The 57,671-nt window shown below is 44.9% G+C and carries 50 protein-coding genes and 7 tRNA genes (1 of these 57 cut by a window edge); 48 read left to right on the forward strand and 9 right to left on the reverse strand.

The window, feature by feature from the left end:
- Positions 1-3: 3 nt before the first annotated feature.
- The 5 genes from HGO26_RS01360 to HGO26_RS01380 all read left to right on the forward strand — a co-directional run bounded on the left by HGO26_RS01360 (position 4) and on the right by HGO26_RS01380 (position 530).
- Positions 4-78: transfer RNA gene (locus tag HGO26_RS01360), tRNA-Gln, on the forward strand.
- Positions 79-102: 24 nt separating this feature from the next.
- A tRNA-Gln gene (locus HGO26_RS01365) sits at positions 103-177 on the forward strand.
- A gap of 2 nt (positions 178-179) precedes the next feature.
- Positions 180-256 (forward strand) — tRNA-Met (locus HGO26_RS01370).
- A 75-nt stretch (positions 257-331) separates the two neighbouring features.
- Positions 332-416 (forward strand) — tRNA-Leu (locus HGO26_RS01375).
- 39 nt (positions 417-455) lie between these two features.
- Positions 456-530: transfer RNA gene (locus HGO26_RS01380), tRNA-Gln, on the forward strand.
- 205 nt (positions 531-735) lie between these two features.
- On the opposite strand, the gene HGO26_RS01385 is transcribed toward HGO26_RS01380, so the two are convergent.
- On the reverse strand, positions 736-1,428 hold the full coding sequence (locus HGO26_RS01385; protein ID WP_168823068.1) for a hypothetical protein: 693 nt from the start codon (positions 1,426-1,428) through the stop codon (positions 736-738).
- A 470-nt stretch (positions 1,429-1,898) separates the two neighbouring features.
- On the opposite strand from HGO26_RS01385, the gene HGO26_RS01390 reads away from it, so the two are divergent.
- The 7 genes from HGO26_RS01390 (at position 1,899) to secF (ending at position 8,609) form a co-directional block, all read left to right on the forward strand.
- Positions 1,899-2,495 carry a PepSY-associated TM helix domain-containing protein gene (locus tag HGO26_RS01390; protein WP_212599331.1) on the forward strand — a complete coding sequence of 199 codons (597 nt, stop codon included), beginning with the start codon at positions 1,899-1,901 and terminating at the stop codon, positions 2,493-2,495.
- A gap of 16 nt (positions 2,496-2,511) precedes the next feature.
- Positions 2,512-3,024, forward strand: coding sequence for a DUF2271 domain-containing protein (locus tag HGO26_RS01395; RefSeq protein ID WP_168822804.1), 513 nt, complete (start codon positions 2,512-2,514; stop codon positions 3,022-3,024).
- Between the two features lie 55 nt (positions 3,025-3,079).
- Entirely contained in the window at positions 3,080-3,898 is an 819-nt protein-coding gene (locus tag HGO26_RS01400) for a DUF4198 domain-containing protein (RefSeq protein WP_028761462.1), read from the forward strand.
- 299 nt (positions 3,899-4,197) lie between these two features.
- On the forward strand, positions 4,198-4,674 hold the full coding sequence (greA, locus tag HGO26_RS01405; protein ID WP_028761461.1) for a transcription elongation factor GreA: 477 nt from the start codon (positions 4,198-4,200) through the stop codon (positions 4,672-4,674).
- Between the two features lie 374 nt (positions 4,675-5,048).
- Complete coding sequence (locus tag HGO26_RS01410; RefSeq protein ID WP_168822806.1) at positions 5,049-5,663, forward strand: hypothetical protein; 615 nt, start codon at positions 5,049-5,051, stop codon at positions 5,661-5,663.
- Positions 5,664-5,889: 226 nt separating this feature from the next.
- Positions 5,890-7,704 carry a protein translocase subunit SecD gene (secD, locus tag HGO26_RS01415; RefSeq protein ID WP_168822808.1) on the forward strand — a complete coding sequence of 605 codons (1,815 nt, stop codon included), beginning with the start codon at positions 5,890-5,892 and terminating at the stop codon, positions 7,702-7,704.
- Positions 7,705-7,706: 2 nt separating this feature from the next.
- The gene (gene secF / locus HGO26_RS01420; protein WP_028761458.1) at positions 7,707-8,609 is read left to right on the forward strand and encodes a protein translocase subunit SecF; all 903 of its coding nucleotides are present in this window, start codon (positions 7,707-7,709) and stop codon (positions 8,607-8,609) included.
- Positions 8,610-8,698: 89 nt separating this feature from the next.
- On the opposite strand, the gene yhbY is transcribed toward secF, so the two are convergent.
- Positions 8,699-8,998, reverse strand: coding sequence for a ribosome assembly RNA-binding protein YhbY (yhbY, locus tag HGO26_RS01425; RefSeq protein WP_006082725.1), 300 nt, complete (start codon positions 8,996-8,998; stop codon positions 8,699-8,701).
- A 90-nt stretch (positions 8,999-9,088) separates the two neighbouring features.
- Here yhbY and rlmE point away from each other — a divergent pair, with 90 nt between their 5' ends.
- From rlmE to rpsO, 14 genes are all read left to right on the forward strand, one after another.
- Entirely contained in the window at positions 9,089-9,718 is a 630-nt protein-coding gene (gene rlmE, locus HGO26_RS01430; RefSeq protein WP_006082724.1) for a 23S rRNA (uridine(2552)-2'-O)-methyltransferase RlmE, read from the forward strand.
- 29 nt (positions 9,719-9,747) lie between these two features.
- A complete protein-coding gene (ftsH, locus tag HGO26_RS01435) occupies positions 9,748-11,718 on the forward strand; it encodes an ATP-dependent zinc metalloprotease FtsH (RefSeq protein ID WP_168822810.1) in 1,971 nt (656 codons plus the stop codon).
- A 211-nt stretch (positions 11,719-11,929) separates the two neighbouring features.
- Positions 11,930-12,763, forward strand: coding sequence for a dihydropteroate synthase (gene folP, locus HGO26_RS01440; protein WP_028761455.1), 834 nt, complete (start codon positions 11,930-11,932; stop codon positions 12,761-12,763).
- 80 nt (positions 12,764-12,843) lie between these two features.
- The gene (glmM, locus tag HGO26_RS01445) at positions 12,844-14,181 is read left to right on the forward strand and encodes a phosphoglucosamine mutase (RefSeq protein WP_028761454.1); all 1,338 of its coding nucleotides are present in this window, start codon (positions 12,844-12,846) and stop codon (positions 14,179-14,181) included.
- A gap of 194 nt (positions 14,182-14,375) precedes the next feature.
- Complete coding sequence (gene tpiA, locus HGO26_RS01450) at positions 14,376-15,158, forward strand: triose-phosphate isomerase (protein ID WP_006082720.1); 783 nt, start codon at positions 14,376-14,378, stop codon at positions 15,156-15,158.
- 1 nt (position 15,159) lies between these two features.
- On the forward strand, positions 15,160-15,495 hold the full coding sequence (gene secG, locus HGO26_RS01455) for a preprotein translocase subunit SecG (RefSeq protein WP_028761453.1): 336 nt from the start codon (positions 15,160-15,162) through the stop codon (positions 15,493-15,495).
- 11 nt (positions 15,496-15,506) lie between these two features.
- A tRNA-Leu gene (locus tag HGO26_RS01460) sits at positions 15,507-15,593 on the forward strand.
- A gap of 82 nt (positions 15,594-15,675) precedes the next feature.
- A tRNA-Met gene (locus HGO26_RS01465) sits at positions 15,676-15,752 on the forward strand.
- A 173-nt stretch (positions 15,753-15,925) separates the two neighbouring features.
- Positions 15,926-16,381 (forward strand): ribosome maturation factor RimP, encoded by a 456-nt coding sequence (rimP, locus tag HGO26_RS01470; protein WP_006082718.1) that lies wholly within the window; start codon positions 15,926-15,928, stop codon positions 16,379-16,381.
- A 29-nt stretch (positions 16,382-16,410) separates the two neighbouring features.
- Positions 16,411-17,910: a transcription termination factor NusA gene (nusA, locus tag HGO26_RS01475; protein ID WP_028761452.1), complete on the forward strand. Its 1,500-nt coding sequence runs from the start codon at positions 16,411-16,413 to the stop codon at positions 17,908-17,910.
- Between the two features lie 25 nt (positions 17,911-17,935).
- Positions 17,936-20,578 (forward strand): translation initiation factor IF-2, encoded by a 2,643-nt coding sequence (gene infB, locus HGO26_RS01480; RefSeq protein ID WP_105251699.1) that lies wholly within the window; start codon positions 17,936-17,938, stop codon positions 20,576-20,578.
- A 57-nt stretch (positions 20,579-20,635) separates the two neighbouring features.
- Positions 20,636-21,094, forward strand: coding sequence for a 30S ribosome-binding factor RbfA (rbfA, locus tag HGO26_RS01485; RefSeq protein WP_105251700.1), 459 nt, complete (start codon positions 20,636-20,638; stop codon positions 21,092-21,094).
- A complete protein-coding gene (gene truB, locus HGO26_RS01490) occupies positions 21,094-22,059 on the forward strand; it encodes a tRNA pseudouridine(55) synthase TruB (RefSeq protein WP_168822812.1) in 966 nt (321 codons plus the stop codon). Before rbfA ends, truB begins: the two co-directional genes overlap by 1 nt.
- A gap of 148 nt (positions 22,060-22,207) precedes the next feature.
- A complete protein-coding gene (rpsO, locus tag HGO26_RS01495) occupies positions 22,208-22,477 on the forward strand; it encodes a 30S ribosomal protein S15 (RefSeq protein ID WP_028761447.1) in 270 nt (89 codons plus the stop codon).
- A 191-nt stretch (positions 22,478-22,668) separates the two neighbouring features.
- Here rpsO and HGO26_RS01500 read toward each other — a convergent pair whose 3' ends face one another.
- Positions 22,669-24,723: a putative bifunctional diguanylate cyclase/phosphodiesterase gene (locus tag HGO26_RS01500; RefSeq protein WP_168822815.1), complete on the reverse strand. Its 2,055-nt coding sequence runs from the start codon at positions 24,721-24,723 to the stop codon at positions 22,669-22,671.
- 195 nt (positions 24,724-24,918) lie between these two features.
- Between HGO26_RS01500 and pnp the strand changes: the two genes are divergently transcribed.
- From pnp to deoD, 11 genes are all read left to right on the forward strand, one after another.
- On the forward strand, positions 24,919-27,018 hold the full coding sequence (pnp, locus tag HGO26_RS01505) for a polyribonucleotide nucleotidyltransferase (RefSeq protein ID WP_105251702.1): 2,100 nt from the start codon (positions 24,919-24,921) through the stop codon (positions 27,016-27,018).
- A gap of 192 nt (positions 27,019-27,210) precedes the next feature.
- Positions 27,211-28,113: a lipoprotein NlpI gene (gene nlpI, locus HGO26_RS01510; RefSeq protein ID WP_168822816.1), complete on the forward strand. Its 903-nt coding sequence runs from the start codon at positions 27,211-27,213 to the stop codon at positions 28,111-28,113.
- Between the two features lie 99 nt (positions 28,114-28,212).
- Entirely contained in the window at positions 28,213-29,793 is a 1,581-nt protein-coding gene (gene prfC / locus HGO26_RS01515) for a peptide chain release factor 3 (protein ID WP_105251704.1), read from the forward strand.
- A gap of 91 nt (positions 29,794-29,884) precedes the next feature.
- Complete coding sequence (locus HGO26_RS01520) at positions 29,885-30,088, forward strand: hypothetical protein (RefSeq protein WP_168822819.1); 204 nt, start codon at positions 29,885-29,887, stop codon at positions 30,086-30,088.
- A gap of 10 nt (positions 30,089-30,098) precedes the next feature.
- Entirely contained in the window at positions 30,099-30,863 is a 765-nt protein-coding gene (locus HGO26_RS01525) for a TatD family hydrolase (protein WP_113939305.1), read from the forward strand.
- Positions 30,864-31,039: 176 nt separating this feature from the next.
- Entirely contained in the window at positions 31,040-32,335 is a 1,296-nt protein-coding gene (locus HGO26_RS01530) for a NupC/NupG family nucleoside CNT transporter (protein WP_113939306.1), read from the forward strand.
- Positions 32,336-32,682: 347 nt separating this feature from the next.
- Positions 32,683-33,591, forward strand: a complete 909-nt coding sequence (locus tag HGO26_RS01535) for a nucleoside-specific channel-forming Tsx family protein (RefSeq protein WP_211085783.1) — start codon at positions 32,683-32,685, stop codon at positions 33,589-33,591.
- A gap of 421 nt (positions 33,592-34,012) precedes the next feature.
- The gene (deoC, locus tag HGO26_RS01540) at positions 34,013-34,783 is read left to right on the forward strand and encodes a deoxyribose-phosphate aldolase (RefSeq protein WP_168822823.1); all 771 of its coding nucleotides are present in this window, start codon (positions 34,013-34,015) and stop codon (positions 34,781-34,783) included.
- A 184-nt stretch (positions 34,784-34,967) separates the two neighbouring features.
- Positions 34,968-36,299, forward strand: a complete 1,332-nt coding sequence (gene deoA / locus HGO26_RS01545) for a thymidine phosphorylase (RefSeq protein ID WP_113939309.1) — start codon at positions 34,968-34,970, stop codon at positions 36,297-36,299.
- Positions 36,300-36,308: 9 nt separating this feature from the next.
- On the forward strand, positions 36,309-37,523 hold the full coding sequence (locus HGO26_RS01550) for a phosphopentomutase (RefSeq protein ID WP_168822825.1): 1,215 nt from the start codon (positions 36,309-36,311) through the stop codon (positions 37,521-37,523).
- A 91-nt stretch (positions 37,524-37,614) separates the two neighbouring features.
- Positions 37,615-38,325 carry a purine-nucleoside phosphorylase gene (gene deoD, locus HGO26_RS01555; RefSeq protein WP_006086929.1) on the forward strand — a complete coding sequence of 237 codons (711 nt, stop codon included), beginning with the start codon at positions 37,615-37,617 and terminating at the stop codon, positions 38,323-38,325.
- A gap of 183 nt (positions 38,326-38,508) precedes the next feature.
- Here deoD and HGO26_RS01560 read toward each other — a convergent pair whose 3' ends face one another.
- On the reverse strand, positions 38,509-39,543 hold the full coding sequence (locus tag HGO26_RS01560) for an AhpA/YtjB family protein (protein WP_168822827.1): 1,035 nt from the start codon (positions 39,541-39,543) through the stop codon (positions 38,509-38,511).
- 79 nt (positions 39,544-39,622) lie between these two features.
- Here HGO26_RS01560 and serB point away from each other — a divergent pair, with 79 nt between their 5' ends.
- Both serB and HGO26_RS01570 read left to right on the forward strand, forming a co-directional pair.
- Positions 39,623-40,603 carry a phosphoserine phosphatase SerB gene (gene serB, locus HGO26_RS01565; protein WP_168822829.1) on the forward strand — a complete coding sequence of 327 codons (981 nt, stop codon included), beginning with the start codon at positions 39,623-39,625 and terminating at the stop codon, positions 40,601-40,603.
- Between the two features lie 115 nt (positions 40,604-40,718).
- Positions 40,719-41,705: an alpha/beta fold hydrolase gene (locus tag HGO26_RS01570; RefSeq protein WP_168822832.1), complete on the forward strand. Its 987-nt coding sequence runs from the start codon at positions 40,719-40,721 to the stop codon at positions 41,703-41,705.
- Here HGO26_RS01570 and HGO26_RS01575 read toward each other — a convergent pair.
- A complete protein-coding gene (locus HGO26_RS01575) occupies positions 41,702-44,083 on the reverse strand; it encodes a PilZ domain-containing protein (protein WP_168822834.1) in 2,382 nt (793 codons plus the stop codon). The genes HGO26_RS01570 and HGO26_RS01575 overlap by 4 nt on opposite strands.
- A 100-nt stretch (positions 44,084-44,183) precedes the next feature.
- On the opposite strand from HGO26_RS01575, the gene radA reads away from it, so the two are divergent.
- Positions 44,184-45,548, forward strand: coding sequence for a DNA repair protein RadA (gene radA, locus HGO26_RS01580; protein ID WP_006082696.1), 1,365 nt, complete (start codon positions 44,184-44,186; stop codon positions 45,546-45,548).
- An 81-nt stretch (positions 45,549-45,629) separates the two neighbouring features.
- Here the strand turns inward: radA and HGO26_RS01585 are convergent, their stop codons facing one another.
- Positions 45,630-46,001: a PilZ domain-containing protein gene (locus HGO26_RS01585; RefSeq protein ID WP_105251715.1), complete on the reverse strand. Its 372-nt coding sequence runs from the start codon at positions 45,999-46,001 to the stop codon at positions 45,630-45,632.
- A 695-nt stretch (positions 46,002-46,696) separates the two neighbouring features.
- Between HGO26_RS01585 and HGO26_RS01590 the strand changes: the two genes are divergently transcribed.
- Entirely contained in the window at positions 46,697-48,049 is a 1,353-nt protein-coding gene (locus HGO26_RS01590; RefSeq protein ID WP_105251716.1) for an NCS2 family permease, read from the forward strand.
- Between the two features lie 62 nt (positions 48,050-48,111).
- Here HGO26_RS01590 and HGO26_RS01595 read toward each other — a convergent pair whose 3' ends face one another.
- The 3 genes from HGO26_RS01595 to HGO26_RS01605 all read right to left on the reverse strand — a co-directional run bounded on the left by HGO26_RS01595 (position 48,112) and on the right by HGO26_RS01605 (position 51,632).
- Positions 48,112-48,543, reverse strand: a complete 432-nt coding sequence (locus HGO26_RS01595; protein ID WP_131523250.1) for a CBS domain-containing protein — start codon at positions 48,541-48,543, stop codon at positions 48,112-48,114.
- 115 nt (positions 48,544-48,658) lie between these two features.
- Positions 48,659-50,434 carry a bifunctional ornithine lipid synthase OlsF gene (gene olsF / locus HGO26_RS01600; RefSeq protein ID WP_486669402.1) on the reverse strand — a complete coding sequence of 592 codons (1,776 nt, stop codon included), beginning with the start codon at positions 50,432-50,434 and terminating at the stop codon, positions 48,659-48,661.
- Between the two features lie 100 nt (positions 50,435-50,534).
- On the reverse strand, positions 50,535-51,632 hold the full coding sequence (locus HGO26_RS01605) for a UDP-2,3-diacylglucosamine diphosphatase (protein ID WP_168822838.1): 1,098 nt from the start codon (positions 51,630-51,632) through the stop codon (positions 50,535-50,537).
- Between the two features lie 727 nt (positions 51,633-52,359).
- Between HGO26_RS01605 and HGO26_RS01610 the strand changes: the two genes are divergently transcribed.
- The 7 genes from HGO26_RS01610 to HGO26_RS01640 form a co-directional block, all read left to right on the forward strand.
- A complete protein-coding gene (locus HGO26_RS01610) occupies positions 52,360-52,716 on the forward strand; it encodes a ribonuclease E inhibitor RraB (RefSeq protein ID WP_168822840.1) in 357 nt (118 codons plus the stop codon).
- Positions 52,717-53,710: 994 nt separating this feature from the next.
- Positions 53,711-54,199, forward strand: coding sequence for a DUF6882 domain-containing protein (locus tag HGO26_RS01615; RefSeq protein ID WP_211085786.1), 489 nt, complete (start codon positions 53,711-53,713; stop codon positions 54,197-54,199).
- An 85-nt stretch (positions 54,200-54,284) separates the two neighbouring features.
- Positions 54,285-55,013, forward strand: a complete 729-nt coding sequence (locus tag HGO26_RS01620; protein ID WP_247651440.1) for an HNH endonuclease — start codon at positions 54,285-54,287, stop codon at positions 55,011-55,013.
- 147 nt (positions 55,014-55,160) lie between these two features.
- The gene (locus HGO26_RS01625) at positions 55,161-55,586 is read left to right on the forward strand and encodes a GNAT family N-acetyltransferase (RefSeq protein WP_168822842.1); all 426 of its coding nucleotides are present in this window, start codon (positions 55,161-55,163) and stop codon (positions 55,584-55,586) included.
- A gap of 208 nt (positions 55,587-55,794) precedes the next feature.
- Complete coding sequence (locus HGO26_RS01630) at positions 55,795-56,415, forward strand: hypothetical protein (RefSeq protein ID WP_168822843.1); 621 nt, start codon at positions 55,795-55,797, stop codon at positions 56,413-56,415.
- A gap of 94 nt (positions 56,416-56,509) precedes the next feature.
- The gene (locus tag HGO26_RS01635; protein WP_168822845.1) at positions 56,510-57,223 is read left to right on the forward strand and encodes a hypothetical protein; all 714 of its coding nucleotides are present in this window, start codon (positions 56,510-56,512) and stop codon (positions 57,221-57,223) included.
- Between the two features lie 117 nt (positions 57,224-57,340).
- Positions 57,341-57,671: the start of a hypothetical protein gene (locus HGO26_RS01640; RefSeq protein WP_168822847.1), read on the forward strand. The gene runs 434 nt beyond the window's last position; only the first 331 of its 765 coding nucleotides appear in the window; its start codon is at positions 57,341-57,343; its stop codon lies off the right edge, out of view.

A 57,671-nucleotide genomic window follows, 5' to 3' on the forward strand; every position in this document is an offset into this window, starting at 1 on the left:
AGTTGGGGTATCGCCAAGTGGTAAGGCACCGGGTTTTGATCTCGGCATTCCAAGGTTCGAATCCTTGTACCCCAGCCATTTTTTCTCAGTTTCCAAGTTGATTGGGGTATCGCCAAGTGGTAAGGCACCGGGTTTTGATCTCGGCATTCCAAGGTTCGAATCCTTGTACCCCAGCCATTGGCAATGTAGCTCAGCTGGTTAGAGCACAGCACTCATAATGCTGGGGTCGCAGGTTCAAGTCCCGCCATTGCTACCATATTTAACTCTGTTAAGGTGATTTATCAGAGAAAAATCCAAAAATGTTGAATAGACAATTTTGGTACATTTTGATGCGGGAATGGTGAAATTGGTAGACACGCCAGATTTAGGTTCTGGTGCCGCGAGGTGTGAGAGTTCAAGTCTCTCTTCCCGTACCATCAAAATGCAATCTTCTATAGAAGATTAAACAAGTTTATTGGGGTATCGCCAAGTGGTAAGGCACCGGGTTTTGATCTCGGCATCCCAAGGTTCGAATCCTTGTACCCCAGCCAAAAAGTTAAAAAGCCTGTCTTCGGACAGGCTTTTTGCTTTTTAACTTTTAACTAATTTCAGCTTAGCGTTATTTTGCTTTCAATTTCCCTTCAATTAGCCCGTCCAGCCTTTCCCTTGTCTCTATAATTCCCGTTGGTTGTGGCAATTCAGCTATTTTCAAAGTTAATCCACAGTGCCATTTGAGCTGGCACTGTGGTGTCCGTTTTATTGCTTTTTGACTTCAGGAGCAACGGGTGGCGATTTTATTTCTGCTGCAGCTGCTTCAGTGATATTGATTGGCATTGCAGCATTCTTAATGACGGCATTCTCTGTGACCGCACTATCAATAACGGCACCTTGGGCCGCTTTAACATCACCTGTTGCAACGGCTTTGACTGCATCAGGTATTGCTAACTGTTGCTGTACTTGATTTGCGCCCGCTTCTAAGGCTTTTTGTTGTAACTTCTGTGGATCGGTATAGTCAGCTAATCCCTTCGGCCAACTTGGGACCCGTTTTTCTGCCTGATTACTGAATTGCTCAGAAATCACTAAGGGTGCACCGCCTTTCATCAGCATGACTGCCATTTGGTTGGTGTCTGAGTTCCAAACTAGACCCGCTTTTTCGGCCATTTCGGGGACAGGGGTGTAAGTCGACACTAAGTAGATGAGTGGACCTTCCTGTTGGATCTTGTCGGCCGTTTTGAGCAGGGACAGGGTGGTATCGTAATTTTTACCCAGCAATTCCTGCATACGGTTCTTGATGAGCGGTTGTTCGAATAATCCGACATCGTTCGGGTCTAAACCGACAAGGGGTTTAAGCAAGGCCCACATGAGCTGGCCTTGGGGTGACATTAATAAGAGTGGTGCAACGCAGGCATTGAGCATTAATGCGAGCCACACAATATGTAGGCAGCGCATTTTTTTGAGCAGAGATGTACTCAAGATGATATTTCCTTGGAAGTACCAGCAAGTCGCCGGCGGCGGATTGTAGCTGATTGGCATAAGGTAAACGAGAGGGTGGCAAAGTAAATTTTAAGCAAAAAAATTAACCCAAATGTTGGATTTTATCCTTATGAATTTGAAAGGTATTTACAGGTGATACAATAAATCATTTGCTGCTAATTTAATCGAAGGTAATGGTTTTTGAGTGCTAAAAACAGATTTACCCCTAAGTGCTTTATTTTTAGCACTTATTTTTCTTCTTACTTTTTAACTTCTTTTTCAGTATTGAATATGTAAAGTTTGTAAACTTTGTTCTGTTTGATAATCGATCTCATTTAATCTCGGCGCATTAAATTAGTTTAATGCAGCTCATTTCTATCTTTAGCTGCATAGGGAAAGCAGACTCTGGAGGTATTTCTCTTTGGTTTGTTTTTGAGAGTGCATCATTGAAATTAAGAGTCAGTAAGTCATCTTTGTCCTTTGCCCGCATTATTCATGTTTATGTGTCTATGGCTTTATTATTGCTGATGCTGTTTTTTGCGGTGACAGGTATAACGTTAAATCATCCTAATTGGTTTTCTCAAGCTGATCAGGAACCTAAGCGGGAACAAGTGCCAATCCCAGCCTATTTGTTACCCGTTAATGCCCAAGACTCACAATGGCGTCTGGCTGCGGGTCATTGGTTGAAAAGTGAATGGGCTATGGATATGGCGAGTGCCGATATCGATGAAGATGAAATTAGTTTAGTCAGCAAAGGACCTGGTACTTATCGGAGTCTGACATTGGACTTACTCGACGGGCAAGCCTATGTCGAAACCTTAGATTACGGTGTCGTTGCCGTAGTGAATGATTTGCATAAGGGCCGTAACACAGGCACAGCTTGGGCTTGGATACTCGATCTCAGCGCTGTGCTTATCATTTTATTTTCGCTCACTGGGGCTTATTTGTTGCTGCCTCAAACCAAGCGCCTCAAAAAGTCATTGTTATACATGGTACTCGTCAGCAGTAGTTGCGGGCTTGTGTATGTTTATTTTGTTCCATAAGGAGTGTAGGCCGAGTATGCGTCATCTTATTCGCACCATTGCGGTGAGTACTTTGTTTGTCAGTTCTGTGGCGTTTGCGACGCCTAAAATGACAGTCGATTTAACCTTGCCTGAAATTACCGAAGGGCAATATCACAGACCTTATGTGGCCGTATGGGTTGAGGATGCCAAGGGGCAAACGGTTAAAACCTTAAGCCTTTGGGTATGGGATGAAGGCCATAAATGGTTGAAAGATATCCGTCGTTGGTGGCGTAAAGCCGGACGCGAAGATATGAGCTTTGTTGACGGTATTGCATCTGCGACACGTCCCGCGGGTCATTACAAAATCGATTGGGATTTAAAAGATGAGGCGGGAAAAGTGCTTGAACCTGCCACTTACACTGTATTTATTGAAGTGGTGCGTGAACACGGTGGTCGCGATCTTGTACGACAAAATATCGATTTAGCTGCAGGAGATTTCTCTGTGCAGTTGCCCGCCACGACAGAAACTGGCGTTATCGACATACGCTTAAGCGGCATGGCTCGTTGAGTCAATCCATTAAATATTTAGCCCGTATATTAATCGTTAAACTTAAGGAAAAGGCATGAAATTACGTCTTATTACATTACTTGGCACACTTTGTATTAGCCCATTGGCAAGTAGCCACGACAGATGGATTTTACCTAGCCACTTCAACGTTTCGGCTGAAAGTGAAGAAATTGTGTGGATTACTTCAGATGTGTCTGCCAGCAATCAAGTGTTTATGATGGATAAACCTTTTAGTGCCAGTGATGTGCGTGTGTTACAGCCAAATGGAAAACCAACGTCTCCAAGCTCAAGTTACACGGGCGGACGTAAGTCGGTGTTTGATGTGCAACTGATGCAAGATGGCACTTATAAGTTTGAAAAAGAAGTTTCACCTCGTTATTTTTCTCAGTATAAAGTTAAAGGAAAAGAAGGGGTTGTACGCAGCCGTATGGATAAAAAAGCCACAACTGCTGCTATGCCAAAGGGAGCCTATGAACTTGAAAGTTCTTTAAATGTGTCGCGGGTTGAAACCTATGTCACACGTAATAAGCCAACTGAGGAAGTGTTAAAGCCTAAGGGGGAATATTTAGAACTAGTGCCTGTGACTCATCCTGCAGATATTGTTGAGAACGAAGCTGCTACCCTGCAATTTGTTTTCGATGGTAAGCCCGTTGAAGGCGTTAAAGTCGCCATTATGAAAGACGGTAGCTTATATCGTAACAAACCAGAGGAAATCGAATTTACCTCAGATAAAGACGGTAAAGTTTCAATGATCTTACCTTCAGCAGGACGTTATCTCTTACATGCGGCAATTGAGCGCCCTAATTCAGATAAATCCCTTGCTGATAAAACAGTTAGCGAAATCTTTTTGACCTTTGAGGCTGGGCTTGAATAAATGAGTTAACCTCTAATTTGAGGTTTTTGCTTTGAGTCTTTATGCCCACGGTCTAAATGGCGAGTGGGCATTTTTGTATTCATTTCGTACTAAAACGTGTGCGAAATTTCCTTAGGTATACAGATTTGAATTTGATTACTGGTAACTCTGCTTAAGGTTGGGTAAGCTGCGTCAATGCATTGTTCTTGGTGCATCAAAAGCGCATAACGATTAGAATAGCGCAATTCCACCCTCATTTGACTGTGTTGACCTTAGCGTTGGCACGGGTTGCTTTTGTTTTAAAGGAGACGAAAGAAGTTATGACTAAGGTTCCTATGACAGTTGTCGGTGCAGAGCAGCTGCGTAAAGAGTTAGATATTCTCAAGTTTGACCGTCGCCCTAAAATCACTGAAGCAATTGCTTCAGCGAGAGAGTTAGGCGACTTGAAAGAAAACGCGGAATACCATGCGGCTCGTGAGGAACAAGGTATTTGTGAAGCACGTATCCGTGATATTGAGGGTAAGTTATCTAACGCGCAAATTATCGACGTCACTAAGATGGTGAATAACGGTCGTATCATTTTTGGCGCTACTGTGACTATTTTAAATCTTGATACCGATGTCGAAGTGACTTATCGCATAGTCGGCGATGACGAAGCGAATATTAAAGAAAACCTGATTTCAGTGAATTCACCAATAGCCCGCGGCTTAGTCGGCAAAAATGAAGGTGATGAAGTGTCTATTACTACGCCAGGTGGTATGACAGATTACGAAATCATCTCAGTACAGTATTTATAATACTTTGCTTATAGTGTTGTGAGCGTGACTCATGCGATATCGCTAAAACCGTCCTAGGGCGGTTTTTTGTTATCCGCGAATTAAGTTTGTTTATGGCTTGAATTTAGGGCTTTAGCCAAGGATATCGACCGCGCTTCAGCGTTGAATTCGGGGTAAGATGGACAAAGTTTAATTTGTCTCTTTGTAGGTTTTTACCTAAGCTGCCATCCTAGCAAAATCAACATTGGCGAAATGTGTATGTTGTTTTTTTGCGCGAGTTTCACTTTATGGACCCACAGTTAAGCATCAAAAGCGAACAGTGAATAGGTTCATCTTTAGTTTGATAATGTTTTATAAGAGGGCACGCTTTGGTCAAACATTGGCGTACAGGATTGATGTTAGTTTGCGTGGCGATCATGTTGATTGCGCACTCGGCTAGCTATGCGCCAAAACCCTCAGTACAGCGCAGTGATGCAACTCGCCATTATGTTCAGATGCATATGGGTCAGAAACACACTGCTCTGAAACAAACGGCTCAGATGCATACTGTGAGTCTTGATAGCTCGACTCCCCATACAAAACTAAGCGCTGAGCCTCAAAGCTTGCCCAATGCCGATGTTATCGCCCAATCTAATGCACAGTCTGATGCGCAAACCGTTGAAAGCTGCGGCTCACCGAATAGTCATGATACCGATCTAGTCAGTGCAGACTCAGAATCACAGCCAGCACCTTGTCCGAGCTCTGACTATCTAAGTCATTCTGATGACTTAGATTTTGCCCCGATAAATTCGCCGCGATTTATCAGTCTTGCCCAGCACGATGTGCGTGAGGTCAAGCCAGTATATGTACTCGCTGTAGACTTTACTGCCGAACCGACATCCAATGTCGTTGAACCCACTGATCTTGATATCACATCAGATTGGACGCTTTCTGCTGTTTCTTCCCCCGCCCGAATTTCGGGTTGGAAAGTCTCAAATCTTCAATATCGATTTAGCCAACAAGCCGCTTAGCTCGCCTATTTAGGCATGACGTTGATAGGAGCCTACTCTTATCGATTTTTCATGCTGTTGCCTTTTTGTACTCACCGAAACTTTTTATAGCTGCTTAAGTAAGCAGTGATGATTTGAGCCTTACGAGCTTAGCCGCTGGTACTCAATCATGTGTTTCGGACTGATATCAATATGTTCGCTTAGCGATTTGATTCAAATGCTGAGCGTTAAATAGCGAGTTAATCCCATGGAAAGAAAACCCAATCAACGGCTGCTAAATCACTATTCAGCTTGGAAATACTTAGTGCTTATCGTCACTATTATCGTGATGCTATTCAGTGCCTTGCCGACATTTTACGGTGAGGATGCGGCGGTGCAGGTGGGCGCGAAGGCGGGTTTAACGCTCACACCTATTGCCCTTCGAGATAAGCTGCAAGCTGAAGGCGTGACGGTCAAACGTATCGACCAAAAAAATGGTGAAACCTTAATTGTCCTCGATGCGGATAACCAACAAACCTTAGTCAAAACTTTAGTCTCTTCTATGGTTGCAGAGCCAAAAGAATTGACTTTATCCCTTGCCAGTGCGGCGCCAAGTTGGTTACAAAACTTAGGCTTTCAGCCGATTAAACTCGGGCTCGACTTGCGCGGTGGCGTACAGTTCTTACTCGATGTTGATATTGATCCTGTTTATCAAACTCAGGCCGAGACGCTTGTTGATTCGCTACGTCAATTCATCCGTGAACAGAAAATTCGTGGTGCTAGCGTGCATTTGGACCAAAGTCATCAGTTAAACATGACGTTGCCCGATAATGATGCTCGTGCTGCCGTGCGTCAAATGATGAAAGAGTCCTATCCTCATTGGCAGCTATCCAATGCAGATGGCGCGGGTTTACTGATTAAGTTGAGCCAAGAAGAGCAAACGAAACTGCGTAATTTGACTGTGCAGCAAAACTTACAAGTGATGCGCAGCCGTATTGAAGAACTCGGTATCACTGAAGCTTTAGTGCAGCGTCAAGGGGAGCATCGAATTCGGATTGAATTGCCTGGAGTACAAGATCCTGCCGCCGCTAAAAACGTTATCGGTGCTACGGCGAGTCTGGCCTTTTTCGAGGTTAAAGAATCTGGCTCCGTTAATGCTATGGTACTCAATGACAAGTCTGGTAAGCCTATTTATGTGAGCCGCACACCAGTACTGGGTGGCGATCATATTGTCGATGCGAGGGCGAGTTTAGGCGAGATGGGCATGGCGGAGGTGAACATTAACCTTGACCGTGTGGGCGGGCAGAAAATGTCTGAGTTTTCCCGTACCAATATCGGCAAACCTATGGCGACGTCTTACAGCGAATACAGCCGTGATGAGCAAGGTAAGGCAAAGCAAACACAAGAGATTATCAGTGTTGCGACTATTCAATCCCAACTTGGAGATCGTTTTCGTATTACGGGTGCAGGCTCCTATCAAGAAGCACAACAATTAGCCCTGTTACTGCGAGCGGGCTCTATGACGGCGCCAGTGACTATTGTTGAAGAGCGCACTATTGGCCCGACGCTGGGTGCTGAAAACATTGAAAACGGTTTTGCGGCCCTTGGTTTAGGGATGGGGATTACCTTGCTGTTTATGGCGCTTTGGTATCGCCGTCTCGGCTGGGTGGCGAATATAGCGCTGATCTCCAATATGGTGATCCTGTTTGGTTTACTGGCGCTTATCCCTGGCGCTGTGTTGACCTTACCTGGGATTGCGGGTTTGGTGTTAACAGTCGGTATGGCGGTTGATACCAACGTACTGATTTTCGAGCGAATAAAAGACAAGTTAAAGGAAGGTCGCAGTTTTGCGCTGGCAATTGATACGGGGTTTGATAGCGCGTTTTCTACTATTTTTGACGCCAACTTCACCACTATGATCACTGCAGTGGTGCTTTACTCCATAGGTAATGGTCCAATTCAAGGTTTTGCCTTGACCTTAGGTCTAGGTCTGTTGACCAGCATGTTTACCGGTATCTTTGCTTCAAGGGCCTTGATCAACTTAGTTTATGGACGTGATGCTAGCCGTCATGTAAAGGTATAACCATGAAAAATATCAATCTAACTAAATGGCGTTATGTTTCGAGTGCTATCTCAATTTTGTTGATGCTAGTGTCGTTAACCATCATCGGCGTGAAAGGTTTTAACTGGGGCTTAGATTTTACTGGCGGTGTCGTCACCGAAGTGCAGATCGATAGAAAAATTACCAGCAGTGAATTGCAACCTTTACTCAACGCCGCTTATCAGCAAGAGGTGAGTGTCGTCTCCGCCAGTGAGCCGGGACGTTGGGTGTTGCGCTATTCCGATATAAAGAGTGCCGATACAGAGCAAGGTAATATCGATATTCAGCAGGTATTAGCGCCGCTTAACTCTGAAGTGCAAGTGCTTAACAGCAGTGTTGTCGGGCCGCAGATTGGTCAAGAATTGGCAGAGCAGGGCGGTTTAGCGCTGTTAGTCGCTATGCTGGCGATATTAGGTTATTTAAGTTATCGCTTCGAATGGCGACTCGCATCGGGTGCCCTATTCGCGTTAGTGCATGACGTAGTGTTCGTGCTGGCATTTTTCGCCTTGACTCAGATGGAGTTTAATTTAACGATACTTGCGGCTGTACTGGCGATTTTAGGTTATTCCTTAAATGATTCGATCATTATCGCTGACCGCATTCGTGAATTATTGATTGCTAAGCCAAAGCTTGCGATTCAAGACATTAACAACCAAGCAATTGTGGCGACGTTTTCTCGCACTATGGTGACATCAGGGACAACCTTAATGACGGTCGGTGCGCTGTGGATCATGGGCGGTGGACCGCTGGAAGGATTTTCGATAGCAATGTTTATCGGTATATTAACCGGCACATTCTCTTCGATTTCAGTTGGTACCTCATTGCCTGAGCTATTAGGCTTAACGCCTGAGCATTATAAGGAACAAGTGATTTCTGAAACACCTTAGGGCTATGCCAATCGCTTAAATTAACAGCGAAAACAAAAAGGCCACTCGATTGAATGGCCTTTTTGTTAACACGATAAAATCAAGAAAAATTACTTTGCCTTTGGCAAAGCAATTTTCATTTCTGGTGATTGACGATAAATCACCAGAATATGACCAATAAGTTGCACTTTTGCGGATTGAGTTTCACGTACTATGGCATCAACGATGGCATTTTTTAGCTCTCTGTCGGCAGAGGCTACTTTCACTTTAATCAGTTCATGATAAGCGAGTGCGCTTTCAATTTCAGCGAGTACACCTTCAGTCAATCCATTGGCACCAAGCAGCACCACTGGCTTTAGCGGATGCGCTAGACCTTTTAAATGCTGTTTTTGTTTGGTTGTTAAGTTCATTTCTACCAACTTTTGCTGAGTTACTGTTGAAAAACGGCTATTCTACCCTTATATAGCCTTTGTGTAACTCTCAATTGTTGCGGATTTTAAATGTCAGGTATAAAACGTACGGCCAGTTCTAATCGCTGGATGCTAGAACACTTTGATGATCACTATGTCAAACTCGCCCAAAAAATGGGCTTGCGATCTCGCGCTGCGTTTAAGCTTGAGGAGATCCAGCAAAAGGATCAACTAATTCGCCCAGGCATGACTGTGGTTGATCTCGGTGCCGCTCCAGGAGGTTGGTCTCAAGTGGCAGTTAAATTAGCGGGAGATAGAGGTAAAGTCATCGCCTGTGACATTTTGCCTATGGATCCAATCGTCGGCGTCGATTTTTTGCAAGGGGATTTTCGTGAAGATAAAGTCCTTCAAGCATTACTTACTCGCGTCGGTGATGCTAAAGTTGACGTTGTGTTGTCTGATATGGCACCCAACATGAGTGGTTCAGATAGTGTTGATCAGCCCCGTGCCATGTATTTAGTGGAATTGGCGTTAGATATGTGCCATCAAGTATTGGCTCCTAATGGCTGTTTTGCGGTAAAAGTCTTTCAGGGGGAGGGCTTTGACGAATACATGAAAGCGGTAAAAGCAGTGTTTAAAGTCGTTAAAACACGTAAACCAGACTCTTCACGGGCTCGTTCCCGCGAAGTCTATCTTGTGGCGACTGGGTACAAGTTGTAGTAACCTAGCGTTAATAATCGCAAGACTTAATGAGGTCTAGTAATTTGAGTGACATGGCAAAAAATCTAATACTCTGGGTTGTCATCGCCGTTGTGCTGATGTCAGTGTTTCAGGGTTACTCCCCCTCTTCTTCGTCATCGCAGAAGATGGATTATTCTACCTTCTTAGATAATGTCCGTGATGGACAGGTCGCAACTGTTGAAGTTAAGAGCGACCAACGTACTATTGAAGGTGCTAAACGAACTGGTGAAAAATTCACTACTATCATGCCGTTATATGACCAAGATTTAATTAATGATCTTGATCGTAAAGGCATCACTATGAAGGGCCAAGAAGCCGAAGAGTCAGGGTTCCTTACCCAAATCTTCATCTCTTGGTTCCCGATGTTATTGCTTATCGGGGTATGGATTTTCTTCATGCGCCAGATGCAAGGCGGCGGTGGCAAAGGCGCTATGTCCTTTGGTAAGAGCAAAGCCAAGCTGATGAGCGAAGATCAGATTAAAACTACTTTTGCCGATGTTGCTGGTTGTGACGAAGCAAAAGAAGAAGTGAAAGAGCTGGTTGATTACCTGCGTGACCCAACTAAATTCCAAAAATTGGGCGGCCGAATTCCAACGGGCGTACTGATGGTGGGTCCTCCAGGTACAGGTAAAACCTTGCTGGCGAAAGCCATTGCGGGTGAATCTAAAGTCCCTTTCTTCACTATTTCAGGTTCTGATTTCGTGGAAATGTTTGTTGGTGTCGGTGCATCCCGTGTGCGTGACATGTTTGAACAAGCGAAAAAGTCGGCACCTTGTATTATCTTCATCGATGAAATCGATGCTGTCGGTCGTCAACGTGGCGCGGGTTTAGGTGGTGGTCATGATGAACGTGAGCAAACACTGAACCAAATGCTGGTTGAGATGGATGGCTTCGAAGGTAATGAAGGCGTTATTGTTATCGCGGCAACTAACCGTCCAGACGTACTCGATTCTGCGTTATTACGTCCGGGTCGTTTTGACCGTCAAGTGGTCGTTGGTTTACCAGACGTTCGTGGTCGTGAGCAGATTTTGAAAGTGCATATGCGTAAAGTGCCGCTTTCTGAAGATGTGAAGGCGAGTGTGATTGCCCGTGGTACGCCAGGTTTCTCGGGTGCTGATTTAGCTAACTTAGTGAACGAAGCTGCCTTGTTTGCGGCTCGCGGAAATCGCCGAGTTGTAGGCATGGAAGAATTTGAGCGTGCAAAAGATAAAATCATGATGGGTGCTGAGCGCCGTTCTATGGTGATGTCTGAAGCCGAAAAAGAAATGACTGCTTACCATGAAGCGGGCCATGCGATTGTGGGTTGTTTAGTGCCAGAGCACGATCCTGTGCACAAGGTGACTATCATTCCTCGCGGCCGTGCGCTGGGTGTCACTTTCTTCTTACCTGAAGCTGACTCAGTGAGCCAGAGCCGTCGTAAGCTAGAAAGCCAAATTTCGGTCGCCTACGGTGGTCGTTTAGCAGAAGAGCTTATCTACGGTACTGAGAAAGTGTCGACTGGCGCATCACAGGACATCAAATACGCGACATCTATTGCGCGTAACATGGTGACTCAGTGGGGCTTCTCGGACAAGTTAGGTCCATTGCTGTATGCAGAAGAAGATGGTGAAGTCTTCTTAGGTCGCAGCATGGGTAAAGCCAAAGCGATGTCCGATGAAACTGCAACCATTATAGATGCTGAAGTAAAAGTCTTTATCGACAAAAACTACGCTAGAGCGAGACAGATATTGACGGATAACCTCGATATTCTGCACTCAATGAAAGAAGCTTTAATGAAGTATGAAACCATTGATTCACTTCAAATTGACGATTTAATGAAACGTCGTGAAGTGCGTCAGCCTGCTGATTGGCAAGTGGATGACAATGGTTCTAACGATAAAGGCAATGGTCATGGTGAACCAGCAGCGAAAGCTGAAGACAGTGTGACTGCACCTGCTGAGCCAGAACTGAAAGATCCTGATGAATCTCCAGCTAAGTAATGTGTTGTGAAACCAAAGAAAACCCCGTAAAGGGGTTTTCTTGTTTTACCTTGTTAGCAATTTGACTGCGCTGTCATTGATACTCTCTGCCACCATTGATATTTATCTTCTGACATTGGTCTTTTCGGATAGAAAATGAAGGCTTGAAATTAATGACGCAAGTTATGCCAGTGAGTAAAATCGTAAGTGTTCGTATTACAGGAGTAAATGCGTGTTTGAACTGATTGCTGGCACTAAACGCCTCGCGTTATCTTCGCCCATTGTGATGGGTATACTTAATGTCACTCCCGATTCTTTTTCTGACGGTGGCCAATATTCTTCCTATGAGCTTGCCTGTCAGCATGCCGATGACATGGTGGCTCAAGGCGCGGGAATGATAGACATTGGTGGTGAGTCGACAAGACCTGGCGCCGCCGAGGTGAGCTTAGCCGATGAACTTGCGCGGGTGATCCCGTTAGTGAAATATGTTGCGGCGCACCATGATGTGTGGATTTCGGTTGATACCAGTAAGCCTGAAGTCATGCGTCAAGCTGTTGCTGCGGGCGCACATTTGATTAACGATGTGCGCGCCCTGATGGAACCAGGTGCGCTTGAAGCTGCTGCAGAGTTGCAAGTCCCCATATGCTTAATGCATATGCAAGGTGAACCCAAAAGCATGCAATTTGCACCGACTTACCATAATGTTATTGAAGAAGTTTCTGCCTTTTTAACTGAGCGGATTGAAGCTTGCTTGCGAGCAGGGATCCCCCGTGAATTATTAATACTCGATCCGGGATTTGGTTTTGGTAAAAGCTTAGAGCATAACTATGAATTACTGGCGAAGCTCGACTGTTTTGCCCAGTTTGATTTACCGATATTGATAGGATTGTCTCGTAAGAGCATGATAGGAAACCTCTTAGCAAAACCGACCTCAGAACGTCTTGCTGGGAGCCTTGCTGGCGCTATGATAGCGGCCCAAAAGGGCGCTCATATCATTCGTGTGCATGATGTTACTGAAACTGTGGATATGCTCAAGGTGTTACAAGCGACACAAGCGTATTTTTAAGCATCGTTATGCTCTCGTTAAGCATTTAATTAATATTATGATCCCAAATCATTGGGACACATTTGAGTTTGTGGAGCGATATGAAAGAACGTAAATTTTTTGGAACTGACGGTATTCGGGGAAAAGTCGGTTCAGGTCAAATGACGCCTGAGCTCGCGCTTAAGTTAGGTTGGGCGGCGGGGCGCGTGTTATCCCGCAGTGGTACCAAAAAGGTGATTATAGGTAAAGATACCCGTATTTCGGGCTATATGTTTGAGTCAGCATTAGAAGCTGGCCTTTCTGCTGCAGGCCTTAATGTGATGTTAATGGGACCTATGCCAACGCCAGCAGTAGCCTATTTGACGCGCACGTTTCGCGCCGAAGCTGGGGTGGTGATCAGCGCGTCACACAATCCGTATTACGATAATGGTATTAAGTTTTTTTCCACCGACGGCAGTAAGTTAGACGATAACCTAGAGCTAGAAATTGAAGCCGAGCTTGAAAAGCCCCTCGTTTGTGTTGAATCGCATCTATTGGGGAAGGTATCGCGTATTGAAGATGCCCGTGGCCGTTATATTGAGTATTGCAAAGGTAATTTTCCTGCAGAACACACGTTAACTGGGCTAAAAATTGTGGTTGATTGTGCCCATGGCGCAACTTATCACATAGCGCCAGCTGTGTTTCGTGAGTTAGGCGCCGAGGTGATTGCCATTGGTGATAAACCCAACGGGATGAACATCAATGATAAAGTGGGCGCGACGTCCATGGGCAAAATTTGTGAAACCGTTCTAGCCGAAAGTGCCGATTTAGGCATCGCACTCGACGGTGACGGTGACCGTATTATGATGGTCAACAGCAAAGGCGAAGTGATCGACGGCGATCAAATTTTATATATTCTGGCCTGTGATGCGAAATCCCGTGGCGTATTACGTGGTGGTGTAGTTGGTACGTTAATGTCAAACCTTGGGCTTGATCTCGCCTTGCAAGCATTAGACATCCCCTTTGCGCGTTCGAAAGTGGGCGACCGTTATGTGATGGAACTACTTAAAGAACTCGATTGGCGCATTGGCGGTGAAAATTCAGGGCATATCCTCAATCTTGATCACGGCACAACTGGTGATGGCATCGTTGCGGGGATTTTAGTGTTAGCGGCTATGCGTCGTCAGAATGCCACGCTAGAAGAACTGACTTCTGCGATGGAAATGTTGCCGCAGGTGTTAGTCAATGTGCGCTTTGAAGGCGAGCACGACCCTCTTAAGTCAGATAAAGTTAAAGCGGCGCAGGCACAGGTTGAATCTCAACTGGGCGTGCGTGGCCGAGTATTATTACGTAAGTCAGGTACTGAACCTTTGATCCGTGTCATGGTTGAAGGTGACGATCATAGTGCAGTATTGGCGCACGCAAATTTGATTGCGGATGCGGTAAAATCGGCAAGCTAATATTTGCTAATTTTGTAATGAGTGCGGCTGATACCAATTTAAAATTAAGGTGTTAGCTGCACAAATGAACAGAAAACAGCTTTGGCGTGTAAAAAATAAGCATTCCAACCTGATATCTGAAAAAATTCGAATTTAGCTATTGTAACTTAATAAGTGGTTCGCTATTATTCACGCCGCTTTCAGAGGAGACAGTGATGGCACTCAGACGTCCTATGGTAGCTGGCAATTGGAAGATGAACGGCAGTGCGGCATTAGCCCAAGAGTTGTTCAAAAAATTTGCCTCTAAGCTCCAAAATGATTCAGCTGAAGTGGTTTTATGCCCGCCTTCTATCTATCTAGAGAGCGTTAGGCAACTGCTAGAAGCAAACAAGGAAGCGTTAGACGGTTCACTTGTTAGGATGGGCGCTCAAAACCTAAGTCAACATGACTTTGGCGCTTATACCGGAGAAGTTTCAGGTCAGATGCTCAAAGATTCAGGATGTCGATATGTAATTATCGGGCATTCAGAACGTCGCCGTATGTACGGAGAGACGAGTAATATCGTAGCGGAGAAATTCGCCGCTGCACAAAAGCATGGCTTAACCCCAATTTTATGTGTGGGTGAGTCAGGTCCAGCACGAGAAGCAAGACGCACCTTCGAGGTGATTGCTGAAGAGTTGGATATAGTGATCCAGAAAAATGGCACTATGGCTTTTGATAACGCTATTATCGCCTACGAGCCGCTTTGGGCTGTAGGAACAGGTAAAAGTGCTACACCAGAGCAGGCACAAGAAGTTCATGCGTTTATTCGCAAACGCCTCTCTGAAGTGTCTCCGTTTATCGGAGAAAATATCAGGATTCTCTACGGTGGTAGTGTGACACCGAGTAATGCTGCAGATTTATTTGCCCAACCTGATGTTGATGGTGGACTGATTGGCGGTGCTAGCTTAAACTCTAGCGAGTTTTTAAGTCTGTGTACCATAGCGATGAGCGCATAATATGTATGAAGTTCTAGTAGTTATTTACTTGTTGGTTGCATTAGGTCTAATAGGCTTAGTATTAATTCAGCAAGGTAAGGGAGCTGACATGGGGGCCTCTTTTGGCGCCGGTGCATCAGGTACTCTTTTTGGTTCAAGCGGTTCAGGTAATTTCCTGACACGCAGTACGGCGATTCTTGCCATTGCGTTTTTCACTTTAAGTCTGCTTATTGGTAACTTAAGTGCAAACCACGCAAAAAATGAAGATTCATGGAAAGATTTAGGTTCAGACACTGAACAGGTTACCCAACCAGTTGAGCAAGGAACCCAAAAGTCAGAAACGAAAATTCCTGACTAGTAAAAGGTGTCGCCGAGGTGGCGAAATTGGTAGACGCGCAGCCTTGAGGTGGCTGTGACCTAACGGTCGTGCGGGTTCAAGTCCCGCTCTCGGCACCAAATATAACTAAGATAGGCGAGATAAGTTCTCTCTTAGTTATTGCAAGAAATGACGATAGTCAATATACTTGCACACAGTTGACGCGGGGTGGAGCAGCATGGTAGCTCGTCGGGCTCATAACCCGAAGGTCGTCGGTTCAAATCCGGCCCCCGCAACCAGCTCCTAGTAACGAATGGTGTTTGAATTCGTTATGGTTTACAGGTTCTTGAAATTAATGACCTCGTGATTACGGGGTTTTTTGTTATCTGGGACTTTTAAATTTGTCGCATGCTTCGTATGTGGCGTTGTACTAGGGCTATTAAGCCCTTTTTTGTTTTTTCGGGGGTCAATCTTGGCAACGTTAGAATTCAGACTGGCAGAAATGCTCAAAGTACCTGTGGAAGCATTAGGCTTTCAGCTGTGGGGCATTGAATATGTTCAAGCGGGTAAGCATTCCACACTGCGAGTGTTCATTGATGGTGAGAATGGTATCAATATTGAAGATTGTGCCAATGCAAGTCGCCAAGTCAGTGCTGTACTCGATGTTGAAGATCCTATTTCTACAGAATATACCCTAGAGGTTTCTTCGCCAGGCGTAGATAGACCCTTATTTACTGCTGAGCAGTACGCGGGCTATGTAGGCGAGGATGTAAAGCTTCAATTGACTATGCCGGTTGACGGCAGTCGTAATTTAAAAGGCGCCATCACTGCGGTCGACGGGCAAATGCTCTCGCTGAAAGTGAATGGTAAAGAGTTAGTTGTCGCATTGGATAATATCCGCAAAGGCAACTTAATCGCTAAGTTTTGATGGTTTCAAGGTGAACGAGGCAAGACGAGATGAATAAAGAGATTCTGCTAGTCGCTGAGGCGGTTTCAAATGAAAAGGCCGTTCCACGCGAGAAAATTTTTGAAGCGCTAGAGATTGCTCTGGCCACAGCAACCAAGAAAAAGTACGAAGGTGATATTGACGTTCGTGTTGCTATCGACCGTAAAACCGGTGGTTATGATACTTTCCGTCGTTGGATGGTAGTTGATGATCACGGTGAAGCGTTAGAAAACCCTTATCGTGAAATCACGTTAGAAGCGGCACGTTACGAAAATCCGGACATCCAGCCTGGCGAGTTTATCGAAGACGATATCGAGTCAGTGGTGTTTGACCGTATTACCACTCAAACCGCTAAGCAAGTGATCGTACAGAAAGTACGTGAAGCTGAACGTGCGCAAGTGGTTGAGCAGTTCCAAGATCAGGAAGGTGAGTTAATCACTGGTGTGGTCAAAAAAGCGACTCGCGAGAGCGTAGTGGTTGACTTAGGTAATAACGCTGACGGCGTATTGTTCCGTGAAGACTTAATTTCACGCGAATCTTTCCGCCCTGGTGACCGTGTGCGTGCATTATTGTACTCAGTACGTCCAGAAGCTCGTGGTGCACAGTTATTTTTAAGCCGTACTAAACCTGAAATGCTGATCGAGCTTTTCCGTGTTGAAGTGCCTGAAATCGCTGATGAACTGATTGAAATCATGGGCGCTGCTCGTGATCCAGGCGCTCGCGCTAAGATCGCCGTTAAGTCGAATGATCGCCGTATCGATCCTATCGGTGCGTGTGTGGGTATGCGCGGTGCGCGTGTACAAGCCGTTTCGAATGAACTGGGTGGCGAACGTGTTGATATCGTGTTGTGGGATGATAATCCAGCACAATACGTGATCAATGCCATGGCGCCAGCCGATGTTGCCTCTATCATAGTCGACGAAGATAACCATTCTATGGATATCGCTGTTGAAGCCGATAGTTTGGCACAAGCCATTGGACGTAATGGCCAGAACGTACGTTTAGCAACACAACTGACTGGTTGGGTTCTGAACGTTATGACAGTGGAAGATATGAATAAGAAACATCAGGCAGAAAGTGCCAAGGTGGTTGATTTATTTGTTAACTCACTGGATGTCGATGAAGATTTTGCACAAGTACTGGCAGATGAGGGCTTTACGTCGCTCGAAGAAGTTGCCTATGTGCCTGTGTCTGAACTATTGGCGATTGACGGTTTTGACGAAGATCTCGTCGAAGCTTTACGTGAACGTGCAAAAGCGGCGATCTCAACTCGAGCTCTCGCTACTGAAGAAGCACTGGATGGTGTGGAGCCAAGTGAAGAGTTGCTAGCACTTGAAGGTGTTGAAAGACACTTAGCCTATGTTTTCGCTAGCAAAGGTATTGTGACTCTAGAAGACTTGGCTGAACAAGGCATTGATGATTTGATCGAAATTGAAGAATTGACAGAAGAAAAAGCAGGTGAGCTCATCATGGCAGCCCGCAATATCTGTTGGTTTGGCGAAGAAGCATAAGTCGATCAACAGGGGGATTTAACTGATGGCAGATACTACCGTAGAGAAATTGGCCACGGAAGTGGGTAAAAGTGTTGAACGTCTGATTGAGCAATTCTCTCAGGCTGGAATTAAGAAAGGCCAAGCTGATAAAGTGACTGAAGCTGAAAAGCAGCAGTTACTGGATTATCTGAAAAAGCAGCACGGTGGCGAAAATGCGCCAACGAAAATGACGCTGCAGCGTAAAACCGTATCGACCCTAAGTGTGGCCGGTAATGGTGGTCAATCTAAAGATGTTAAAGTTGAAGTTCGTAAAACACGAACTTTCGTTAAGCGTGATGCTAATGAGGCTACTCTGAAGGCTGAAGAAGAAGCGAAAGCCGAAGCAGAAGCTTTGGCAAAAGCAAAGGCCGAAGCAGAAGCTGCTGCGGCAGCAAAAGTGAAAGCTGAAGCAGATGCTAAGGCAAAAGTGGAAGCAGAAGCCAAGGCGAAAGCTAAAGCAGCAGCCGAAGTGAAAGTGGTTAAAGATATGTCACCAGAAGCAGAAGCGGCTCGTCTAGAAGCTGAACGTTTGAAAGCGGCGCAAGAAGCGGCAACCAAACGTAAGCAAGACGAAGAAGCGGCTAAAGCGGCAGAAACTGCTCGCTTACTCGCTGAAGAACATTCTAAGCGCTGGGCCGAAGAAGAGCGCCAACGTTTAGAAGCCGAGAAAAACGGTGATCATCACATCACGACATCTAAAGTAGCTCGTGCTGCTGAAGATACTTCTGATCTGGATGAAGAAAAACGCGGACGTCGTGCTCGTAACAAGAGCAACGCGAAAAAACGTGGCGGCAAAGATGCCCGTGACGGCCGTGAAAAGCACATGCGTAACCGCAGTACTGCACCTGAGTCTATGGCGCATGGCTTCAATAAGCCTGTGGCAGCAGTGAGCCGTGATGTGCGTATCGGTGAAACTGTTACTGTTTCTGAACTTGCGCATTTAATGGCAGTGAAAGCGACTGAAATCATCAAACAGATGATGAAAATGGGTTCTATGGTCACGATCAACCAAGTGTTGGATCAAGAGACTGCCCAGCTAGTTGCTGAAGAAATGGGTCACAAAGTTGTGCTTATCCGTGAAAACGAACTTGAGCACCAAGTGCTACAAGACCGTGATGATGAAGATGGCATCAAGCTAGAATCTCGTGCACCGGTTGTGACTATCATGGGTCACGTTGACCACGGTAAGACTTCGTTACTCGACTACATTCGCCGCGCTAAAGTGGCTGCTGGCGAAGCCGGTGGTATTACTCAGCATATCGGTGCATACCATGTTGAAACTGAAAATGGCATGATCACTTTCCTTGATACTCCTGGTCACGCCGCGTTTACCGCAATGCGTGCCCGCGGTGCCAAGGCAACGGATATTGTTGTGCTAGTTGTTGCTGCCGATGACGGTGTAATGCCGCAAACAATCGAAGCTATTCAACATGCTAAAGCTGGTAACGTGCCATTAATCGTGGCTGTGAACAAGATGGATAAACCGGAAGCGGATATCGATCGCGTTAAGAGCGAATTGTCACAACACGGTGTTATGTCTGAAGATTGGGGTGGAGACAACATGTTTGCCTTCGTTTCAGCTAAGACAGGTGAAGGCGTTGACGAACTGTTAGAAGGTATCTTACTGCAAGCTGAAGTTCTCGAACTGAAAGCGGTACGTGATGGTATGGCTGCAGGTGTGGTCATTGAATCACAATTGGACAAAGGTCGCGGCCCTGTGGCTACGATTCTGGTTCAAGAAGGTACGCTGCGCCAAGGTGATATCGTTCTGTGTGGTCTTGAGTACGGTAAAATTCGTGCAATGAAAGACGAAAACGGTCGTTCAATCACTGAAGCGGGTCCATCTATTCCTGTTGAAATTCTAGGCCTGTCAGGCGTTCCGTCTGCAGGTGATGAAGCAACAGTCGTACGTGACGAACGTAAAGCTCGCGAAGTTGCCCTGTATCGTCAAGGTAAGTTCCGTGATGTGAAACTGGCACGTCAGCAAAAATCTAAGCTAGAAAACATGTTTGCGAACATGACAGACGGCGAAGTGAAAGAACTGAACATCGTTCTTAAAGCAGACGTGCAAGGTTCACTCGAAGCGATTACTGATTCGTTAACAGGTTTGTCTACCGACGAAGTGAAAGTGAACATCATCGCTCGCGGTGTGGGTGCACTGACTGAAACGGATGCAACCTTAGCGGCTGCCTCTAACGCTATCATGGTTGGCTTTAACGTACGTGCCGATGCACAAGCCCGTAAGACTATCGAAAGTGAAAGTGTTGATTTACGTTACTACAGCGTTATCTATAATTTGATTGATGAAGTGCGTGCAGCGATGACAGGTATGCTGTCTCCTGTGTTCAAACAACAAATTATCGGTCTGGCTGAAGTTCGTGATGTGTTCAAGTCACCTAAGCTGGGTGCAATTGCTGGCTGTATGGTGACCGAAGGTACCATCAAGCGTAGCGCGCCAATTCGCGTACTACGTGATAACGTTGTTATCTACGAAGGTGAACTCGAATCGCTACGTCGCTTTAAAGACGACGTTGCTGAAGTTCGCAATGGTATGGAATGTGGTATTGGCGTTAAGAACTACAACGATGTTCGCGTAGGCGACCAAATCGAAGTATTCGAAACCGTCGAGATTGCTCGTACTCTGTAACGATAATAAGGGCGGCTTTAGCCGCCCTTATCAATTTAAGCTATGGTAAGAAATATTATGGCAAAAGAATTCAGTCGTACTCGTCGAATCGCTCAGCAGCTTCAGCAAGAACTTGCTCAAGTGCTACAGCGCGACATGAAAGATCCTCGTATTGGCTTTGTGACTGTGAATGACGTCGACGTCTCTCGCGATCTCAGCTATGCCAAAGTGTTTGTGACTTTTTTCGAAGAAGACAAAGCTGTCGTTCAAGAAAAGCTAAACGCTTTGATCAGCGCAGCTCCTTATATCCGCACTTTAGTGGCGGGTCGTATGAAGCTGCGTGTCATGCCTGAACTGCGTTTTATCTACGATAGCTCGCTAGTTGAAGGTATGCGCATGTCTAACTTAGTTAGCCAAGTGATCAACCAAGACAAAGCGAAGCAACAGCAATTTGGCAGCGAAGACGCATCGGTTGAAGATGAAGTCTTAGGTGATGATATTGCTGATGACGCAGATGAAACGGAAGGTAAAGATTAATGGCTCGTCGTCCAAAAGGTCGTTTTATCGATGGGATAGTGCTGCTGGATAAATCCACTGGCATGAGTTCTAACTTTGCATTGCAAAGGGTAAAGCGCTTTTTTAATGCGAATAAAGCTGGGCATACGGGCGCACTCGATCCGTTAGCGACAGGTATGTTACCTGTATGCTTAGGCGAAGGGACTAAGTTTTCTCAGCATCTATTGGATGCCGATAAACGCTATTTAGTCACTGCAAAGCTTGGCGAACGGACAGATACCAGTGATTCCGATGGTGAAGTGGTGCAAACCCGCGCCATTGATTTTACCGAGGCGCAGTTATTAACCGCGCTTGATTTCTTCCGTGGTGAAACTCAGCAAGTGCCTTCTATGTATTCCGCGCTGAAATATCAGGGTCAGCCCCTGTATAAATATGCCCGTGAAGGCATAGAAGTGCCGCGTGAATCTCGCCCTATTACGGTATTTGAGCTAAATTTCATCGGTCTTGAAGGCGATGAGCTGACCTTAGACATTCATTGTTCTAAGGGCACTTATATTCGCACTATCATAGACGATCTCGGTGAGATGCTCGGTTGTGGCGCCCATGTGATTATGCTGCGCCGCACCCAAGTTGCGCAGTATCCCTATGCCAGAATGGTCACTTTAGAACAACTTGAAGCACTAGTTGCTCAAGCACATGAACAACAGATAGATCCGAGCGTATTACTCGACCCTCTGTTATTGCCTATGGACACGGCCGTGGCCGATTTTCCAGAGGTGAATGTGCCGGATGCGATAGCTCCTTACTTAATGCAAGGTCAAGCGGTTCGGGTACCGGTTAATGCAGAATTGAAAACCGATGAGTTGGTACGTATCACTTTAGGTGAAATTCGCCGATTTGTGGGGATTGGCACAATGAACGAAGATGGCTTATTAGCGCCGAAACGACTCATTGTTATCCATGACGAACCTGCAGAAACGCATTAGCCCGCTATCCATCGACAAATGATTAAATTAGTTGATGCATTAGTCCCCGCCTTTTATTGCGCTAGGGTGGGTTTATGGGTAAAATAGCGCGCCCTCTGGCTGAGTTAGTGATCGGCTAGAGATTCATATTATTTATTTGGAGATATACATGTCACTAAGTCCTGAAGCAAAAGCAAAAATTTTGGCTGATTTTGGCCGTTGTGAAAACGACACTGGTTCAACTGAAGTTCAAGTTGCTTTGTTAACTGCGCAAATCAACCATTTGCAAGATCACTTCAAAGAGCACATTCATGATCACCACTCACGTCGTGGTCTGTTACGTATGGTTAGCTCACGTCGTAAGTTAACTGCTTACCTGAAACGTACTGATTTAGCACGTTACACTGCTCTGATCCAAAAGTTAGGTCTACGTCGTTAATTTCGCGTCGACTAACGTGAAAAAGGAGGCTTAGCCTCCTTTTTTATTGTCTAAAATTCAACAGAGTATTTATTGTGTAAACGAGAGATATAAAGAATTTACAGTCAAAATCAGTCTAATGTTTAGGTCCGTTATGCTTAGCTTGATGTGATTAAGCATCGAATCGAAACTTAAGTGCCAATGTAAATATCCTAAGCCCCACGTAAACCATCAAGACTGCTTATTGTTGCTGTTTGTGTTGCTATATACAGCGCTTCAAATTCTGCTTGGGGTAGAGGCTGACTAAAATAGAAACCTTGGCCGACTTGGCACTGATTTTCTTTCAACCAATCCAATTGCTGCTCATTTTCAATGCCTTCGGCCACAATGGTCAAATTAAGCTGCTTTCCCAACATTAAAATGGTCGATGCAATTGCGCTATCCCCTGGTAGATCGGAAACGAAACAACGATCGATTTTCATGGTAGTGATAGGCAAATGGCGCAGGTAAGAGAGTGAAGAATACCCTGTGCCAAAGTCATCGACTGCAATACCAAATCCGGCTGATTTCAATTGTTCAAGCTTAGCGATAGCGAGTTCAATGTCGTTCATCAACGAGGTTTCAGTGATTTCAATTTCCAGTAATTCGGGTTGGATTTGATAGCGTAATGCCATCTGTTTGATATCGGGAACTAAACTAGCATCGGCAAATTGCTGTGAGGCAACATTAATTGCAATTGGGATGGCATAGTTATATTTTTTCTGCCATTCCCTAAGTACTTTACAGCTTTGCTCTATCACCCAACGACCTATAGGAATGATGATACCTGTCTCTTCCGCGACGGGAATAAAGGAAATGGGGCTGATGAGTCGTCCGTCTTTTTGCCAACGGATCAAGGCTTCACAGGCGATGACTTTGCCTGTTTGCAGATCAAGTTTCGGTTGGAAATACAGTAAAAATTCATTGTTTTTTAACGCATCATGTAAAGATGCTTCAGTGCGTAAACGAACTGCTGCTCGCTCAGTCATCTGTTGTTTGAAGAAGGCCCATTGATTCGAGCCTGCAGCTTTCGCGCTGTACATGGCAATGTCAGCGTGACGGATCAAATCTTCAGCGCTGTTACCGTCTTCGGGATAAATAGAAATCCCAATCGATGCCGCAGGATGAATTGCATGTTCATTTAATTGAATCGGGACATTGAGCTGGAGCAGTAGCTTATCTACAAAATCTGCTGCTTGGTCTGGGGTGTGAACTGTATCGGCCAGAATAACAAATTCATCGCCACCTAAGCGGGAAACTGTGCCTTTATCACCAACGAATCGTTCGAGAATGCGGGCGATACGAGCGAGGAATTGATCGCCTAATGCGTGTCCAAGGGAATCGTTGATATTCTTAAAACGGTCTAAGTCGATAAACATCAATGCAAAGCTGCGTTTGTGTACTCGCGAGCGTTGGATAGTGACTGCGATAGTTTCAAGTAATAATGTGCGGTTAGGTAATCCAGTTAGCGGATCTCGGGTCGCCATTTTGCGCAGTTTGGACTGGGTTTGGCTAAATTGAATAAGAATTTGGTTGAATTTTGAGGTTACTAAGCCGAGTTCATCATCCTTGTGTGCGTTGGACATAGGTAAGAGATTTTCATCCGGAGAGTCGGGTTCGATCTTATCGATGGCCTCACTGATGCGTGCGATAGGCTGAGTCAGGAAGCGATGGAATACCACGGACAGCACTAAGGTGAGTAAGAGTGCACGAGCGAGAGTAGCAAAAAAACTAAATCTTAACTGCGAGAAGAGGGTGTTTGTGAGTTCTTGGGTATCGTAGAAAACCGTTAATGTACCAATGAGTTGCTGTTGTTGGGTACCTTCAAAATAAAAAGGCCTATACAAAGGGCGAGAAATTTCTTTGAGATCATCAAATAATTTATTACTTAAACTGATAAAAGTCTGTGAGTTATTCTGCTTATTATTACTGACAGAAACAAACATTGAGCCATCGTCCAGCTCAATCACCGCCGAGCCAACATGTTCGACTTTGATGGCACCCTCTAAAGTTTGACGGGCTAAATTATCATCTAATGCCCATACGGCATTTGCTGCAGGTTGTTCAACTGAATCAAGGAGTTCTTGCTGAGTGGTCGTGAGTTGTTGTTTGGTTGATACGACGACTAAAGCGATTTCAACAATAAAAATGGCAATGGCAAAAAATAGGGCAGTAAATACGACTAGGTTAGTTTGTTTCCACGTCAGTGACTTAAAACGGCCTGTCATCGGGCGCATCCTTCATGATAATTATTCACCATCGGCGAGATTTTCCGTATCAATATAAACCGCAACTCTTTGTTGATTTAACCACTTTAGTGAAAAGTTACGTATTTGTCATCATTATCTGCTCTTTATCTATTGATCCGAATTGCAGTATACTTACGCGCGTAATTCAAGGTCATTAATTAAGGAATGGGTCACGTGAATCCTATTGTAAAGAGTTTTGAGTATGGTCAACATACAGTCACCCTGGAAACAGGTGTTATAGCGCGTCAAGCTGATGCAGCCGTTTTAGCGAGTATGGGTGACACGACAGTGTTAGTCACTGTTGTCGGTAAAAAAGATGCAGATGCAGGCCGTGACTTTTTCCCTCTGACTGTTAACTATCAAGAAAAAACCTACGCAGCGGGTAAAATTCCTGGTGGTTTCTTTAAGCGTGAAGGCCGTCCTTCAGAAGATGAGACATTAATCGCTCGTCTGATCGACCGTCCAATTCGCCCTCTTTTCCCTAATGGTTTCAAAAACGAAGTTCAAGTTATCATTACCGTAGTATCTGTCGATCCACAAATCGAGCCAGATATCATCTCCATGATCGGTACTTCTGCGGCACTGGCTATTTCTGGTATTCCATTCAGCGGTCCTTTAGGTGCTGCACGTGTGGGTTACATTGATGGCGAATACGTGTTGAACCCAAGTGTTGCACAACTTGCAACCAGTCAACTGAACTTAGTGGTTGCTGGTACTGCTGGTGCAGTATTAATGGTGGAATCAGAAGCCCAAGCATTACCAGAAGAAGTGATGTTAGGTTCTGTAGTTTACGGTCACGATCAACAACAAGTGGTTATCAAGGCGATTGCTGAATTTAAAGCAGAAGCCGGTAAACCAACTTGGGATTGGACTGCACCAACGCAAGATGCCGATTTAGTTGCCCAAATCAAAGAGCTTGCTGAAGCTGGTTTAGGTGATGCGTATAAAATCCAAGTTAAACAAGATCGTTATGCTCAAGTTTCTGTTGTTAAAGCAGCAGCAAAAGAAGCTTTGTTAGCGAGCAATCCAAGCGTTGATTTACGTGAAGTTGACAACTTACTGGGTAGCTTAGAGAAGAAAGTGGTTCGTGGTCGCATCATCCGTGGCGAGCCACGTATCGATGGTCGTGAACCAGACATGATCCGTGCCTTAAGTGTGTTAGCGGGCGTATTGCCACGTACTCACGGTAGCGCATTGTTCACTCGTGGCGAAACTCAAGCGTTAGTCACTTGTACTTTAGGTACTGAACGTGATGCACAGAAGATCGACAGCATCATGGGCGAGCGCACTAACCGTTTCATGCTGCACTATAACTTCCCTCCATACTCTGTTGGTGAAACAGGCATGGTGGGATCACCTAAGCGCCGCGAAATCGGTCATGGTAAGTTAGCTTGGCGCGGTATTAACGCTGTTATGCCTTCAGCGGCTGAATTCCCATACAGCGTACGCGTTGTATCTGAAATCACTGAATCTAACGGTTCAAGCTCTATGGCGTCAGTATGTGGTACTTCTCTCGCGCTGATGGATGCCGGTGTACCTATCAAGACTTCTGTAGCGGGTATCGCTATGGGTCTAGTGAAAGAAGGCGATGATTTCGTTGTTCTTTCTGACATTTTAGGTGATGAAGATCATTTAGGTGACATGGACTTTAAAGTTGCTGGTACACGTGATGGTATTACTGCATTGCAGATGGATATCAAGATCGAAGGTATCACTAAAGAAATCATGGATATCGCACTGCAACAAGCCTATGGCGCACGTGTGCATATCCTGAACGTGATGGATCAAGCGATTGGTTCACACCGTGATGATATTTCTGACCATGCTCCACGTATCACTGTTATCAAGATCAACCCAGAAAAAATCCGTGACGTTATCGGTAAAGGTGGCGCAGTTATCCGTGCTCTGACCGAAGAAACGGGCACTACGATTGAACTTGAAGATGATGGTACTGTGAAGATCGCTTCTTCAAACGGCGAAGCAACTAAAGAAGCTATCCGTCGTATCGAAGAAATCACATCAGAAGTTGAAGTGGGTCGTATCTACAATGGTAAGGTTATCCGTATCGTCGATTTCGGCGCATTCGTGAACATTCTGCCGGGCAAAGACGGTTTAGTACACATTTCACAAATCAGTGATGAACGTGTTGCTAACGTGTCTGATCACCTTGAGCTGAACCAAGAAGTTGCCGTTAAGGTGATGGAAGTGGATCGTCAAGGCCGCGTACGTCTGTCAATTAAAGAAGCACAAACGAAAGAAGCTGCTGCTGAATAATGAGTCTTTGACTTATTTATAGGCACACACTTTTTAAGTGATTGCATCAAAAGGAGATCAAATGATCTCCTTTTTTGTTTTGGCATTAAGAAAGTCACTATTAATCTTAATTCCCTAATAGCGGTCCTGTGGTGGGATTGCTATCATGAAGATTCTTCTGCGTATGTTGGGAATCTAAAAAGGTAGAAATGGATGAGTCTTAAAATTAGAACCGCTGTCGTTGCTGTGCTGGCGAGTGCCAGTCTGTTGTTAGCCGGATGCGCAACCACCCAATCTCCTTTAGATAACCATAATGATGTTGAAGGTAAATTGGTTGTCGCGCCTGTCATGCCTGATTATAAAGTCGAAGTGACACTGGCAAAACTCAACGAGATTTTGGCTACGGTCGAACTGACGAATGAACAGAGAGCCAGATTTCATTACGATCGTGGTGTGATTTACGACAGTGTAGGCTTAAGACTGCTCGCACGGATTGATTTTATGCAAGCGTTAAAACTTCAGCCTGATCTTGCTGATGCCTATAATTTCCTTGGAATTTATTACACCCAAGAAGGTGAATACGACAGCGCCTATGAAGCCTTCGATGGCGTATTAGAGTTAGCACCTAATTATGATTATGCCTATTTAAATCGCGGTATTGCTTTGTACTATGGCGACCGTATTGATTTAGCGACTAAAGATATGCAGGCGTTTTATGCAGGCGATAATAAAGACGGTTATCGGGCATTATGGCTGTATTTGATTGATTTGAAAGCTGACTCTGTTGAAGCTAAAAAACAGTTAGCGCAGCATCGTCAGAATTTAGAAAATGATGCTTGGGCGACCGTTATCGTCGATTATTATTTAGGTAAAAAAAGCCGTGATGAGGTTTTTTCAGCCGCTAAAGTAGGCTTAACATATCCGAAAGAATATGCTGAACGTTTATGCGAAGCTTATTTTTACCTTGCAAAAATGGCGATAGAAACTAAGCAATATCAAGATGCTGCAAACTATTTTCGCTTAGCATTGGCAACCAATATCTATGATTTTGTCGAACATAGATATGCGCGTATTGAACTCGCCAAAGTCAAAGGTTTGCTCGAAGCCACAAAATAACCTCTCTCAGCCCGAGTTCATCTCGGGCTTTGCCTAGCCAAGCTCGAACTGAGGCGCTATAATTTGCGCCTTTTTAGCGATACAAGTGCATAGGTTAACATGTCAGGCAATAAAGTAGAGGTCGATAAACGTCGCACCTTCGCGATCATATCGCACCCCGACGCGGGTAAAACAACCATTACCGAAAAAGTGCTGTTATTCGGAAACGCTTTGCAGAAAGCGGGTACGGTTAAAGGCAAAAAATCGGGTCAGCATGCTAAGTCTGACTGGATGGAAATGGAAAAAGACCGTGGTATTTCTATTACTACGTCTGTCATGCAATTTCCCTATGGTGGCGCCCTTGTTAACCTACTCGATACGCCTGGTCACGAAGACTTCTCTGAAGATACTTATCGTACTCTGACGGCCGTTGACTCATGTTTGATGGTGATCGACTCTGCTAAGGGTGTTGAAGACCGTACGATCAAGTTGATGGAAGTGACACGTCTGCGTGATACGCCGATTGTGACCTTTATGAACAAACTCGACCGCGATATCCGTGATCCTATTGATCTGATGGATGAAGTCGAAAGCGTGCTGAATATTGCCTGTGCACCTATTACTTGGCCTATTGGCAGTGGTAAAGAGTTCAAAGGTATTTACCACATACTGCGTGATGAAGTGGTCTTGTATCAAGGCGGTATGGGACACACGATCCAAGAGCGTCGTGTAATTAAAGGCATTAATAATCCTGATCTTGAGAAAGCGATTGGCAGTTATGCCGCTGATTTGCGCAATGAGATGGAATTAGTGCGCGGCGCGTCGCATGAATTTGACCATGCAGCTTTCTTGAAAGGCGAGTTGACGCCAGTGTTCTTCGGTACTGCGCTAGGTAACTTTGGTGTGGACCATATTCTTGACGGCATCGTCGAGTGGGCACCTAAGCCATTACCGCGCGAAAGCGATACACGCGTTATCATGCCTGATGAAGAAAAATTCACCGGTTTCGTGTTCAAGATCCAAGCAAACATGGATCCAAAACACCGTGACCGTGTCGCCTTTATGCGTGTGTGTTCTGGCCGTTACGAGCAAGGCATGAAAATGCACCATGTGCGTATTGGTAAAGATGTTAACGTTAGCGATGCATTGACCTTTATGGCAGGCGATCGTGAGCGTGCTGAAGAAGCTTACCCAGGCGATATCATCGGTTTACATAACCATGGCACTATCCGTATTGGCGATACGTTTACCCAAGGTGAAAAATTCCGTTTCACTGGCGTACCTAACTTCGCCCCTGAAATGTTCCGCCGTATTCGTTTGCGCGATCCGCTTAAACAGAAGCAACTCTTAAAAGGCTTAGTACAGTTATCTGAAGAAGGTGCTGTACAAGTATTCCGCCCAATTGATACTAACGATTTGATTGTTGGCGCTGTGGGTGTACTGCAGTTTGAAGTGGTTGTTGGTCGTCTGAAGAGTGAATATAACGTTGAAGCTATTTACGAAGGTATTAGCGTGTCGACAGCTCGCTGGGTTTATTGTAAGGATGAGCGTAAGCTTGAAGAGTTCCGCCGTAAGTGTAGCCAAAACTTGGCTCTCGATGGTGGCGATAACTTAACCTATATTGCACCAACTATGGTTAACCTTAATCTTTCGATGGAAAGATATCCTGATATTGAGTTTGCGAAAACCCGCGAACACTAATAGGGTTCGGTTTAGAATAGTGGTTGAAATGGCGGTGAATTCACCGCCATTTTTGTATCTAACGAAAACTAAAAATCGGTTCTGGATGTGAATGATGGCGAATTGGATCACAAAAACATGGCAGGCTTATATTCATTGGTGCGACCGAATGGGGCTGACACCTGAAAATCGTCGCTGTTGCATGCCACGCCTTGAAGATCCTCCATTAGCGGTAAAATGCGTCAAAGCTTTGGTGGTTGACGAAACCGTATCACCACCTGAACCTCATTCAATTGGTAAATCGACCGCAGAGTGAGGCATTTACTGTGATTGATACCCACGCCCATTTGGATTTTGCTGAGTTTGATGTTGACCGCGACGATGTGGTGTTGCGAATGCACAGTGTTGGCGTAGATAATCTGATTATTCCCGGTGTGTCGCCGCAGCACTGGCACAAACAGCTCGCCGTTGCCGAACAATACCAAACTTATTTTGCCCTTGGTATTCATCCTTGGTTTTGTCCAGAGGATGTTGATGCTGGGATCTTAGCATTAACATCTCAAGTTTCTGCGTTACTAGAATGTCCTCGCTTTGTTGCTATTGGTGAATGTGGCTTAGATAAGCTCTATTCCTCAACGTGGCCTCAGCAGCTCGCATTTTTTGAGGCACAATTAGCTTTAGCTAAGTCCGTTAATCTGCCAGTTATTATTCATAGCGTAAAAGCACATTCAGAGGTTTTAGAGTGTTTGAAAAAGTATCAATTGCCTAGAGGCGGTGTGATACATGCTTTTTCTGGCAGTACTGAAATTGCACTGGAATATATCAAATTAGGTTTTAAGCTGGGAATTGGTGGTTTGATTATGAACCCTAATGCTAAAAAATTGCTCAAAACTGTCAGTGAATTACCACTTCAGCACTTCATACTTGAGACTGACTCTCCTGCAATGACACCGATAAATGTTACTGAAAAACGTAACCAGCCCGCTAACCTTGTTCTTTTTATAGACAAAATTGCCAATTTGCAAAAAAAATCAAGTGTTCTAATATCAGAACACTTGGTGTCGAATGTAATGCAACTGTTTGACCTTTAGCTGTTTTTAAATAAACAGGTGTAGGTCGCACTAGCATTCTGCACTAAGCGATTGAAATTAAACTCCAAAAATATGATCAAAACGACGATTTTCGACTTTTCCTCGGGTATAATCTGACTCGGAAATAGGTTGATTAACAACATAATTAAAAAGTGTTAACAATAGGGTGATGGTTAATGGATATATTAATGAGTTTAGTAGGGGTGGTCACCCTACTTGCGATAGGTTTCCTCCTATCGAATAACAAAAAAGCAATTAATTTACGTACAGTGGGTGGCGCGTTAGCTATCCAAGCTGCCTTTGGTGGTTTTGTACTGTATGTTCCAGTTGGTAAAGACATTCTGAAAGGGATGTCTGATGCGGTTTCTAGCGTTATTGGTTACGCACAAAACGGTATCGGTTTCCTGTTTGGTGATTTAGCTAACTTCAAACTTGGCTTTATCTTCGCAGTGAACGTGTTACCCGTTATTGTGTTCTTCTCTTCTCTGATTGCGGTTCTATATTACTTAGGCGTTATGCAGTGGATCATCCGTATCATCGGTGGTGGTTTACAAAAAGCATTGGGCACAAGCCGTACTGAATCTATGTCAGCAACTGCTAACATCTTCGTTGGTCAGACTGAAGCCCCATTAGTGGTTCGCCCATTCATTCCAACTATGACGCAGTCTGAACTGTTTGCGATCATGGTGGGTGGTTTGGCATCAATCGCGGGTTCAGTATTGGCTGGTTACGCGCAGATGGGTGTACCTATCGAATACTTAGTTGCCGCTTCATTTATGGCAGCACCAGGTGGTCTATTAATGGCTAAACTGATGCACCCTGAAACTGAAGCTGCTAAAAATGACATGAGCGATTTACCAGAAGATCCTGACAAACCAGCTAACGTGTTAGACGCTGCTGCTGCAGGTGCTTCATCTGGTATGCATTTAGCCTTAAACGTAGGCGCTATGTTGTTAGCCTTCGTTGGTTTGATCGCTATGGTCAACGGCATTATTGGTGGTGTGGGTGGTTGGTTTGGCGTTGAAGGTTTAACACTTGAACTGATCCTTGGCTATGTGTTTATGCCATTAGCATTCCTTATCGGTGTGCCTTGGAATGAAGCATTAGTAGCAGGTTCTTTCATCGGTCAAAAGATCATTGTTAACGAATTCGTTGCTTACTTAAACTTTGCTCCATATATCTCTGATGCTGCCACGGCTTGTACAGCAGTAGCTGCTGAAGTTGTTAAAGGCCTGCCGTTATGCGTTGCTGAAACTCAAGCTGTGATGACTCATAGAACACAAGCTATTATTTCGTTTGCTCTGTGTGGTTTCGCTAACTTGTCTTCAATCGCGATTCTGCTTGGTGGTTTAGGTGCTATGGCTCCTAACCGTCGTCATGATTTAGCTACAATGGGTATTCGTGCGGTTATCGCCGGCTCTTTAGCTAACTTAATGAGCGCAACACTTGCTGGTTTGTTCTTAGCTATCTAAGTAACAACAGCAGGGGGAAACCCCACTAACTGGGTCCTGACCATGCAGGGCAGGGCCTAAGTTAATTCAACCATTTTCCAGTAGTGATTCCTGTAGTGAATAGTTTCTCCAATTGAAAGACACAGAATGCAACCGAAGTGTAGCTGTCATTCTGTCTTAAATGTCGTGAGTCTACGCTTACGTTAATTAATCGTAATGCAGAAGTCGCGACTTTGTTCACAATTAAGAATTTTGTGTTTGTGATTTTACGCTAGATTATTGAGATTTTTTTTAATCTAGGTAGAATGCGAACGCCACAAAAAGAACGCTACCCTCGATGGTAGCAAACAAGATAAATGGGGTTGATGATGAAAAACGTTAAAACTTTAGCTTTAGCCGCTACTGCAGTAGCAGCAATCTCTGGCAACGCATTTGCTGCTGATCGTTCAGATATATATGCAACTGACTACAAGTGGATGCAGTTCAACGCTATGTATGCAATTGATGAACACCCAATTGCTCCAGGTGCCGATGCAGAACATAACTACCTTGAAATGGAGTTTGGTGGACGTAAAGGTGTTGTTGACTTATATGGTTATGTTGATGTGTTCAATTTAGCCAATAGCGGTTCTGGCGATAAAGTTGCTGGTTCAAGCAAGATGTTTATGAAATTTGCTCCACGTTTTTCACTGGATGCAATCACTGGCTTAGATCTTTCAGTTGGTCCAATTCAAGAAGTGTACTTTTCTACTCTATTTAACTGGGGCGGTGGTGCACTCAAAGGGCAAAGCATTTCTTTTGATGTAGAGGATCATCCTGGTCCACAAAAAATCAATAACCCAGGTGATGTAAACATGTCTTTCTGGGGTATTGGTGCTGACGTTATGGTACCTTGGTTAGGTAAAACTGGCATGAACTTATATGCCACTTACGATATCAATGCTAAGGATTGGAATGGTTATCAGTTCTCTGCTAACTGGTTCAAACCTTTCTACTTCTTTGATAACAAGAGCTTCCTGTCATTCCAAGGTTATGTTGATTATCAATTTGGTGCTGATGAAGTAAATGCTTATGACACAAATGGCATTTATCAGAATACGACTTTCACTACTAACGGTGGCAACGTGTTCTTTGGCCTATACTGGCATTCAGATAACTATGCTCTAGGTTATGGTCTGAAAGGCTTTAAAGATGTTTACCTGCTTAAAGACGGTGGCACTTTTGGTCTAGATACTACTGGCTGGGCACATTATTTCACTGCTACTTACAAGTTCTAATCTCTTGTAATCATTGCTTGTTGGAGCCGCATTATGCGGCTCCATCTTTAGTTTTACCATGAGTCTTTATCTAAGCCTATTAGGCTAATAAGTGGGTTTATATAAAGGTTTGTGTTTTTCTCGCGCTAAAATGGATTTTTCGCGGAAAAGTAGGAGCAAGATTTTATTCGTATCCTCTCTTCCGGTCTTCAAGGATTCAAGTCGTGGTCACTTATAAGTTATTTTAAGTGTCAGGATGCCTATTGCTCTTTATGACTTAGGCAAGATTGAATACCTACAACAAGGTAGTTTGTACAAGCAAATTACTCGGCACCGCCTGAAGGCCCGGCCATATAAAAATAATCAAAATAATGCCACCTCTCAAGCGTTGCTTTTATGCGACTGATTTCTATTCATTTAATTTTTATTTTGGAGAGCTATTATGACTGATTTAAAAAAAGCAGCACAACGCGCCATTGAGTTAATGGACTTAACGACTTTGAATGATGACGACACAGATCAAAAAGTGATCGACCTGTGCCACAAAGCGAAAACGGCTGCGGGTAATACTGCCGCTATCTGCATTTACCCACGTTTCATCCCGATTGCACGCAAGACGCTAGATGAAATCGGTGCTGAAGATATCCAAATCGCCACTGTGACTAACTTTCCCCATGGCAATGATGACATTGCCATTGCTGTGCTAGAAACTCGCGCCGCTGTTGCCTATGGTGCTGACGAAGTTGACGTGGTATTCCCATACCGCGCACTGATAGAAGGCAATGAAACAATTGGTTTTGAATTAGTTAAAGCCTGTAAAGAAGCCTGTGGTGAAGTCTTGTTAAAAGTCATCATCGAATCTGGCGTGTTAGCTGATCCTGCGCTTATCCGCCGTGCATCTGAGCTTTCAATCGATGCGGGTGCTGACTTTATTAAAACATCTACTGGTAAAGTGCCTGTAAACGCCACACTTGAAGCGGCTGAAATCATGTTAACTGTGATCAGCGAGAAGAATACCCAAGTAGGCTTCAAGCCTGCCGGTGGTGTGCGTGATGCTGCACAAGCGGCTGAATTCCTCGGTGTTGCTGAGCGTATTTTAGGTGCTGACTGGGTTTCACCACGTACCTTTAGATTTGGTGCTTCAAGTTTACTAAACAGCTTGTTACACACACTAGAATTAGCTGATGCGCCTAAGCCGACTCAAGGCTATTAATTGCAAACTATCGCTGATTAATACTATCAGCGTATAGCGAGCCTAATTAAGTGTGACCTAAATCTATTTGGCAAACTCAAAACTTCGATAGTATGAACTTGTAATATTGCTACAGTTTTGATGTTTCATTGCAAAGATAAGCACTAGCGACAGGGTTGTTAGTGCCTATCTTGGAGGCAGTATCATGTTTCTAGCTCAAGAGATTATTCGTAAAAAACGTAATGGTTTAGCGCTAAGTTCCGCAGAAATACAGTTTTTTGTTCAAGGTATCACTACTAACGCAGTGTCCGAAGGTCAGATTGCCGCATTAGGCATGGCTGTGTACTTTAATGACATGAATATGGATGAAAGAATCGCTTTAACGACAGCGATGCGTGATTCTGGCACTGTACTTAATTGGCAGTCATTGGGACTCAATGGCCCTGTTATCGACAAACACAGCACTGGCGGTGTGGGCGATGTGATTAGCCTTATGCTTGGCCCTATGGCTGCGGCTTGTGGTGGTTATGTGCCTATGATTTCTGGGCGTGGCCTAGGTCATACGGGCGGCACGCTCGATAAGTTTGATGCCATTCCGGGTTATCAAACTGAGCCATCAAGTGAATTGTTCCGCAAAGTGGTTAAAGAAGTCGGGGTGGCGATTATTGGCCAAACGGGCGATCTCGTCCCTGCCGATAAACGCTTCTATTCTATCCGCGATAATACTGCCACCGTTGAATCTATTTCCCTCATCACAGCATCGATTCTGTCTAAGAAATTAGCTTGTAATTTAGATGCGTTGGCGATGGACGTAAAAGTTGGTAGTGGCGCTTTCATGCCAACCTATGAGGCATCGGAAGAATTAGCTCGCAGTATTGCAGCTGTTGCTAATGGCGCGGGTACTAAAACGACGGCTTTACTTACCGATATGAATCAAGTGCTTGCATCTTGTGCAGGTAACGCGGTTGAAGTGAAAGAAGCCATCGACTTTTTAACGGGTGCTTACCGTAACCCGCGTTTATATGAAGTCACTATGGGTCTTTGTGCTGAGATGCTGCTTCTAGGCGGCCTTGCAAGTAATGAAGCCGACGCTCGCGCTAAACTGAATCGTGTACTCGACAATGGTCGCGCTGCAGAACTCTTTGGCAAGATGGTGTCGGGTCTTGGTGGTCCAGTCGATTTTGTTGAAAACTACAATAAATACCTACCGCAATCACAAATTATTCGCCCAGTTTTTGCCGATATGCAAGGTTATGCCTATAGCATGGATACCCGTGAGTTAGGTTTAGCGGTTGTGACCTTAGGTGGCGGCCGCCGTAAGCCCGGTGATGCACTAGACTATAGTGTTGGCTTAACTCAAGTGTGTGCTTTAGGCGATAAAGTAGATTCATCGACTCCGATTGCCGTTATCCATGCACAGTCTGAAGCCGCCTTTGCTGAAGCAGAACTTGCGGTGAAAAAAGCGATTCACATTGGTGAAACCGCTCCAGAAAAAACACCTGAGATCTATGCCTATATTCGTGCATCGGATCTTTAAGGAAGAATTATGAAACGTACCATTATTATGATGTTGGACTCCTTTGGAGTCGGTGCTTCTGCTGATGCAGCAAGCTTTGGTGATGTCGGTTCTGATACCTTTGGTCATATTGCTAAAGCATGTGCCGAAGGCAAAGCCGATATTGGCCGCGAAGGTCCGCTGAAATTACCTAACTTAGCGCGCTTAGGTTTAGGCCATGCGGCGATGGAAAGTACTGGCGCCTTTGCTTCCGGTTTTGGCGATAATGTTGAGCTGATTGGTGCTTATGGTCATGCACAAGAGTTAAGTTCGGGTAAAGATACGCCGAGCGGTCACTGGGAGATGGCGGGCGTGCCCGTACTATTCGAGTGGGGTTATTTCAGCGAGCACCAAAATTCTTTCCCTAAAGAACTGACGGATAAGATCTTAGCCCGTGCAGGTCTGGATGGATTCTTAGGTAATTGCCATGCCTCAGGTACAACCATTTTAGAAGAGTTAGGCGAAGAGCACATGCGCTCTGGCAAGCCTATTTTCTACACCTCTGCTGATTCAGTATTCCAAATCGCTTGTCATGAAGAAACCTTCGGTTTAGACAATCTCTATCGTCTTTGCGAAATAACCCGTGAAGAGTTAGAGCCTTACAACATAGGTCGCGTCATTGCTCGTCCATTTGATGGTACTGGTCCAAGTGATTTTGCCCGTACCGGCAATCGTAAGGATTATTCGCTCGCGCCACCGGCAAAAACTGTACTCGATAAGCTGAAAGAGGCTGGCGGTGAAGTGGTGAGTGTAGGCAAGATTGCCGACATTTATGCTTACTGTGGTATCACTAAAAAAGTGAAGGCGAACGGCTTAGAAGCACTTTTCGATGCGACCTTAGCTGAAGTGAAATCTGCGGGTGATAACACTATAGTGTTTACTAACTTCGTTGATTTCGACTCTCACTACGGTCATCGCCGTGATGTTGCTGGCTATGCCAAAGGGCTGGAATATTTCGATGCCCGTTTGCCTGAAATGCTCGCATTATTAGGTGAAAATGATCTGCTGATTTTAACGGCGGATCACGGTTGCGATCCAACATGGCAAGGCACGGATCATACCCGTGAATATGTGCCAGTATTAGCCTTTGGCGCTGGATTGAAAGCGGGATCGCTGGGTCGTCGTAATAGCTTTGCTGATATCGGCCAATCTATTGCGAGCCACTTTAAGCTTGAACCTATGGCCTATGGCGAATCGTTCCTTTAGGCAAATTAGCATTTATTTCGATTTGGCGGCTGACATTTGCCGTCAGTAAACAAAGACTTAAGTCTTAATAAAATAAACAGGGGTTATTTCGATGGCAACACCACACATTAATGCTGTAGAGGGCGCATTCGCTGAGACAATGCTGTTTCCAGGCGATCCATTACGTGCAAAATATATTGCTGAAACATTCTTAGAAAATGTTGAGCAAGTGACTGATGTTCGAAACATGCTAGGTTTTACTGGTACTTACAAAGGTAAGCGTATTTCAGTAATGGGTTCTGGCATGGGTATTCCTTCATGCTCTATCTATGCAACTGAATTAATTCGTGATTACGGCGTTAAGAACCTGATCCGTGTGGGTACTTGTGGTGCGATCAGCACTGACGTTAAAGTACGTGACGTGATCATCGGTATGGGTGCATGTACTGACTCAGCGGTTAACCGTTTACGTTTTAAAGGCCAAGATTTTGCCGCTATCGCTAACTATGAGCTGATGAATGCGGTTATCGAATCTGCGAAAGTTCGTGGCACTAAAGTTCGCGTAGGTAATATTTTCTCTGCGGACCTGTTCTACACTCCTGATCCACAAATGTTTGACGTGATGGAGAAGATGGGCGTATTAGGCGTAGAAATGGAAGCGGCTGGTTTGTACGGCGTTGCCCATGAGTTTGGTGCGCGTGCCCTGTGCGTTGTGACTGTATCTGATCATATCCGCACCGGTGAAAAGACTTCTGCAGAAGAACGTCAAACCACATTCAATGACATGATCATCATGACATTAGAAGCGGCGATTACACTCTAACTGTGTAAGAGTGTGCTACTGCAAAAAGGGTTCGCATTGCGAGCCCTTTTTTATGCTAATTTTTAGCGGCTGTTCTATTCGACTTTGTTATTAATGGTTTGGTTATTAGAAATTGGTTGTTTATGGCTTATCTAGAGCTTAGCTATCTAGGTGTAGTGATTTTCCTATCTATTGAGATCGAGATTAACCTGTTGAATCTGTGTCGAGATCACTTGGTTCACTGGGTGTTTTTGGCGTCGAGGTTTCGGCCGCAGCGGCTGTTGCTTTAGTCGCGTGTTTTACCCGACGGACACTTTTGACTTTAGGTTTAACCTTAACAGGTACCACTTGTTCCGCATCGTTTGCCGCGTTTTCAACTGTTGTATTATCCTGCAATTCCAATGATTTTTCTGACGTTTTTTCGGCCTTAGTTTGCACGCTGGTCTGAGTGAGCTTATCGGTATTTGCCTCTGTCACTGCTTTTGGTGCCTTAGTGGGCTTAGTCGCTTTCTCTTGTGGGTTATCAGTGGTAGCCACCGGTTGATCTTCGGTTAGCTCTTGCGCCAAACCATCATTAACACTTTCTGATGGCTCTTTAGCTAATGATCGTTTCTCAGGTTTTTTCGGCGCTTGACGCAACTTAACCCGAAAGCGACGGCGGTCGAAGTCGGCACGTTTGAAAGACAAAGAGCGCGAAAGTAACATACCAATCAAGCCTGCAACCAACAGCATGATTTGTTGTTGCTCCATGTTTAAATTATGGGCTTCTTTGATTTCGTTGAAAAATAACTTGGTATCAAGCCTGACTTCGACATAACCTAGATTTTTCCCTTCTTGGATCACGGGCTCTACATAGGGAGGATATTTGCTTAGCAGCAAATTCATTTCTTCCGAGTCAGGATCAACTACATCCTTAGTGATGCTTTGAGCGAAGGATAGCCGCATGCCTTGGTCACTGAAGATGGCGGCGGACATCACTTTAGGATCTTCCACTAAAGCGCTGGCGAGCCATTGCAACTGCTCATCATTTTGCAGTTGTAGCGCGGGCGCGGCACCATAAGCGGTTTGCTGTACCAGTAATCTGGCCATCTTTTGAGTTTGGGACTTTAGAAGCAACTGACCTTGTAGTAGGCTTGTCTGCCACAATTGCACTAAGCCGAATATTAAGGCGAAGGCGGCGGCAATTTGGATCAGTCTACTGATTTTATGGCTTTTCTTTAGCCCTTTAAGATATAACACTTTGACCCTTAAAATGTAGAGCGCTTGCCTAATCATAATTGATTCTGAGTGAGCCCGATAGTTGGAGAATTTAAGTCCGATGGAAAGCTTGAACCAAGATGCGCTTTTTTTGTGGTTAGTCTCTGACCATTCCCCAAGGTTTGAACGCCAAGGGCAAGTGTTTGAACGTTATCAAGAGTCAGCAAACCCCGCAGGTGTTTCACGTGTGCGAATTATTTATCAAGATGCCGTGGTAGAGGCGACAATATCGGCATGGATAGCGCAATTACCTCAGTCTAACGTTATCGGTATTGCTCATATCGAACGCCAAGTTGGTTTACATTGTATCGAGTTGGCACTGGTAAATTTGCCTTCTCAGGCGCAGTTAGCGGCATTCCCGCAATCTTTAGCTGAACTGCATGTCATCAATTTTGATTTGCCTCGCTTGAATCAGCCCGGTTTATTAGTGATGGATATGGATTCAACGGCGATTCAGATTGAATGCATTGATGAATTAGCGGCTATGGCGGGCGTTGGCGAGCGCGTGGCGGCGATTACTGAACGTGCTATGCAAGGTGAGCTTGATTTTGAGCAGAGTCTGCGTCAGCGTGTGGCACAGCTTAAGGGCGCCGATGCCAGTATTATCACGACCTTGTGCGACAACTTGCCTTTGATGCCAGGGCTTGAGCTTATGCTTTTAGAGCTTAAATCCCATGGCTGGCGTTTAGTGGTGGCATCTGGCGGCTTTACGCCTTTTGTTGGCCATTTAAGGCAGCTTCTAAACTTAGATGCGGCCTTTGCTAATGAGTTAGTGATCACTGACGGTAAACTTGCGGGGGAAGTAACAGGTAAAGTTGTGGATGCGCAGTTTAAAGCAGATGTGGTTGAGCGTTGCAGTGAGCAGTGGCAAATTCCAAAAGGCCAAAGAGTCGCGATCGGCGATGGCGCGAATGATATTCCTATGGTGATGGCAGCGGATTTTGGTATCGCTTTCCATGCCAAACCTAAGCTGGCAGCGGCGGCGGATGCCAATATTCGCCATCTCGACCTGCGGGTTCTACCTTATCTGCTACAAATCTAGGTTATTCATTTATTTAAATATAAGTCTGGATAGAGACTGAGTTAGAGCAATGACTCTTGTCTTTTATTGATGAGCTGGTAGTTTAGGGATATTGATAAACTACCAGTGACTTATTTTGACTCAGCTCGCCCAAGGCTCAATTTCGACCATTTCACAGTCTTCAATCTACCTGCCGTACCGCGATGGTCAACTGCATCTACGCCAGTTATTACCGGCTGCGCCTGATTTTTCTAAGACGCCTATCCTCATGCTCCATGGCGCTATGTCTAACGGTCGGGTGTTTTATAGCCAGAGTGGCCGTGGTCTTGGTTGTTATTTAGCGAAGGCGGGATTTGTGGTGTATGTGCTGGATACTGCAGGAAGAGGGCTCAGCTTGCCTAAAATTGATCGTGATTTTACCTTAGGGCAGGGTGAAGTGATCCGCGAGCAGTTACCTTTAGTGCAGCAGGCGATTCTCGATTTACATCAAAAAGTCTGCCAAGAGCAGACGACTCGTAAAGCCGTGGCGCCTTTGCAGGTGCATTGGTGTGCCCATTCATGGGGCGGTGTGTTGATGGCGAGTAGTTTGGCCCGATACCCTGATCTGCAGCAAAGCGTTCGTTCACTGCTTACTTTCGGTAGCAAACGGACAATTCGGGTTAAGTCCTTCAAAAAGTGGTTAATGGTTGATGTTTTTTGGAATCGTTTAGCGCCAGGTTTAGCGATGGGCCAAGGTTACCTCGCCGCCGATAAGCTGCGCATTGGTATGGACAATGAAAGTCGCGCCTCATTAGTTCAAAGTATCGATTGGGTGCGGGGTGATTGGATCGATCACGATGATGGGTTTGATTATGCGAAAGCGGCAAAGCACGCTCATTGGCCACCGGCTTGGTTTATCTCAGGGCAAAACGATACTGTGTTGGGGCACCCAGAAGATGTGGCGGATATGGTCGTAGAGTGTGGCTTTAAACGGGTTAAATCGACGCTTCTCTCTAAGGATAATGGTTTTAAGCATGACTATGGCCATGCAGATATGCTGACGCATTTAGATGCCACCAGCGATCATTTTCCTAAGATAAGGGATTGGTATTTAAGTTTTGATCTGGCGGTATTGAACAATTAAGACTGCTTTTTATGAAGTACTGGGTATCTTAATTCGACTTCTTGGGTAATATCTAACAGTTCGCCGACACCAATTACACGCCATAACTGTTCTTCTAACTGCTTAGCTTTATGGTTTGCATGAATATTAATGTATTCCAATTCACGGCGTAGGTAGTTCATGTCTGGCTTCTCTGTCGCGCCGCGATAAATGCGTAGGGCGAGGAACCTGCCTAATGCTTTGCTCTGATTGATAAAGGTTATCTGTGCTTCGACATCACCGATTTCAGTTGCAAGAGTGCACTTTAAAAAGATTTTTCCGCGAGATTGACGAATTAACTGAATAAACACTTCAATAAAATCCATGTCCTGTTGGGGTTTCATTTGACGGATAGGTTCGAGAATATCTCGCTTAAAAAAACCGTCTTTTAGCAGTGGCGCTAAATTATATTGCAGAGTATCTGAGGTGCCCGCGGCAAAAATATCGCTGATTTCATCCTGTTGTGTGCCAACGCCTAAACAAGCGACTTGGGCAGATTTTGTCGTTTTTTCAACAAAATAGGGCACAGAATGTAAATCATGCATCAAAATATTTTTTAAACCATCGGCAAGTTCTTTGATTTCACTATTGTTTTCGGTGAGTTGCTCTAATTTTTCTTTGTTATGGGCAATAAGTTTATTTAAAAATTCGACCCCAACATGGGGCGTATGGCCCATAACAGCGGTTAAATGCAAGGTTACACCATTCTTGCGGGTACGCACTAAGCGGTAGGGGAGGTTATCTAGCTGTGTTTTGCCTGCAATGGTTTGGAGCTTTGGGAAGCTTAACAGCAGTGGTTTATTTGATGAAAAATCTGCAGGATTATCCAAGGTTAATTGCATGCCTCGGCTTGAAATATCTAAAGTAATGCCCGTGGCTTTGTGCTTGTCTTGAGTCACATTGACTAAGGTTTTAAAGGCGAAACGCGCTTCTTGGCGTCGCTCGCTAAACTGCATGGAAACTAACTTAATTTGATTGGTGGTCAGTCGTAGTTGACCAAAGGTTTTTAGGGCGTTGGCATTACTATCGTCTTGCCAAGCTTTGTAATGGCCTCTGGTATCTTCGTTGCTGATTTCGATAAGCTGAAGCAAATGACTAAATTGCGATAATTGTTGTTCGACCAATGGGCTAAATTTTGCTTCATCTCCGGGGAGGGTCGCACGTCGATAACCCTTGTCATGATAAATTTTGTCTTGGGTGACTTTGAAGATCCGCCAGCTGGGCTTGGTCGATGCAAAGCCTAAAAATAAAGGCATCATGCCCTTAGCTTTAAGCTCTGCTAAGGTGGCAGAGTAAAAATATAAGCAACCTTGGGCATTATAGGTAAAGCTAAAAAACAGCCCATGGTCGGGATTTTCAGGATGATTAAGTAGCTCAGATAAACGGCTTGGCGTCAGCATAGCTGGTAACTGGCTCACATCATTTTCATCTTGAAAATAATGCACTATCTGCTGGTTGTCTCGGCTGAGTAGCATGTGGCTCAAACCTTGCGTTTGAGTATTGAAATATAAAGGTAAGTGCGGCAGATGGGGTAAGTAATGACGCTCAAATCCGAGTCCAGATGCAGTCACTATCACATCATTCACATCTACCTTGTAACGCAGTTTGTAGCCGCGGATTAAATTGCCAAGCATTTCACTTAAGGCTTCGCTGCCCCCAATGCGCTTGAGTCTTAACCAAATGTATTCGCCATTGGTTTGGCTATCGACAACCTCATAGTCAACACCGAGCTGGAGATCGGGATAGTAAAACTCTTCACTGAGTTCCAGTAACTTTATTTTTAGGGGATGGTCGAGATCGAAGGGATGGTTAGCTGCAAGGCGAATACGGGCACCACCTACGGATAAATCTGCAGTTATCCCTTGTATTTCACCACGGCCGGTTTGCGATGCTGCGATGCGAATACTGTAATTCATCCGCTCTTCTGTGCGGTTGAAATAACTGCCTAAAACCACGCCGGGCACCATAAAAGGCTCTGACTCAGCGGCCTCTACCTGCGTGACACCTTGGCGCAACTTTAACCGACGTTGTTGGTGAGCATTGAGCACATACTCGTATACTCCCAAGGTATATTGATTGCGAAACAGTGACATGGCCTCATGCATACTGTTTTTGGCGGGTTCATCTAAAAAATGTCGCTGTTGACCTAACATCACTTCAACACAAGGAAGCTCTGATTTATCCCTGAGATCGATAATTCGCGTGCATGGTGAAGCCAAACGACTGAGTTCCATTTTCACTAGAAAACGGGTCGAATTGGTTTCATCTATCGTCAGCTGCTGGAAAATCTCTTGGAAGTTAGGTTCCATGAGCAATGGCTTGAGCTGTTCGATGAGTGCACTATGGTTATCTAGACTCATGTAGGGTTCTTTTTAATGCTTATTTTGTATTGGGCTGTTAGTCTTATGTCGGCAGTATTCGCAGTTACTTAAATTGATTTTATACAGATTTTAATGAGTTATGGCAAAGAATAAAACGGCGTACGTATGTAATGAGTGTGGACAAGACTTTCCTCGTTGGCAAGGGCAGTGTAGCGCTTGTCAGGAATGGAATACGATCACTGAGGTGAGGCTCGGTGCAGCTTCGCCTGGGCGCAGCACTAAGTTTGTCGGTTATGCCGGAGCAAGCAGCAATGAAGTGAAGACATTAGATCAAATCGATCTTAATGCCTTACCGCGGATCTTGAGTCATTTTGGCGAATTAGACCGAGTACTCGGTGGTGGGATTGTACCTGGTTCTGCCATTTTGATTGGCGGACATCCAGGCGCAGGTAAGAGTACGCTTTTATTGCAAACTCTGTGTCATCTGGCCGAGCAAATGCCTGCACTGTATGTCACGGGTGAAGAATCGTTGCAGCAGGTAGCGATGCGCGCCCATCGTCTTGGTTTGCCAACCAATAAATTGCGGATGTTGTCTGAAACCAGCGTCGAGCAAATTTGCGAAGTTGCCCTTAAAGAATTGCCTAAAGTCATCGTCGTTGACTCGATTCAAGTGATGCACATGAGTGATGTGGCATCGAGCCCTGGCAGTGTGTCGCAGGTGCGTGAATCCGCTTCTTACTTAACCCGTTTTGCGAAAGAAAATGGCATTGCCGTGATTATGGTCGGCCATGTAACCAAAGATGGCAGTTTGGCTGGGCCCAAGGTATTGGAACATTGTATCGACTGCTCTGTGATGTTCGAAGGGGATAGCGATAGTCGTTACCGCACCTTGCGCTCCCATAAAAATCGTTTTGGCGCGATCAATGAATTAGGCGTATTTGCCATGACAGAGCGCGGCTTAAAGGAAGTCGCCAATCCTTCGGCAATCTTCCTTTCTCGTGGTGAAGAAGAATCATCTGGCTCGCTTGTCATGGTGGTTTGGGAAGGCACCCGGCCTTTGTTGGTGGAGCTGCAAGTGCTGGTGGATAACTCAGCCATGTCTAACCCGCGCCGCGTGGCTGTGGGTATGGATGCAAACCGTTTGGCCATGTTGCTTGCTGTAATGCACCGCCATGGTGGTTTGCAGATGTCGGATCAGGACGTGTTTGTTAACGTGGTGGGCGGCGTAAAAGTGACTGAAACCAGTGCCGACTTAACCTTGCTGCTTGCTATGGTATCGAGTTTTCGCGGTGATATTTTGCCTAGCGATTTAGTGGCCTTTGGTGAGGTCGGGTTGTCCGGTGAAATTCGTCCTGTGCCCAATGGGCAAGAGCGATTAATCGAAGCCGCTAAGCATGGTTTTAAGCGAGCAATCGTGCCCAAGGCCAATGTGCCGAAAAAGCCTCCTGCTGGGATGGAAGTGGTGGGTGTTTCTAAGTTATCCGAAGCGCTAGAAGCGATTTAGCATCAAATGCACGCGAGTGAGATTAACACCAGCAAGCAAAACAGCGCCATTAGGCGCTGTTTGTATTTGTGAGCTAGTATTTTAAGCTGTGATATTGTGTTTTTCGATAAACAACATGAGTTCACGATTCAGCAAAGAAGCATCACCTAGGTTCAGTTCCACCATACGTTTTAGGTGGCTGATACTATCAACATCGATAAAGTTACACTTCAAACCTAATTGGGCATTTTTTTGATGGACCAACTCAGTTTCCATACGGATCTCAATGTCAGATTCTGGTAAGGCAAAACTGAGGGTAATAGCATCACCCGAATTAATAAAATTTTGCGGTTCTTCAACCAAGGCACCATTTAGACTCAAATCGAGAATGGTCGTCTCCCACTGTGCACCACCTTGTTGTAGATGTGCGCTCGTGGCAAATAGAATCCGCGAAAACTTACGCCTTTCGTCCATACCCAATCCTTTTTCTTTCATAGTCAGCTAAGTGTAGTCCCATCAGTGCCTCTAAGCATAAGTCATATTGATGTGGCTGTAAAAGCAGAGTAATTTTTTGTTCAATAAAGCTACCAAGATCGCATATTCACGCAGGCGGTGTGAATGACGAGGTGTTCGTTACATAAAGCGTAAGTGTGGCTCCTTGTACAACAACCCCTGAAACGTTAATACGCCAAGTATCAATACACTAAGTATCAAGGTTTGGTTGACTTGCCATATTCTAATATTGGGAGATGAAGGAGGGGGTGAAGTTAGCGTACGTTTACGCGGCACTGGCAGACTCTTATCGTGATTAATGTGATATTAAGTAGCAGTTATTACATAGGTTTAGGCGTTTTTTTAAACAACAGATTTCAGTTTTTGCCGCTAATTTTTTATCGAAGTGTAGGCGATGTCTTAGCTATCTTTGGGAGATTCCAGTATCATCCGCGGCCAACAACGGCTGCGTCTACATGGTTAATGGCTTTTTAATCATCGCGAGGCATCACTGCTTGCAGATCATGGATTTTTCCCACAGTAGGAAAATGATGTGGATCTCTCACCCAAGTCTGATGGATTTGGGGCTCTAATCTGCCGCAGCCAGCGTCGCCAATTGCGTTTTAGGGTAATTGGTACCGACCCCATTTTAAGAGATCACAAGGTATAACAACATTATGTCTGAGCAATTGAGTTCAACAGCCGTATCCTCTGGTTCGTTTCTGGACCGTTATTTTTCTATTCAACAACGTGGTAGCACAGTTCGCCAAGAAGTGATTGCGGGATTCACAACCTTCCTCGCTATGGTCTACTCAGTGATTGTGGTGCCTAACATGTTAGGCCAAGCGGGATTTGATCCCGGTGCCGTGTTTATTGCAACCTGTTTAATTGCTTCATTTGGTTCTTTACTCATGGGTTTATGGGCTAACTTACCTATGGCGATTGGCTGCGCGATTTCGCTCACTGCCTTTACTGCGTTTAGCTTAGTCCTAGGTCAGGGAATGTCGATTCCAGTCACCTTAGGCGCTATTTTCCTAATGGGCGTGACGTTCACACTTGTGAGTGTGACAGGTATTCGCCAGTGGGTGCTGGCGAATTTACCTAAGGGCATAGCCCACGGTACAGGCATAGGTATCGGCTTGTTTTTACTTTTGATTGCGACTAACAGTGTGCAGTTGATTGTGGCCAATAGCGCAGGCTTACCTGTGAAGTTAGGCGACATTAACAGTTTACCTGTTATCGCTACCGTTATAGGTTTAGCGGCGACAATTGGTTTAGAGCGCCGCGGTGTACCTGGCGGTATTTTGTTGGTGATTATCGCGCTATCGGTATTTGGTTTAGTGTTCGATCCGAGCGTTAAATACCAAGGCTTGTTCGCTTTACCTGATTTTACCTCAGAGCATTCACTGATTGGTCAGCTCGATATTATGGGTGCCTTTAATCCTGTGGTCTTGCCTATCGTATTAGCGTTAGTAATGACGGCGATTTTTGATGCGACCGGCACTATCCGTGCTGTGGCTGGGCAAGCGAATTTACTCGATAAAGACGACAATATTGTCGGCGGCGGTAAAGCCTTAACCTCAGACTCAGTCAGCAGTATGGTGGCAGGTTTAGTCGGTGGTGCACCAGCGGCTGTGTATATCGAGTCGGCGGCGGGTACTGCAGCGGGCGGTAAGACAGGTTTAACGGCTACCATAGTTGGCGTACTGTTTTTATTGATGATGTTTTTAGCACCATTAAGCTATTTAGTGCCTGCCTATGCGACAGCGCCTGCTTTGATGTATGTGGGTTTGTTGATGCTGAGTAATGTGGCGAAACTCGACTTTGACGATAAAGTTGATGCCATGTCGGGCTTAACCTGCGCTGTGTTTATCATCTTAAGCTGTAATATCGTTACCGGTATTATGTTGGGTTTTGTGACACTGGTGGTAGGCCGTATTTGCAGTGGCGAATGGCGTAAACTGAAGTTAGGCGTGCTTGCCATCACCTTAGGTTTAGTGGTGTTTTATATGGGTGGTTGGGCGATTTAAGTTAGGTAAACTGAGTGATTTAAACTGAGTTATTGAGAACAGAAGCGAGTGCAGTCTTAGGATTAGCACTCGCTTTGATTTTGTGTCCTGTATTCACAATAGGCACGTAATAAGTCTTTCCAAGTAACAATCCCAACCAATTTACCGTCCTCTAATACGGGTAAGCAGCCGATATTGTTATCTAATAACATGCGGGTGGCCGTGTCTAAATTGATGTGAGGTGCGACGGTAACCGGATTACGCGTCATCACTTGATGTACACGTTTTTGTAGGGTTTCTAAGTCTCTTGCGGTTTCCGCGCTACTGCCCAAGTTCGGGCTAATCGCGCGCAATAGATCCCGCTCCGATAACACGCCTTCAAGTTGGTACTCATCGACGACCAACAAGTGATGAAAGCTCGCTTGGTCGAAGATTTCCTTCGCCACAGTTAATCGATCGTCCATTTCAACCGTGACGACTCGGGTACTCATAATATCGGCGATAATGATCGGCATGATGATCCCCTGTTAAGCTTGCGCATCCTAAGATGCGCTCTGTTAATGCGCTGCATTACAGTTACTTATAACAGAGTGGTGCAAGTTTAGCCAACACCCATTACAAAGTTTTAACTCAAAGATCTTGGACCTCTGGCTCATCATCCGCTGTGATTGGCATCCGCTCCGATTCGGGCAAGTGTGCACCTATGTAGCGTTGATACTTTTTACCTTTCAGTTTGTGGGTGTCCACCAGTACTAAGCCATCGATACAATCGCCAAAGTCGGCGTCGATACCAAAGGCGAGAAACTTAACCCCATCCGCTTTACACAGTTCACCATATTGTTTGTAGAGCGTAGGTACGGCCGCCCCCATACTCGCGAGCACTTGTTTGAGTTGCTTAAAGTTACTCTGATAATCCTCGGAGAAATACAAGTCATCTAACTTAGCTTTTTGGGATTTAGATAAGCCAAAGGGTGACATGGAAACTGCCATCTGCTGCGCAGGTGCAAATTCCCGCGCATAAAAGTGCACTAGCATTTCCCTAGCACTTCCAGGCAGTTGATTACTGATAGACACAGGGCCAAATAGATAACGATATTCAGGATGCTTGGCGAGATAAGCCCCAATGCCAAACCACAGATAATCTAAACTGCGTTTACCCCAATATTTAGGCTGCACAAAGCTGCGACCGAGTTCTAACCCTTGCTTCACAAAGGGCATAAAGCTGTCGGCGTATTGGAATAGGGATTGGCTGTAGAGTGCGTTGTCGCCATATTTTGCTAAGACTTGCTCACCACTGGCAAAACGATAGGCGCCGATAATTTCAAACTGCTCTTTATCCCACAACACTAAGTGTTGGTAGTAGGAATCGTATTTATCGATATCGCGGCGCTTGCCCGAACCTTCACCTACGGCGCGAAAGGCGATTTCCCTCAGGCGGCCAATTTCCCGCATGATGGGATTACTGTCGTGGTGTTGGTAGAGATAAATCAACTTGTTATCTTGCGTTTCCCCTAGAAGTTCACATTGTTGCAGTGCCGCTTGCAGTTCACGTCGCGATTCGGGGTGGGCGATAGCGCTCTGTGTGATAAACAGTGGATCTTTATCTTTGCCAATACGATACAAGTGATTTTTAAGCAGTTTTATCTTGGTCTTGAGTGGAAAGTCCATTGAGCGTACGGCTTCATTGGGAATGAGCTCGCCAATGCGGATCGGCATATTACGTTTAGCCTGCTTGAACATTTCCTTCACTAGCAGCAGTGTCGCAAGTGGCTTGTAAATCATAGATGCGCCGTAGAAAGTGGCAGAGTTTTTGGCATCTAAAAATATTGGCAGTAGGGGCGCATTGCAGGAAATCGCCATCTTTAAAAAGCCTGAGTGCCATTGGGTATCACGCACGCCGTTAGGGCGCAGACGCGAGACTTCGCCCGACGGAAAAATCAGCACTGCGCCTTCGTTACGCAGGTGCTGGTGGATTTTTTCTAAATGTTGTTTCGGTGTGCCACCAGTCATATTGCGCACCGGCAGTAGGATTGAGTGCAGCGGTTCCAGCGCCATCAAGAGTTCATTCGCGACGACTTTAATATCAGGGCGAACTTCACTGATGAGTTTGATGAGCGCTAATGCATCGAGTGAACCTATAGGATGGTTCGCGAATATGACCACTCGGCCTTCACAGGGAATATTTTCTATTTCGTTGGCGGGCACGGTAAAACTAAAGTCAAAACTCGCCAGCATTTGTTCGACAAAGTCTACGCCCTGTAAATAGGTATATTGACTGGCGATATCGTTGCACTGTTTTTCATTGAGCAGGTAACGCAGCATGGCCTTGGCAGGTTTAGCGAGCCAAGGTTTGTCATTGATCGCTGGTAGATTTTGTTCAACCACATTATCAACGGTAAAAATCATGTTATTCGCCTTAAACGGCACAGTATGCTTGTTATGGCTAAGGTTGCTGTTTAGCGTTTTTTCATTGTATTCCATAGCGTTATTTAATTGATTCATAGTGTTAGGCAACATCCCTTGGGCGAGTTTCGCCGGTATTTGTGTTTGGCATTTGCTGCGCTGCCGTTTTTTGTTGCTTGTCTTTGTGCGTCTCAGACGGCTGTTGTACCAGCGCTATACTGTTGAGAATATCGAGCTTGAGCGTTTGCTCGTTCCAGCGGCAAAGTTGTAATTCGCCGCTTAAGGTTTCTGTGATTAAACTGCAGTTTTCGACCCAGTCACCGTCGTTGGCGTAGATGATCTGCCTCTTTTCTGGGGGACTGAGTGGTGAGTAATATTGGGCGGCTCTGGGGTGAGTCGAGAGTTCGGGCTGATGGATATGACCGCAGATCACACCGTCAACATCAAAGTGCTGGGCATAGTTGAGTACTGCTTGACGGTAATGTCCAATAGCGGCTTGAGCCTTGCCCACTTTGGACTTGATATAACTTGCCAGTGACCAATAGGGGTAACCTAAGCGTTCCCGCAAGCTATGGAGATTGCGATTGAGGAACAATAATAGGTCATATAAATGGTCGCCCAATATGGCGTAGAAACGGCCGACACACACATCGGCATCAAACTGATCCCCGTGGAGCATCAAGAGTTTATGGCCGCCAATTCCGTGGTGAATATGTTGGCGGGCAATTTTAATATTCCACAGGCTTAGCTCGGCGTAGGGTTTAATCAGTTCGTCGTGGTTGCCCGGCAGATAAATCACTTGGGTGCCGTTTTGTGCCAGTTCAATGAATTTCTGCAGTACCTTATTGTGGCTATCGGGCCAGTGCAGCTTACGTTTCAACGCCCATAAATCGACTATGTCACCGACCAGATACAAGTGCTGACAACGCACGGTTTCAAGCAAGCTGAGCAGGTAGTCAGCCTTGCAATCCTTACAGCCTAAATGGATATCTGACAACCAGAGGGCGTTAACTGTGATGCTTGCTGTATGGGCTGAAGTTAATGCGGATGGGGTAATCGCGGCACAATTGAATTGATTTGAGGATGTTGGTGCTAATGTTGGCGTTTGTGTTGAGCGATTAAAGATGGGAGGAGAAAGGCTGGGGTCATTTATCTCTTCCCGCGTAGACCTCTCAAGTTTCCTGAAATTAAATCCTGTCATCTCGTATTCACCCCATTAGGCTGTTAACGAATATGAGCTTAGTGGGGGGCTTTGACCGAATGATGAAGTTTAGATGACATGCAGATGACAAAAGGTGAATTAGCCTAGACTGAACCTGCAAGATTCACATCAGGATGCAATTAGATCCGATAGGTTGGTTTAACTTACTTCTGCCCCAAAGCAAGATAACTTTGTTGTCAGTTTACAGCATGTTTCCCCTGTGACTCGCCGCCCTTGCATTTAACAAGAAGCGTCCCTGAGGGCTCGACGACGGCATCCATGCCGCCAACGGTCACAGTTGCAACAATGCCAATCTTAATTAACACTTCTGCTGTTCGTTTAGCTAAAAAGCTATTGCCCCGAAATGAGTTAGCAAGTTGTTAGTGGCGTCGCAACAAACGGACTTTTTGCCCTAAAAATTCTCATCTATATCTCTCGCTTGGCACAAGTCACCTGCGATTTGTCAAAACTGTACAAGTATACCGTCGTATTTAAATCATAAGTATTTTGAGCGATTTTAAACTCATTTGTTTGCGTGTTTATCCAGCCTAAAATTAATAAAACCCTTAAAATCATTTGTATATACTTTACCAAAATTAGTTAATAGGTTTGGGAAACGCGCATGCGCGTTTTTCCAGATGGTGTATTTGAAAAAAAGCTGATAAGTTCCTTTTATTACAAGTAATTAACAGTGCGCGTTTTTACTGGTCTAATGAGGTAAACGCGCATGCGCACTAATAAAATGTTAGGCAACAAGGAGAGTTCTGTGACCTGGCCAAATGATGCAGATGGGGATGTACTTCGACGGCTTGAAGCCGATGGCTTCGATTTTTCTAAATCCTACACAGTTGATTACAACATTGATTTTGATAGTTGGCCGCCAGCACTGGAGGCTCTTGAATTACTCAAATCTAAATACGGCAATATTGAGGTGTACGAACCAGATGAAGATTATGCTGGGTATGTGCAATTTCAAATAAACGCCCCTATTACTTATGAAGGCGTCACATCTACTCAAAGAAACGCTAGCTCCGCTATGCAACCTTTTGGTGGGGTTTGCGAGTCTTGGGGAATAATGCACTAGTGCACAGCCTAACAACTGGTTCAAACCGTTCGCTTCGCTCACTGGGACTGGCTAAAGCCAGCCCCTTAACCAAACGTTATGTGGCAATTGAGAATGATTAGACTTATTAGCATTTTGCTTTTTACCGCCCTGTGCGGATGTACTGCGACCAAGCCTACAGAAGTAGAATTAAATTTCTCATATCAGGACAACTACGACTATTTCGGGTACGTTACTTATTGGGTGAGAAACCCAGAAATTCCCCCGACAGGTGACAATATAGTCGGGGCTGAAAAGGACTTTGTACTCTGCAAAAGTGAGATAAAGGAGCATCTAATTGATAAACAATTTCCAAGTCGTGATATCCAATATGCATTTATCGTAGAATGTATGTACAAAAAGAGCTGGTTCTTGTCTGCCGAGACTTATATGGTTACAAAGTAGGCCACATAACAAACCAAGTCAGCGGGACAATTACATGCAGTCTCCCGTCACTTCGTTCCGTATTTTAGCCTGCATGTACTTGCCCTGCTTGGGGCGTTATATGTCATTTAGGAAAGTTCGATGAAATGTCCCGTGTGTTCTGAGGAGTTCGGTTACTTACTATTGAAAAACTTGGAAAAAACAAAAAAGGAAACATTATTTCATTGCCCTAAATGCTCGCAAAAACTTAGCAATTCATCACTATTAGAAATCCAGAGAAAGGTAGATTTTTTTCATCTATGGAGGACTAGTTTTCTTGATGGTAGTGCTTGGGATCGAATACATCATCCCAGGTGAGTCAATGAGCACAGTTTCTAGAATTTTAATAATGACTATTTGTCCTATATCGTTGTTTTTAGGTTACTTGCAAATTAAAAAGATGGATACAGCAGAGTATCGTAAAGCTGGTGAAAAAAATGCCATATAACAAGTTACTTAATTTCGTTCCGGCCACAAACAGCGTGGCCTCTACGGGACTGCCTACGCTGCGCTGCGGCAGCCCATTAGTAATGCGTTATGTCTCTGGGAGTTGATGGTGTTTGGCCTATTTAAAAAAAAGATGAACGTCGAAGAATTTATCTCGGGTAGCGTCGAAGGCCTGAGGATGACCACTGATGCTCACAGAGCAACGTGGCACCTAGGCGAAGAGAAATCCTGGAACGTAGATCAGGACAGCGGACAAATCATCTTTTCGTTTGAAGATGGCACTATTGCAGAATCACCAGTCCAAATTATTGGTACCTTCAATTCCAATGATGACACGTTCATGTGGGGCTGGGACCACCCTTCAATATTGCCTACACTTCAAGCCAACGCATTGCGGGTAAAGCAATTTGGCGAAGAGCATGGTTCAAAGGAACTAACGACTCAAAAGGTTACCTGCACAGAGATGAGAGCGTGGGAATATACTGCACTGGCTATGCGCCTTGCTGAAGCAAACGGCGCATATAGTGCTGAGGCCGCTCCAGGCACTTTCGTGTTTATGAATTTTGGAGAGGTACACCTTGCCAAAGAAACATAACCAGTGCAGGCACGGCGACGCCCATTACATTGCGCCTTCGGCTCCATTCCATGGGCGCGCATGCTGCAAGCGTTAGGTTAAAAACATGCCAGAATCAAATAATATGAATATAGAAGCGGCTTATCAAAAAGCAAAGCAGGTCTTTAATAAAGAATTAACTCAAGCTGGGGCGGCCAAGCAACTTTTTGAAAACCATGGAATTAATGAAAATTCAGCAAAAATAATGCTTGCTGTCTATAAGAAGCTTGTCTCAGGAATTGAATTTAAAAGAGCTTTAAGTGCACCTGACATGAGCTATTTTTTAGAAAGAATATTAGCTGAAAATGGTCCCAATAGTTTAATTAAGCCGCTATCAGCTTTATGGAAGCATATTGAATATTACGAACAAAAAAATAATGTTTCTCTTAATGCAATGCGCGAAGTCGCTTTAAGTTTTTCAAGCTCTGGCGAAACTGGGAACTCAATTGAAAATATTGAGCGTCAATTTCAAAATAAAGTTTTGCACTCTCTTAATAGCAATGCAGAAGAGAGAAGACGTCGCCTTGCTAGAGCAGAAAAAGCTCCAAAGGTACGTGTAGTTTCGGTTGCCATTTTTGAAAGAAATCCAGATGTTGTTGCTGAGGTTCTTTTAAGGGCTAATGGTCATTGTGAAAACTGTAAATTAGCAGCACCATTTACACGCCGAAAAGACAATACGCCGTATCTTGAAGTACATCATAAAAAGCGCCTTGCTGACGGTGGGCAGGACACTGTTGAAAATGCAATTGGGCTTTGTCCTAACTGCCATAGGAAAATGCACTTCGGAAATATATAACCTAACAAGTCGCTCAAGCACCAGTCGCTTCGCTCCTTGGACAGTTTTTAAGTCGCAGTTTTGTGGTTTTGCTGCGCAAAAGTCTTCCACAAAACCGCAACTTAAAAACTGCCGCTTAGCTCGGCGTTAGTGCTTTAGAGGAAGCCGATGAAATTTGAGTTTCAACAAGCCACAAAATCAGATCGAGATTATCTACTGGCTTTGCGCAAGTTAACTATGGTTGAGCATTTAGAGAAATCTGGACAATTATTGTCTGATAAAGAGCATGAAATTAGGCTTGATGATAAATATCATTGCTCGTATTTGGTGCATTATAAAAACGCATTAGTAGGTACTCTCAAATATGAGTCAACTGAACTCGAAGTTGAGATAATGCAAATTCAAATACACCCGGACCATCAAAATAAAGGTTATGGGCGATGCATTATTCAGCAAATATTGAACGATGCTCAGTCAAAGATCGTGTCACTCACGGTGTTAAAGGATAATCCTGCATTGCAATTGTATTTACGATTGGGTTTCAAAATTGTCGGTGAGGACATGTATGAGTTTCATATGCAAATCAAGCACTAACAAGTTGCTCAAACCGGATTCCATAAACTGTGGCGCTTTTTGCATTTCTGCTTCGCAGGCAAAAATCCCCCCAATTTATTCCACCGTTTAGCAAAGCGTTAGATTTCACTGGTGCCAGCATGAGCGCATACATTTTTGCCGCTGTCGCTTTGCTATTTGCAATTGCGTTTGTTTTTTCCGCTATAAGTCGAAGAGAAGATTAACTGAGATGAACTATTTTGAAGATTTGGAAAAAGAGTTGCCGACTCTAAGAGTCGCTGCGAATTCATCTGGCCCAGTAGGTTTTTTTGCTCAAGAAGCGCTGCGTTTCTACTCCGTTGCCGGGACAATCAAGGGTAGTTTTTCTCTGGACGAGTCCGCGAATTTCGAAGAAAGATGTATGACACACATCCTTTTCCGTTCACTCTTGGAAAACTATTTCCGAATTCTGTACATCTTTGATGAGCCGAGCGATATCCAAGCTCGGTATAACTCAGTTGTAGAAAATTTCAAGAGGGAATACGGAAAGCTCCTGAACGAACCGATGCTTCCTAGGAAAAATGAGCTAGAGCCTGCCGGGGCTGGATGGTCTCAACTCCCGCGCGGTCTCGACATGAACAGCATGCTCGCGCAACTTAGGAACGATTACGGAGACCGCCTTAGTTACCTTTACTTTACTTATAGAATTGCAAGTTTCGATACCCATGGAAACAATTTGAAAGGCGTTGCAGATGACGCTTTTGGAAAACCCTGCAATTTCCCTGTCCTCAAGATCGAATATGCAATAGAACTTGTTTTGAATCAGTACCTTGTAGTTTTTAGCGATATGCGAAGTCGAGGTGAAATCTAACAATCGCAGGCACGGCGACGGCTTTTTCGTTGCGGCTTCGCCTTCACTACAAAGCTGCGCGTGCTGCGGGCGTTAGTTTTTAAGGAAAGATCGTATGTTGTTTCCCCATAATATTATCGAGCAGATTGTAAGCTGTGCTCATTGGGCTGATCGGCTCGTTCGGGCGGATCTTATCGAAGGGATAGTGGTAAGTGAAAATGATTACACATCCAACTTTACCGGCGCATTTAGACGAGAAATACACGCAAGAGCAATACCCGGCCTGACCGCAAAGACTCAAGTATTGAATCCTAGTGCTGAGCGAGAATTAGGTGCAGATGCATGTGTAATTTTGCAAAATAACAGAGAGTTTAAGGCCGGAATTTTTGAAGCGAAATGGCCTCGCTTGAGTACCCATGTAAATACTTGGGATTCCAAGCAAAAATCTACCGGTGAGTCCCATTTTTATTCACAACTGCAAAGGCAGCATATACAAAGACATTATGTTGCTATTTGGGAAATGTTCTACTGTGAATATCCTTTTGGGAGACAGCCATTATTCATGCCAGATGAGGGCTCAGCTTGTGTTTGGCACGACCATGCTTATAGCTTTTCCTCATCAAGAACTAGCAATATTGACCCTTGGACTGATGATGAGTTAAAGGCGTTGTTAGAGTCGCATGTCCTTTCAATTGGGGAAGTGATAGAGGCTATGTGTAATTGCACTCAAGGAAAACCGGTTCCGAATGGTCGGTACGAAAAAGCATTTGGTGATATGGGAGCTCCTCATTCAGCATTGATTATAAGCTATAGCCCTGATGGCCAGTAATAAAACTAACAAGCGCATGTTGCTGGACTGGCTTTCTGCTGCGCTACAACCTACAACCTACAACCTACAACCTACAACCTACAACCCAGCCGCAAATGCGAGCGTTAGGCATCAGTAATGGCAAACTTGTACTTCGACGAATCAATTAGAGATAACGGAAAGTTTATAATCGGCGCCGTGGTCATATCTGAGGAGGACTTATCCACTCAAATAAGAGCGCAGTGGGAACTTATGGGGTTAAACCCGAATGATGAATATAAAAGTTCTGCTATAAAATCCGAGAATGAAGTATCGGTTAAGCAGCGAGAGTTCATTAGGTCTCTACTACATAGTTCCAAATTGGCCTTAGTTGTATTGCCTAGCCATGATCGAAAAGAGTTAGGTAATTATTGTGCCGAGTTGGTTCTCCAGCTTTTGAGTACAAAGAAATTATTCGGCAATACACACA

It is taken from the genome of Shewanella oncorhynchi, from assembly GCF_012584455.1.
GTDB classification, from domain to species: Bacteria; Pseudomonadota; Gammaproteobacteria; order Enterobacterales; family Shewanellaceae; genus Shewanella; species Shewanella oncorhynchi.

Bases quoted from the DNA above. Each gene is read 5' to 3' on its own strand.
- HGO26_RS01385 (WP_168823068.1), bottom strand. From the start codon at position 1,428: ATGCGCTGCCTACATATTGTGTGGCTCGCATTAATGCTCAATGCCTGC.
- nusA (WP_028761452.1), top strand. From the start codon at position 16,411: ATGAATAAAGAGATTCTGCTAGTCGCTGAGGCGGTTTCAAATGAAAAG.
- HGO26_RS01400 (WP_028761462.1), top strand. From the start codon at position 3,080: ATGAAATTACGTCTTATTACATTACTTGGCACACTTTGTATTAGCCCA.
- deoA (WP_113939309.1), top strand. From the start codon at position 34,968: ATGTTTCTAGCTCAAGAGATTATTCGTAAAAAACGTAATGGTTTAGCG.
- HGO26_RS01610 (WP_168822840.1), top strand. From the start codon at position 52,360: ATGCGCACTAATAAAATGTTAGGCAACAAGGAGAGTTCTGTGACCTGG.
- prfC (WP_105251704.1), top strand. From the start codon at position 28,213: ATGTCAGGCAATAAAGTAGAGGTCGATAAACGTCGCACCTTCGCGATC.
- HGO26_RS01595 (WP_131523250.1), bottom strand. From the start codon at position 48,543: ATGCCGATCATTATCGCCGATATTATGAGTACCCGAGTCGTCACGGTT.
- secD (WP_168822808.1), top strand. From the start codon at position 5,890: ATGGAAAGAAAACCCAATCAACGGCTGCTAAATCACTATTCAGCTTGG.
- tpiA (WP_006082720.1), top strand. From the start codon at position 14,376: ATGGCACTCAGACGTCCTATGGTAGCTGGCAATTGGAAGATGAACGGC.
- rpsO (WP_028761447.1), top strand. From the start codon at position 22,208: ATGTCACTAAGTCCTGAAGCAAAAGCAAAAATTTTGGCTGATTTTGGC.
- yhbY (WP_006082725.1), bottom strand. From the start codon at position 8,998: ATGAACTTAACAACCAAACAAAAACAGCATTTAAAAGGTCTAGCGCAT.
- HGO26_RS01395 (WP_168822804.1), top strand. From the start codon at position 2,512: ATGCGTCATCTTATTCGCACCATTGCGGTGAGTACTTTGTTTGTCAGT.
- secF (WP_028761458.1), top strand. From the start codon at position 7,707: ATGAAAAATATCAATCTAACTAAATGGCGTTATGTTTCGAGTGCTATC.
- secG (WP_028761453.1), top strand. From the start codon at position 15,160: ATGTATGAAGTTCTAGTAGTTATTTACTTGTTGGTTGCATTAGGTCTA.
- HGO26_RS01500 (WP_168822815.1), bottom strand. From the start codon at position 24,723: ATGACAGGCCGTTTTAAGTCACTGACGTGGAAACAAACTAACCTAGTC.
- HGO26_RS01585 (WP_105251715.1), bottom strand. From the start codon at position 46,001: ATGGACGAAAGGCGTAAGTTTTCGCGGATTCTATTTGCCACGAGCGCA.
- rbfA (WP_105251700.1), top strand. From the start codon at position 20,636: ATGGCAAAAGAATTCAGTCGTACTCGTCGAATCGCTCAGCAGCTTCAG.
- HGO26_RS01625 (WP_168822842.1), top strand. From the start codon at position 55,161: ATGAAATTTGAGTTTCAACAAGCCACAAAATCAGATCGAGATTATCTA.
- HGO26_RS01620 (WP_247651440.1), top strand. From the start codon at position 54,285: ATGCCAGAATCAAATAATATGAATATAGAAGCGGCTTATCAAAAAGCA.
- HGO26_RS01575 (WP_168822834.1), bottom strand. From the start codon at position 44,083: ATGAGTCTAGATAACCATAGTGCACTCATCGAACAGCTCAAGCCATTG.
- infB (WP_105251699.1), top strand. From the start codon at position 17,936: ATGGCAGATACTACCGTAGAGAAATTGGCCACGGAAGTGGGTAAAAGT.
- rlmE (WP_006082724.1), top strand. From the start codon at position 9,089: ATGTCAGGTATAAAACGTACGGCCAGTTCTAATCGCTGGATGCTAGAA.
- HGO26_RS01630 (WP_168822843.1), top strand. From the start codon at position 55,795: ATGAACTATTTTGAAGATTTGGAAAAAGAGTTGCCGACTCTAAGAGTC.
- HGO26_RS01520 (WP_168822819.1), top strand. From the start codon at position 29,885: ATGATGGCGAATTGGATCACAAAAACATGGCAGGCTTATATTCATTGG.
- glmM (WP_028761454.1), top strand. From the start codon at position 12,844: ATGAAAGAACGTAAATTTTTTGGAACTGACGGTATTCGGGGAAAAGTC.
- deoD (WP_006086929.1), top strand. From the start codon at position 37,615: ATGGCAACACCACACATTAATGCTGTAGAGGGCGCATTCGCTGAGACA.
- HGO26_RS01410 (WP_168822806.1), top strand. From the start codon at position 5,049: ATGTTAGTTTGCGTGGCGATCATGTTGATTGCGCACTCGGCTAGCTAT.
- deoC (WP_168822823.1), top strand. From the start codon at position 34,013: ATGACTGATTTAAAAAAAGCAGCACAACGCGCCATTGAGTTAATGGAC.
- HGO26_RS01535 (WP_211085783.1), top strand. From the start codon at position 32,683: ATGAAAAACGTTAAAACTTTAGCTTTAGCCGCTACTGCAGTAGCAGCA.
- serB (WP_168822829.1), top strand. From the start codon at position 39,623: ATGGAAAGCTTGAACCAAGATGCGCTTTTTTTGTGGTTAGTCTCTGAC.
- HGO26_RS01605 (WP_168822838.1), bottom strand. From the start codon at position 51,632: ATGACAGGATTTAATTTCAGGAAACTTGAGAGGTCTACGCGGGAAGAG.
- truB (WP_168822812.1), top strand. From the start codon at position 21,094: ATGGCTCGTCGTCCAAAAGGTCGTTTTATCGATGGGATAGTGCTGCTG.
- HGO26_RS01550 (WP_168822825.1), top strand. From the start codon at position 36,309: ATGAAACGTACCATTATTATGATGTTGGACTCCTTTGGAGTCGGTGCT.
- greA (WP_028761461.1), top strand. From the start codon at position 4,198: ATGACTAAGGTTCCTATGACAGTTGTCGGTGCAGAGCAGCTGCGTAAA.
- HGO26_RS01590 (WP_105251716.1), top strand. From the start codon at position 46,697: ATGTCTGAGCAATTGAGTTCAACAGCCGTATCCTCTGGTTCGTTTCTG.
- nlpI (WP_168822816.1), top strand. From the start codon at position 27,211: ATGAGTCTTAAAATTAGAACCGCTGTCGTTGCTGTGCTGGCGAGTGCC.
- ftsH (WP_168822810.1), top strand. From the start codon at position 9,748: ATGAGGTCTAGTAATTTGAGTGACATGGCAAAAAATCTAATACTCTGG.
- olsF (WP_486669402.1), bottom strand. From the start codon at position 50,434: ATGATTTTTACCGTTGATAATGTGGTTGAACAAAATCTACCAGCGATC.
- HGO26_RS01635 (WP_168822845.1), top strand. From the start codon at position 56,510: ATGTTGTTTCCCCATAATATTATCGAGCAGATTGTAAGCTGTGCTCAT.
- HGO26_RS01530 (WP_113939306.1), top strand. From the start codon at position 31,040: ATGGATATATTAATGAGTTTAGTAGGGGTGGTCACCCTACTTGCGATA.
- HGO26_RS01615 (WP_211085786.1), top strand. From the start codon at position 53,711: ATGGTGTTTGGCCTATTTAAAAAAAAGATGAACGTCGAAGAATTTATC.
- radA (WP_006082696.1), top strand. From the start codon at position 44,184: ATGGCAAAGAATAAAACGGCGTACGTATGTAATGAGTGTGGACAAGAC.